36 protein-coding genes are annotated in these 44,640 nt (G+C 67.8%); 11 read left to right on the top strand and 25 right to left on the bottom strand.

Annotation, left to right across the window (positions count from 1 at the left end):
* Nucleotides 1-234: 234 nt before the first annotated feature.
* The 16 genes from QHF83_RS42720 to QHF83_RS42645 all read right to left on the bottom strand — a co-directional run bounded on the left by QHF83_RS42720 (nucleotide 235) and on the right by QHF83_RS42645 (nucleotide 16,984).
* Nucleotides 235-783: a DNA-binding response regulator gene (locus QHF83_RS42720; protein WP_272424250.1), complete on the bottom strand. Its 549-nt coding sequence runs from the start codon at nucleotides 781-783 to the stop codon at nucleotides 235-237.
* A 2-nt stretch (nucleotides 784-785) separates the two neighbouring features.
* A complete protein-coding gene (locus tag QHF83_RS42715) occupies nucleotides 786-2,132 on the bottom strand; it encodes an ATP-binding protein (RefSeq protein ID WP_282423852.1) in 1,347 nt (448 codons plus the stop codon).
* 125 nt (nucleotides 2,133-2,257) lie between these two features.
* On the bottom strand, nucleotides 2,258-2,767 hold the full coding sequence (locus QHF83_RS42710; protein WP_282423851.1) for a cytochrome C oxidase subunit IV family protein: 510 nt from the start codon (nucleotides 2,765-2,767) through the stop codon (nucleotides 2,258-2,260).
* Between the two features lie 20 nt (nucleotides 2,768-2,787).
* Nucleotides 2,788-3,468: a cytochrome c oxidase subunit 3 family protein gene (locus QHF83_RS42705; protein WP_272424256.1), complete on the bottom strand. Its 681-nt coding sequence runs from the start codon at nucleotides 3,466-3,468 to the stop codon at nucleotides 2,788-2,790.
* Nucleotides 3,468-5,105 carry a cytochrome c oxidase subunit I gene (ctaD, locus tag QHF83_RS42700; RefSeq protein ID WP_282423850.1) on the bottom strand — a complete coding sequence of 546 codons (1,638 nt, stop codon included), beginning with the start codon at nucleotides 5,103-5,105 and terminating at the stop codon, nucleotides 3,468-3,470. Before ctaD ends, QHF83_RS42705 begins: the two co-directional genes overlap by 1 nt.
* Before the next feature lie 18 nt (nucleotides 5,106-5,123).
* Entirely contained in the window at nucleotides 5,124-6,080 is a 957-nt protein-coding gene (coxB, locus tag QHF83_RS42695) for a cytochrome c oxidase subunit II (protein WP_282423849.1), read from the bottom strand.
* Complete coding sequence (locus QHF83_RS42690) at nucleotides 6,077-6,931, bottom strand: SCO family protein (protein WP_282423853.1); 855 nt, start codon at nucleotides 6,929-6,931, stop codon at nucleotides 6,077-6,079. The genes coxB and QHF83_RS42690 overlap by 4 nt, the downstream gene beginning before the upstream one ends.
* Nucleotides 6,931-7,596, bottom strand: coding sequence for a hypothetical protein (locus QHF83_RS42685; RefSeq protein ID WP_282423848.1), 666 nt, complete (start codon nucleotides 7,594-7,596; stop codon nucleotides 6,931-6,933). Before QHF83_RS42685 ends, QHF83_RS42690 begins: the two co-directional genes overlap by 1 nt.
* The gene (locus QHF83_RS42680) at nucleotides 7,593-8,828 is read right to left on the bottom strand and encodes a hypothetical protein (RefSeq protein ID WP_282423847.1); all 1,236 of its coding nucleotides are present in this window, start codon (nucleotides 8,826-8,828) and stop codon (nucleotides 7,593-7,595) included. The genes QHF83_RS42685 and QHF83_RS42680 overlap by 4 nt, the downstream gene beginning before the upstream one ends.
* Nucleotides 8,825-9,436, bottom strand: coding sequence for a cytochrome c (locus tag QHF83_RS42675; protein WP_282423846.1), 612 nt, complete (start codon nucleotides 9,434-9,436; stop codon nucleotides 8,825-8,827). Before QHF83_RS42675 ends, QHF83_RS42680 begins: the two co-directional genes overlap by 4 nt.
* Entirely contained in the window at nucleotides 9,433-9,999 is a 567-nt protein-coding gene (locus tag QHF83_RS42670; RefSeq protein ID WP_282423845.1) for a DUF3341 domain-containing protein, read from the bottom strand. The genes QHF83_RS42675 and QHF83_RS42670 overlap by 4 nt, the downstream gene beginning before the upstream one ends.
* Nucleotides 9,992-11,500: an NrfD/PsrC family molybdoenzyme membrane anchor subunit gene (gene nrfD, locus QHF83_RS42665; RefSeq protein ID WP_282423844.1), complete on the bottom strand. Its 1,509-nt coding sequence runs from the start codon at nucleotides 11,498-11,500 to the stop codon at nucleotides 9,992-9,994. Before nrfD ends, QHF83_RS42670 begins: the two co-directional genes overlap by 8 nt.
* Nucleotides 11,497-14,481, bottom strand: a complete 2,985-nt coding sequence (locus QHF83_RS42660) for a TAT-variant-translocated molybdopterin oxidoreductase (protein WP_282423843.1) — start codon at nucleotides 14,479-14,481, stop codon at nucleotides 11,497-11,499. Before QHF83_RS42660 ends, nrfD begins: the two co-directional genes overlap by 4 nt.
* Nucleotides 14,478-15,086, bottom strand: coding sequence for a cytochrome c3 family protein (locus QHF83_RS42655; protein WP_282423842.1), 609 nt, complete (start codon nucleotides 15,084-15,086; stop codon nucleotides 14,478-14,480). The genes QHF83_RS42660 and QHF83_RS42655 overlap by 4 nt, the downstream gene beginning before the upstream one ends.
* A gap of 306 nt (nucleotides 15,087-15,392) precedes the next feature.
* The gene (locus QHF83_RS42650) at nucleotides 15,393-16,097 is read right to left on the bottom strand and encodes an aspartyl/asparaginyl beta-hydroxylase domain-containing protein (RefSeq protein ID WP_282423841.1); all 705 of its coding nucleotides are present in this window, start codon (nucleotides 16,095-16,097) and stop codon (nucleotides 15,393-15,395) included.
* A 53-nt stretch (nucleotides 16,098-16,150) separates the two neighbouring features.
* The gene (locus QHF83_RS42645) at nucleotides 16,151-16,984 is read right to left on the bottom strand and encodes an iron-containing redox enzyme family protein (RefSeq protein ID WP_282423840.1); all 834 of its coding nucleotides are present in this window, start codon (nucleotides 16,982-16,984) and stop codon (nucleotides 16,151-16,153) included.
* Between the two features lie 96 nt (nucleotides 16,985-17,080).
* Between QHF83_RS42645 and QHF83_RS42640 the strand changes: the two genes are divergently transcribed.
* Together QHF83_RS42640 and QHF83_RS42635 are read left to right on the top strand one after the other, a co-directional pair.
* Nucleotides 17,081-18,871 (top strand): NAD(P)/FAD-dependent oxidoreductase, encoded by a 1,791-nt coding sequence (locus QHF83_RS42640; RefSeq protein ID WP_282423839.1) that lies wholly within the window; start codon nucleotides 17,081-17,083, stop codon nucleotides 18,869-18,871.
* A complete protein-coding gene (locus tag QHF83_RS42635; protein WP_282423838.1) occupies nucleotides 18,868-20,646 on the top strand; it encodes a S53 family peptidase in 1,779 nt (592 codons plus the stop codon). Before QHF83_RS42640 ends, QHF83_RS42635 begins: the two co-directional genes overlap by 4 nt.
* 355 nt (nucleotides 20,647-21,001) lie before the next feature.
* On the opposite strand, the gene QHF83_RS42630 is transcribed toward QHF83_RS42635, so the two are convergent.
* Nucleotides 21,002-21,307 (bottom strand): NHLP leader peptide family RiPP precursor, encoded by a 306-nt coding sequence (locus QHF83_RS42630; protein ID WP_282423837.1) that lies wholly within the window; start codon nucleotides 21,305-21,307, stop codon nucleotides 21,002-21,004.
* Nucleotides 21,308-21,394: 87 nt separating this feature from the next.
* Nucleotides 21,395-22,513 (bottom strand): hypothetical protein, encoded by a 1,119-nt coding sequence (locus QHF83_RS42625; protein ID WP_282423836.1) that lies wholly within the window; start codon nucleotides 22,511-22,513, stop codon nucleotides 21,395-21,397.
* Nucleotides 22,514-22,944: 431 nt separating this feature from the next.
* Here QHF83_RS42625 and QHF83_RS42620 point away from each other — a divergent pair, with 431 nt between their 5' ends.
* Genes QHF83_RS42620 through QHF83_RS42610 form a run of 3 tightly spaced genes read left to right on the top strand, consistent with a single transcriptional unit; the run spans nucleotide 22,945 to nucleotide 25,496 of the window.
* The gene (locus QHF83_RS42620) at nucleotides 22,945-24,210 is read left to right on the top strand and encodes an AAA family ATPase (protein WP_282423835.1); all 1,266 of its coding nucleotides are present in this window, start codon (nucleotides 22,945-22,947) and stop codon (nucleotides 24,208-24,210) included.
* A gap of 1 nt (nucleotide 24,211) precedes the next feature.
* Nucleotides 24,212-25,012: a hypothetical protein gene (locus tag QHF83_RS42615; protein ID WP_282423834.1), complete on the top strand. Its 801-nt coding sequence runs from the start codon at nucleotides 24,212-24,214 to the stop codon at nucleotides 25,010-25,012.
* A 28-nt stretch (nucleotides 25,013-25,040) separates the two neighbouring features.
* Nucleotides 25,041-25,496: a hypothetical protein gene (locus tag QHF83_RS42610; RefSeq protein ID WP_282423833.1), complete on the top strand. Its 456-nt coding sequence runs from the start codon at nucleotides 25,041-25,043 to the stop codon at nucleotides 25,494-25,496.
* On the opposite strand, the gene QHF83_RS42605 is transcribed toward QHF83_RS42610, so the two are convergent.
* Both QHF83_RS42605 and QHF83_RS42600 read right to left on the bottom strand, forming a co-directional pair.
* Nucleotides 25,462-26,844: a hypothetical protein gene (locus QHF83_RS42605; protein WP_282423832.1), complete on the bottom strand. Its 1,383-nt coding sequence runs from the start codon at nucleotides 26,842-26,844 to the stop codon at nucleotides 25,462-25,464. The genes QHF83_RS42610 and QHF83_RS42605 overlap by 35 nt on opposite strands.
* The gene (locus QHF83_RS42600) at nucleotides 26,835-27,875 is read right to left on the bottom strand and encodes an ornithine cyclodeaminase family protein (protein ID WP_282423831.1); all 1,041 of its coding nucleotides are present in this window, start codon (nucleotides 27,873-27,875) and stop codon (nucleotides 26,835-26,837) included. The genes QHF83_RS42605 and QHF83_RS42600 overlap by 10 nt, the downstream gene beginning before the upstream one ends.
* A 174-nt stretch (nucleotides 27,876-28,049) precedes the next feature.
* Between QHF83_RS42600 and QHF83_RS42595 the strand changes: the two genes are divergently transcribed.
* The 3 genes from QHF83_RS42595 to QHF83_RS42585 all read left to right on the top strand — a co-directional run bounded on the left by QHF83_RS42595 (nucleotide 28,050) and on the right by QHF83_RS42585 (nucleotide 31,864).
* Entirely contained in the window at nucleotides 28,050-29,333 is a 1,284-nt protein-coding gene (locus QHF83_RS42595; protein ID WP_282423830.1) for a hypothetical protein, read from the top strand.
* Between the two features lie 54 nt (nucleotides 29,334-29,387).
* Nucleotides 29,388-30,698: a hypothetical protein gene (locus QHF83_RS42590; protein WP_282423829.1), complete on the top strand. Its 1,311-nt coding sequence runs from the start codon at nucleotides 29,388-29,390 to the stop codon at nucleotides 30,696-30,698.
* 380 nt (nucleotides 30,699-31,078) lie between these two features.
* Entirely contained in the window at nucleotides 31,079-31,864 is a 786-nt protein-coding gene (locus QHF83_RS42585) for an SIMPL domain-containing protein (protein WP_282423828.1), read from the top strand.
* Between the two features lie 60 nt (nucleotides 31,865-31,924).
* On the opposite strand, the gene QHF83_RS42580 is transcribed toward QHF83_RS42585, so the two are convergent.
* From QHF83_RS42580 to QHF83_RS42570, 3 genes are all read right to left on the bottom strand, one after another.
* Nucleotides 31,925-32,488 carry a hypothetical protein gene (locus QHF83_RS42580; RefSeq protein ID WP_282423827.1) on the bottom strand — a complete coding sequence of 188 codons (564 nt, stop codon included), beginning with the start codon at nucleotides 32,486-32,488 and terminating at the stop codon, nucleotides 31,925-31,927.
* A 75-nt stretch (nucleotides 32,489-32,563) separates the two neighbouring features.
* Nucleotides 32,564-33,196, bottom strand: a complete 633-nt coding sequence (locus tag QHF83_RS42575) for a hypothetical protein (protein WP_282423826.1) — start codon at nucleotides 33,194-33,196, stop codon at nucleotides 32,564-32,566.
* A 66-nt stretch (nucleotides 33,197-33,262) separates the two neighbouring features.
* A complete protein-coding gene (locus QHF83_RS42570) occupies nucleotides 33,263-34,828 on the bottom strand; it encodes a sigma 54-interacting transcriptional regulator (RefSeq protein ID WP_282423825.1) in 1,566 nt (521 codons plus the stop codon).
* Between the two features lie 220 nt (nucleotides 34,829-35,048).
* On the opposite strand from QHF83_RS42570, the gene QHF83_RS42565 reads away from it, so the two are divergent.
* Entirely contained in the window at nucleotides 35,049-36,458 is a 1,410-nt protein-coding gene (locus QHF83_RS42565; RefSeq protein ID WP_282423824.1) for a cytochrome c peroxidase, read from the top strand.
* Between the two features lie 936 nt (nucleotides 36,459-37,394).
* Here the strand turns inward: QHF83_RS42565 and QHF83_RS42560 are convergent.
* Complete coding sequence (locus tag QHF83_RS42560; protein ID WP_282423823.1) at nucleotides 37,395-41,576, bottom strand: AAA family ATPase; 4,182 nt, start codon at nucleotides 41,574-41,576, stop codon at nucleotides 37,395-37,397.
* A 117-nt stretch (nucleotides 41,577-41,693) separates the two neighbouring features.
* Nucleotides 41,694-42,269: an HPF/RaiA family ribosome-associated protein gene (locus QHF83_RS42555; RefSeq protein WP_282423822.1), complete on the bottom strand. Its 576-nt coding sequence runs from the start codon at nucleotides 42,267-42,269 to the stop codon at nucleotides 41,694-41,696.
* Between the two features lie 302 nt (nucleotides 42,270-42,571).
* Here QHF83_RS42555 and udk point away from each other — a divergent pair, with 302 nt between their 5' ends.
* Both udk and QHF83_RS42545 read left to right on the top strand, forming a co-directional pair.
* A complete protein-coding gene (gene udk, locus QHF83_RS42550; RefSeq protein ID WP_282423821.1) occupies nucleotides 42,572-43,189 on the top strand; it encodes a uridine kinase in 618 nt (205 codons plus the stop codon).
* Nucleotides 43,190-43,244: 55 nt separating this feature from the next.
* The gene (locus QHF83_RS42545; RefSeq protein ID WP_282423820.1) at nucleotides 43,245-44,489 is read left to right on the top strand and encodes an ATP-grasp domain-containing protein; all 1,245 of its coding nucleotides are present in this window, start codon (nucleotides 43,245-43,247) and stop codon (nucleotides 44,487-44,489) included.
* Nucleotides 44,490-44,640: the final 151 nt, after the last annotated feature.

Raw genomic sequence — 44,640 nt, 5'->3', positions numbered from 1 at the left:
GGTCCGCGCTTTACAACCCACGGCCGGTGGCAAGACCAGGCAGAACGTTGCCAGGTGAAATGTCACGCCGCTGTTTTGGTTGGCAAAGTCGCTCGCCGGTCTTGACCTGGCCCGTTCGATGAACTGCGCTCCGCGCAGTTCATCGACCCCGAGTCCAGCGCTTGCGCTGGTCCGGGTCCAGGGGTGGACAACCCCTGGTCGGGTCCGGGGTGAAACCCCGGCGCTACGTTATCATCAGGACGATTTCTTCAATTTCCGCTGGAGCGTCCGGCGATCGATCCCGAGCAGCTTGGCTGCCACCGCAATCACCCCCCCCGAATCCTTGAGCGCGGCGTTGATCGCGTCGCGCTCGAGCTCGTCGAGCTTGTACGTCGTGCGGCTCGACGGCGGCGCCCCCGAAAACGGCGCGCGCGGGCGCTCGAACAAGACCGTCGCCTCGCGCAGCAATCGATCCGCGTCGATCGGCTTCGTCAGCAGCGTATCCGCGCCCTCGCGCACCGCCGCCACCGCGAGCGGGATGTCCCCGAATCCCGTGAGCATCACGATCGCCGCCTCCGGGCAAAGCCGTCGCAATCGCGGCAAGGCCGAGAGCCCGTCGACGCGCGGCATGCGGTAATCGACGACCACGAGATCCACGGGCGCGTCCTCCAGCGCGACGACCCCCTCCTCCACCGTCGCCGCCGTCCGCGCCTGCACCCCGCGCCGCCGCATCGCGCCCTGGAGCGTCGTGCGAAATGCGTCGTCGTCGTCGATGAGCAGCGCCGTCTCGATCTTGCGAGGCATCCTCACACCTCCGAGTCACGCGACGCCACACGGCGCGCGAGCCGGATCATCACTCTTGCCCCGCCCTCGGCCCCATTGTCCACACTCAACGTGCCGTTCATCCGATCGAGCAGCACCGAGCTCACGTAGAGCCCGAGCCCCATCCCCCCCTCGCGCTCCTTCGTCGTCTGGAACGGCTCGCCGAGCCGCGCGAGGATCTCCGGCGCAAACCCCGGCCCATTGTCGGCGATCACGATCTCGGCGTGATCGCCGCCGTCCCGCACCACGATCGCGATTTCCGGCTTCGCCGTCCGCACCATCGCCTCGGTCGCGTTCGTCAGGACGTTCACCAGCACCTGCAAGAGCCCCGCAGGCATGACCGTCACGTGCACCGGCTCGGGCGCGTCGATCGTGATCTCGCCCCGGTACGCGAGCCGCCGGAGCTCACGCCCCGCCATCTCCATGACCAGCTTGCCGAGCTCGACCTCCTCGCACCGCTGATCGGGCCGGATGTACCCACGGACGAGGCCGATGATGTCGCTCGCCCGCTGCGCCTCGCCCGCGATCGTACGCGCGAGCTCGGAGGCGTCGGGCGAAACGTCCTTCGTGAGCTCCGAGAGCTCGCGCCCGGCGAGCAGGATCGTGGCGAGCGGCGTCGAGAGCTCGTGCGACATGCCGCCGACCACGCGGCCGAGCATCGCGAGTTTGTCGTTGCGGAGCGAACGTTGCCGGAGCTCGTCGAGCCGCCGCGCGTACACGGACAGGAACACGCCGAGGAAACCAGCCACGGTCGCGAGCGAGACGAACGCGCCGAGGTGGTGGACACGCTCCTTACCGAGCGGCGCCGAGGCGAGCGGCAGCGGATCGGCGAACGAGACGAGCGCGCCGACGGCCACGGTCAGGCCCGCGATCGCGAGGATGGCGCGGCCGCCGCTGAGCAGACCTGCGAGGGCGATCTGAAACACGAGGAACGCGGCGAACGGGTTTCCCGTGCCGCCCGTGACCCAGAGCACAGCGCCGAGGGCGAGCACGTCGAACGTGATCTGCCCGGCGACGAGGCGCTGCTCATGCCCGCGGATGCGGCCGAGAACGAGCGCGAACGCGCCGTTCAGGATCACGAGCAAGCCGAGGATCAGGAACACCGGCGTGACCGCGAGATCCGGGACGAACCATTTTCCGGTCGCCGTGGTCGCGCCCATGCCGAGGATCGCGAGCCAGCGGAGCTGGATCAGCCACCGCGCCGCGGTCCCCTCGGGGATCGGATCCGCGCTCGAAAGGACGGCCCGTACGCCCGCGGGTACACCACCCGCCGCGCGCGCCGTCCCCGGCTCGACGACGGCGATGGGGGGAACGGAGACACGGGCCGACATCGGGTCGGAAGACTATGGCGAGTCCGAACCCGGTGTCGAGCGGTTCGCGGTTGAAGGAGCGCGAGGGAGGCTGGGGGCTCAGCTCGTTTGGCGAGCCAAGCCCTCGAAGGGCGGGAGGGAAAGACTCAGTGCTTGGCGGGGGTCACGGCCGGGGCGGCCGAACCGGCGGCCGGAGCGGCCGAGCCGGCGGCGGCGGGCGCAGCCGCCTCCTTGGGGATGGCGACGTCGCCGGTGCGCTGGGCCTTGAACGGGTCCTTCAGATCGACCGGGTTATGCGCCTCGATCGACTCGGCTTCGCCGCGGAACTCCGTGTCGCTCATCGTGATGCCGATGAAGACCGCGAGGAAGATGAGCGCGGAGACGAAGATGATCCCGTGGAACTTATGGTCCCACTTGAGGTGCATGAAGATGAGCGCGACGACCGACGCCTTGATCGTGGCGATCAAGAGGGCGACGATCAGGTTGCCCGTGTGACCGATGTCCACGTAGCTCGCCGCCACGGTGACGACCGTGAGGAAGAGCAGCGTGGCGAACGTGCCGATGTAGACCTTGAACGGCAGGACGTGCGGAACGTGATCGCCGTTCGCGCTTCCGTGACCGTGACCGTGGTCGTGCTCTGCGTGCGAAGTGCTCATGGTGCGCTCTGCTCCGGGGATCAGCCGACCAGGTAAAGGAGCGGGAAGAGGAAGATCCAGACGAGGTCGACGAGGTGCCAGTAAAGGCCCACGTTCTCGACGGGCGCGTAGTAGCGGCTGGAGAACTCGTTCTTCTGGTTCCGGAGGAGGATCCAGAGGATGAGGCCCATGCCGATGACCACGTGCACGCCGTGGATCCCGGTCATCATGAAGTAGATGGCGAAGAAGATGCCCGGGTGACCCGAGGCGAAATCCGCCGCCGTGAAGTTCCCGCCGGGCAGGAGCCCGTCGTGGATCTTGTGGCTGTACTCGAAGTACTTGACCACGAGGAAGCCCGCCGCGCACGCGAGGGTGATCGCGAGCAGGAGCGTCGTCTTCTTGGTCTCGTTCTTCTGCGCGGAGCGGACGGCGAGCGCCATCGTGAAGCTCGACGTGATGAGCACGATGGTGTTGATGCCGCCCATCACGCGGTCGAGGTGGTGGTGCGCCTCGACGAACGACGGGAAGTACTTGCTACGGAAGATGGCGAAGGCGCAGAACAAGCCGCCGAACAGCAGGATCTCCGTCACCAGGAAGAGCCACACGCCCATTCGACCTGCGTCGAACTGGGTGTCTGCCTTGTCGAAGTGGTGGGCGACGTGGAACTGGGGGGAGAGCTTGCTCTCCCCGGCGCCGCCCAAAGCCTCGGCTTTCGCGCTCATCAAGCAGTCTCCTCAGCGGGACGTTCGTACGCGTCCAGCGTCACGATGGGGGCCTTCTCGAAGTTCTCCGTGATCGGCGGCGAGGCCGTTTGCCACTCGAGCGTCGTGCTGTCCCACGGGTTCGCCGGCGCGGGCGCGCCGGTCTTGAGCGAGCGCGCGAGGCAGATGAACGTGATGAGGAAGCCCGTGCCCAGGACCCACGAGCCGTACGTCGAGAACGCGTGCAGCGGCTGGAACTGGTCGAGGTAGTTGTAGTAGCGGCGCGGCATGCCACGCGTGCCGAGGATGAACTGGGTGAAGAACGTCCAGTTGAAGCCGATGAACGTGAGGGCGAAGCCCACGCGCGCCAGCTTCTCGTCGTACATCTTGCCCGTCATCTTGGGCCACCAGTGGTGGAGGCCGCCGAAGAACGCGATCGCCGTGCTGCCCATCATCACGTAGTGGAAGTGGGCGACGACGAAGTACGTGTCGTGCAGGTGCAGGTCGACGCTCAGCGTGCCGAGGAAGAGGCCCGTCAGGCCGCCGATCGCGAAGAGGAACAGGAACGCGATGCCGTAGAGCATCGGAACCGTGAACCGGATCGACCCGCCCCAGAGCGTGCCGAGCCAGTTGAACATCTTCACGCCGCTCGGGATGGCCACGAAGAACGTGAGGAAGGAGAAGATCGCCGAGGAGAGCTCGCTCTGCCCCGAGACGAACATGTGGTGGCCCCAGACGAGGAACGACACGAGGGCGATGGCCACGCTCGAGAACGCGATCGCCTTGTACCCGAAGACCCGGCGCTTCGAGTGCGTCGAGAGGATCTCCGTCGCCACGCCCATGCCCGGCAGGATCATGATGTACACGGCCGGGTGGCTGTAGAACCAGAAGAAGTGCTGGAAGAGGACGGGGTCACCGCCGAGCGTCGGATCGAAGATGCCGATGTGGAACGCGCGCTCGAAGATGAGGAGGAGCAGCGTGATGCCGAGGACCGGCGTCGCGAGCACCTGGATGATGCTGGTCGCGTAGAGCGACCAGAGGAAGAGCGGCATGCGGTACCAGCTCATCCCCGGGGCCCGGAGTTTGTGTAGCGTCACGATGAAGTTGAGCCCCGTCAGGATGCTCGAGAACCCCATCACGAACACGCCGAACGTCGCCGAGATGACCGACGTCGTCGACACGCCGGAGGCGTAGGGCACGTAGAAGGTCCAGCCCGTGTCCACGCCGCCCGTCACGATCGCCGCGAGCATGAAGATCGCGCCGATCCAGAACAGGTACAAGCTCAGCAGGTTGAGCTTGGGGAAGGCCACGTCCTTCGCGCCGATCATCAGCGGCAGGAAGAAGTTGCCGAGCGACGCCGGGATCGACGGGATGATGAAGAGGAACACCATCGCTGCGCCGTGCAGCGTGAACGCCTGGTTGTACTGCGTGGCGTCCATGATGGTCTTCTTCGCCGTCAACAGCTCGAGACGGACCAGAAGGGCGAAGATGCCGCCGAGGCCGAAGCCGACGAGCACCGACACCAGATACATGATGCCGATGCGCTTGTGGTCGACCGTGGTCAGCCAGGACCAGACGCCGGCAGTTTGGTTCAGGTAGTTTTTGCCTCGAACCTCGGGCGCGTGCCCGAGTTCGTCGACCGTAGCCGTGTTTGCCATGATCGAGCCTCCGATTCCCTACTGCACCGTCTTCAGGTACGCGATGATCGCGTCGATGTCCGTTTCCTTGAGCAGGCCCTTGTAGGTCGGCATGACCGCCGGATACCCCTGGACCACCTTCTTGTTCGGCTCGAGCAAGCTCTCGCGGATGTAGTTCTCGTCGACCTTGACCGACGAACCATCCGCGATCTGCTCCGTCCGACCAAAGACCCCCTTGAACGTGGGGCCCTGGATGCGCGACCCATCGAGCGAATGGCAGGTGTTGCAGCTACGCGTCGCGTAGAGCTTCTTGCCGAGCTCCGCCGGGGGAAGCGGCTTCTCCCCGGGCTTGAGGCCCGTCTCCTGCCACTGGTCGTACTCGGGCTTATCGAGCACCAGAACCTTGGCCATCATGTCCGAATGGCCGACGCCGCAATACTCCGTGCAGAACAGGATGGTATCGCGGTTCTCCGTGGCCTCGAACCAGACCGTCGTGTACATGCCCGGGACGACGTCCTGCTTCACCCGGAATTCGGGCACGAAGAAGCTGTGGAGGACATCCTTGGAGCTCATGATGAGCTTCACGGGCTGGCCCTTGGGCACCACGAGCTCGTTCACGCTCACGTTCCCGTTCGGGTACGTGAACGTCCACATGTACATCTCCGCCGTCGTGCGGATCTCGAGCGCATTGCCCGGCGCGACCATCGCCTTCATCCAGCCCTTGAGGCCCACGAAGAAGAGGCCGATCACGAGGATCGTCGGGATGATGGTCCAGGAAATCTCGAGCGTCGTGCTGTGGGTGACGTCGCTGAGCTTGTCCTTCGGGCCGCGTCGCTTGTACTTGTACATGAAGTACGCGAGCGCCCCCATCAGGGCAACGAACATCACGACATCCAGCCAGTAGACGATGTAGTACGCAGTATCGATTTCCTCTGCGATCGTCGAAGACTGTTTCGGCATCCAGAACGAGCCGAGTTCGATCGGATCCAACCTCATGCCAGAGCTCCATCCGCCGACTTCGACGCGCGACGACGCTCACGCCGCCAGAACCCGAGGAGCATGCCTCCGAGGCCCAGCACCGTGAACGCACCGCCCGCCTTCATCAGACGCCTCGTCGCGAGGACGTACTTGTTTTCTGCGGGATCGTAATGAAAGCAGAACAGGAGCACGCGACCCCACGCGGACGCGAGCTTGCCCTGCGACGCCTCGAGCAGCGAGAGCTCGAGGTCCTTCGCGCTGTAATTGAGCCCGTACAGCGTCCGCGAGAGCTTGCCCTCGGGCGTGAACACGAAGACGCCCGCCGCGTGCGCGTACTGCTGCGTCGCCTCTTCCCAGCGGTACCGGAAGCCCACCGCGTCGGCCACGCGACGCACCTGGGCATCCTCCCCCACCAGGAAATCCCATCCCCGCTCCGCCACGGGCCGGCCATACGCGCCGATGTACGAATCGCGCTTCTTGCGGGCCGCCTCGGGGGTATCGCGGGGATCGATGCTGACGACGACGACGCGGTACTCCTTGCCCGCCGTCCAGGCGAGGCCCTTCATGCCCTGCATCAGGCCGTTCACGACCAGCGAGCAGAGCATCGGACACTCGTAATACGCGAGCACCAGGATCACCGGGTGCGTGCCGTCGAGGTAGCCGCCCAGCGTGACGTCGTTCCCCGCTTGATCGCGGAGCTTCGTGTCCGCCGGAAGGACGGCGCCGGGTCGCTCCTCGATATCCACGCCCTCGAGCTCCTTCGGCAGCGCCGGATCCCCCGCGAGCGCAGGCGTTACCGGCGCAAGCGTGACCACGGCCGCCGTGAGCGCGGCAGCGACGAACATAAGGAAGCGGCCCGGACGAACCATCACTTCTTGGGCTCCTTGGGCTTGTCCTCGGGCTTAGTATCCGTGGATTCGCCCTTCTTGTCGCCCTTCTCCTCGACCTTGGCGCCGTCCTTCTTCTCCTCGCCCTTGTTCTCGCCCTTGTTCTCCTCGGGCTTGTCCTGCTGGGGCGTGGGGGCCGGCTCCTCCTTCAGAGGCGGGGCCACGGGCGGCTGCCGATACCCCGCGATCGTCAGCTCGACAGCGCGATCCGTCGGGATCCGCACGACGCCGTCCTTCTTGCTCACCCACTGGTAATGCGTGAGCTTCTGCTGCTCGGAGGCGCGAAGAGCCCGAAGGTCACTCGATTGCAGCGAGAGGACCTTGTCGTGGAGCTCGCGATCCACGTAGTAGTTGAAGATCTCGCGCACCGCGACGCAGAGGATCACCACGACCACGCAGGTGATGACCGTGATGAGGGTGATGAGGCCGTTGCGCGGCCTGTCATCCTCCACCGGGTCGTGCCCGCCGTGCCCGTGACCACCCTCGTGCGCCTCGCCGTGAGCGTCGTGCTCCTCGGCGTGCGCGCTCGACTCCGCGCCGTCCTCGCGCTCCTCGGAGGTGGACTCGTCGTTGTCCGAGGACACCTTCGAGGTCTCCTCGGCAGCGGACTCCGCGCGGCCCTGGTTCTTCTTCTTCTTCTTGCTCATGGATTGTCCACCTTCACGGTCTCGGCGAGCCGAGGATCACGGAGCGGGTAGAGCGGGCCCTGCGCAGCCTGCCGCGCGACCAGGAACGCCGCGATGCCGAGCGGTCCGAGCAGGCCGCAGATGTCCACCACGCTGAAGTGGAAGTGGTGGTCGAACGTCGGCATGACGAGCCAGTAGAGGTCGACGTAGTGCATGACCAGCATGATCACCGCGCCGAGCGAGAGCACCATCCCGTGCCGCTTCGCATGCCGCGAGAGCAGGAGCAGGAAGGGGATCAGGAAGTGGCCGAAGAAGATCGCGAGGCTCACCTTCGCCCAGCCCGCGTCGTCCCAGCGGTGGTGATACCAGATCGTCTCCTCGGGGATGTCGGCGTACCAGATCAGCAGGAACTGCGAGAAGCCGATGTACGCGAAGAAGACGATGAACCCGAAGAGCAGCTTGCCGATGTCGTGCCGGTGCTCGACCGTGCTGACCTTGCGGAAGTAGCCGCGCTGCTGGAGCTGCACCGTGATGAGCGCGAGCACCGACAGCGAGCTCGTGGCGCACCCGGCGAACACGTACACGCCGAAGATGGTCGAGTACCAGTGCGGGTCGAGGCTCATCACCCAGTCGAACGCCGCGAACGTCGTCGTCAGGGCGAAGAGGATCATCGCCGGCGCGCTCGCCGTCTGCATCTTCTCGGTGAGCTTGAGGTCACCGCTCTCGTCCTGCGCCCGGCTATTGCGCATGAAGTAGAGGCCGAGGGCCACCCACACCACGAGGTAGAACGCCGACCGGCCATAGAAGAACGAGGGGTTCAGGTACCCCGCCTTCTTCTGCAGGATCGGATCCGTCGCCGCCTGCGGCCCCATCCAGGGGTGGTAGAGGTCGTGCGCCCAGAGGAAGATCGGAATCGCGAGGACCGCGACCGCAGGGAGGAGGCCCGCGAGCCACTCCATCTGCCGCCGCGCCGCCACCGACCAGCCCGCGCGCGCGAGGTGCTGGACCAGCACGAAGAACAGGCCGCCGAGCGCGATCGTCGCGACGAACAGGAAGCCGATCAGATACGAGAACGCGAATCGCTTCGCGTCCATCGCATAACCGGCGCCCGCCGCCGCCACGCCCACGACAGCGAGCCCCATGCCCGCCTTCGTGAGCGTGTCACCCACGTCTTTCGGGAGCTTCCGGGCGTCGTCGGTCTTGGCCTTGCCGCCCGTGGCCCGACCTGCGGTCATCGCCGCCGCCTGGCTCATTGCGCGTCTCCTTCCGGCTCGATCGCGCTGCGCTTCTCGGCAGGCACGTCGTCGATCGAGGCATGCTGGCTCTTGCCGAGCACCCTCACCCACGTGACGATGGCCCACCGGTCGGCCACCGGGATCTGCTTGCGATACGACGGCATGTTCCGGACGCCGTGCGAAATGGTGTCGAAGATCTGCCCGTCCGGCATGGTCCGGACGCGATCCGACGAGAGCTCGACCGGCGGGGGGAAGCCGCGCTGCACCACCATCCCGCGGCCGCTGCCCGACATGTCGTGGCAGGGCGCGCAGTAGATGTTGAAGCGCTCCTGGCCACGACGAACGACCTTCTCGTCCACCTCGACCGGCACGCGGGCGACGAACTCGCCCTTCGCGTCCTTGCCGCGGTGATACGCGTCGTCCTCGTCCAGGTGGCCGACCGGCACCGTCCCGTCGACGATCGGCCGCATCGCGCGACCGTCATCGAAGAACGGGCTCGCCTCACCCCACTGGTACTTGGGCTGCCAGTCCATGTCGCCGAAGACGTGGACCGGCGGCTCCTCGCTTTTGTTGCCGCGGCAGCCCGCGAGGGCCAACGCGAACAAGAGGAATGCGGCGGGCCTCATTCCGTGACCTCCACGATCTCGCGCGCGCCGAGCTCCTCGAGGAGCTTCCTCGTCTTCGACGCGTCGTATTTGGGGTCCTTCGCCTCGACGGTGACGAAGAACGCGTCGTCCGTCGCACGCGGGAAGGACGGGTGCTTCATCGACGGGTGGTAGAACATCGGCAGGCGGTTCATGCCCCACATGCCGAAGAACGCACCGAACGCCGAGAAGAGTACGGTGAGCTCGAACATGATCGGGATGTACGCCTGGTACGAGAACGACGGCTTGCCGCTGATGACGAGCGGGTAGTCGATCGAGACGAACCACGTCAGCGCGATCGCGCTGAGCAGGCCCGTCGTCCCGGCGGCCAGCACGATCCAGGGCATCTTCGACGGGGGCAGCCCCATCGCCTTCTCGAGGCCGTGCACGGGGAACGGCGTCTGCGCGTCGAAGTTCTTGTACCCCGCGTTCTTCAGCTTCTCACAGGCGTGCATCAGCTCGCCGGGCGTGAGGAAGTAGCCCATGAGGCCGAACGGCTTCGCCGCCTCTTCCTCGAGCTCTTCGTGACGATGAGCCTTATCCACGGGACTCCTCCTCGTCCTTCTCCGCGTCGCCCTCCGACGCCTCGTCGCCCTCGTCGCCCTTCGCGCTCGCCGCCTCCTCGTGGTGGTCGTCGTGCGCGTCGTGCCCATGGTCGTCGTGACCGTCGTGGCCCGCATGCGGATCCGCCTGCGGCATCACGCCCTTGACCTCGCTGATGGCCACCGCCGGCATGAACCGGAGGAAGAGGAGGAACAGCGTGAAGAACAGACCGAACGACCCGAGGAACGTCGAGATGTCGAAGAGGCTCGGCCGGAAGTACGTCCAGCTCGAGGGGATGTAGTCGCGGTGAAGGCTCGTCACGATGATGACGAAGCGCTCGAACCACATACCGATGTTCACGAAGATCGAGATCACGAACATCGCCGGGATGCTGGTCCGGATGCGCTTGAACCAGAAGAGCTGCGGGGAGAAGACGTTGCAGCTCCACATGGTCCAGTACGCCCACTTGTACGGACCGAACGCGCGGTTGATGAACGCGAAGCGCTCGTACTCGTTACCGCCGTACCAGGCGATGAAGTACTCGATCGCGTAGGCGTAACCGACCATCGTCCCCGTGAGGAGGATGATCTTGTTCATGTTCTCGAGGTGCTTGATGGTGATCAGGCCCTCGAGACCGTACGCCTTGCGCGCGAGCACCATCAGCGACACGACCATCGCGAAGCCGCTGAAGATGGCGCCGGCGACGAAGTACGGCGGGAAGATCGTCGTGTGCCAGCCCGGCATGATCGACACGGCGAAGTCGAACGAAACGATCGTGTGCACCGAGAGAACGAGCGGCGTCGAGAGACCGGCCAGGATGAGGTAGGTCTTCTCGTAGTTCAGCCAGTTCCGGTGCGAGCCGCGCCAGCCGAGCGAAAAGATGCCGAGCACGATCGAGCGGACCTTCGTCGTCGCGCGATCACGCAGGGTCGCGAGGTCCGGCACGAGGCCGACGTACCAGAACAGGATCGAGACCGTCGCGTACGTCGAGATCGCGAACACGTCCCAGAGCAGCGGGCTCTTGAAGTTCGGCCACATGCTCATCTGGTTCGGTATCGGGAAGAGCCAATACGCGAACCACACGCGACCGACGTGGAACACCGGGTAAATCGCGGCGGCCATGACGGCGAAGATCGTCATCGCCTCCGCCGCGCGGTTGATGCTGGTGCGCCACTTCTGCCGGAACAGGAAGAGAATGGCGCTGATCAGCGTGCCGGCGTGGCCGATACCGATCCAGAAGACGAAGCCGGTGATGTCCCAGGCCCAGAAGACCGTGTTGTTCAGACCCCAGATACCGAGGCCTTCCGCGACGAGCTTACCGAGCGAGCCGAGCAGGATGAGCAGTACGCTCACCGCCAGGCCCAAAAGGACCAGCCACGAGGGGGTCGTCTTCTTCTCGACGATCCCCGCGACCGTCTCGGTCACCGCGTTGAAATCGCGGTGGCCGAGGACGAGTGGAGCACGCTTGCCGGGCGTGTCTTCTTGCAGGGCGGCGGTGGTCATGCCCCCTCCAGCTCAGGGTTGGGGTTCTTGATCTTGGCGAGGTACGACGTGCGCGGGCGGATGTTGAGCTCTTCGAGGAGCTTGTATCCACGCGGCCCGGCGGCGCGCTTGGCCACCTCGCTCTGCTTGTCGTTGAGGTCGCCGAAGTGGATCGCCTGCGCCGGGCAAGCCGCCTGGCACGCCGTCACCACCTCGCCGTCACGGAGACGGTCGCGCCCCTCCGCCTTCGCGGAGATCTTCGCGCGATTGATGCGCTGCACGCAGTACGTGCACTTCTCCATGACGCCTCGGCTTCGCACCGTGACGTCGGGGTTCATCTGCATCTTGTGCTGCTCGATCGTGTCCTTCGTGTAGTCGTGGTAGTTGAACCGACGAACCTTGAAGGGGCAGTTGTTCGCGCAGTACTTGGTGCCGATGCACCGGTTGTAGGTCATCTCGTTCAGCCCCTCGGGGCTGTGCGTCGTCGCCGCGACCGGGCAGACCTCTTCGCACGGCGCATTCTCGCAGTGCACGCACATCATCGGCTGCGAGACGCTGGTCGGGTTCTCGAGGTCGCCCTCGAAGTACCGATCCATGCGGAGCCAGTGCATCTCGCGCGACCTCTGCACGCCTTCGGCGCCGACGATCGGGATGTTGTTCTCCGCCTGGCAGGCGATGCTGCAAGCGTTGCAGCCAACGCAGGCCGCGAGATCGATCGTCATGCCCCAGGCGTGACCTTGGTCGTACTTCCGCTCCTCGAAGAGGCTCAGGTACTTCTTCGGCGGCGGGACGACCTGCGGGTTCGCCTGGTACTTGGCGAACGACGCCTCGAGAACGAGCGGCCGGCCCTCCGTGAGGAAGTGCTCCTGCGTCCGCGAGAGCTTCGTCGAGCCGCCCGCCTTCGTGATCGACACGCCGTCCGCGACGTGGAAGGCCGCGCTCGCGCGCAGCGCCCCCGTATCGACGCCGACGTTCTTGCCGACCCGACCGACCACGGTCCGGCCTTGACCGACGGTGACGAGGATCGTCCCGTCCGCCAGGCCCGGCGCCACGAGCGCGGGCAACGTCACCGACGCCCCGTTCGCGCTCACCGTGACCAGATCCCCGTCGACCACGCCGAGCCCCTTCGCCGTCTTCGGCGAGAGGGACGCGACGTTGCCCCAGGTGAGCTTGGCCATCGGGTCCGGCATCTCCTGGAGCCAGCCGTTGTTCGCGTACCGGCCGTCCCACGTGTGCGGATCCGGGTCGAAGACGACCTCGAGGTCGCCCTTCGGCGCCACGGCCTTCTGCGCCTTGATCGCCGCGCCGACCTTCGCCGCGTCGAGATCCGCCGTCTCGGCCGGGAAGGCGCTGTCCTTCCAGATGCCGTCGTGCAGCGCGCGCCGGAAGTCACGCTCGAAGTCGGCGACGAGCGACTGCGCCCCACGCCAGCTCGCGCGGACGAGGTCGTAGCCCTTGCGCGTGCCGCCGAGGAAGACCTCGAGGATCTCCGCGTCCGTCTTGCCGCCGTACATCGGCGCGATGAGCGGCTGGATGATCGCGCCCGTGCCGTCTTCGGACCGGACGTCGCCCCAGCTCTCCAGCGTGTGCGCGCGGTTCAGGTGCCACGCCGCGGCCTTGCCCGTCTCGTCGACGTGCGTGCCCACGTGGACCAGCGTCTTCGCCTTGCCGATGGCGTCGCGGACGTCCGCGGGCGCGTTGAAGACGGGGTTGCCGCCGAGCACGAGGAGCGTGTCGACCGTGCCCGCCTGGAGGTCCTTCGCGAGCGCCGCGATCTCTGCCGGGCCGCCCTTCACCTCGTCGAGGGGTTTTACGAGCTTCACCGTCTTGCCGACGGCGCCGATCGCGCGATGCACCGCGTGCACGAGCGCGTGCACGGCCGCGGGCTGCTTGCGACCCACGACGATCGCGACCGCGCCGTTGCGCTTGGCGATATCGCCGGCGATGGCCTTGACCAGCTTCGCCGCGTCGGGATCGAGCGCGGGCGCGCCGCCGAGCGCGGACGTGATGTCCGCGGGCAGCTCCACCTTCGCGGCCGCGGCGATCTCCTGCGCGAGCGCGTACGCGATCGCCGGGATCTTGCGGCTCGAAAGGCGCAGCCGATGATCCGCGCTCGTCCCCGTGACCGAGAAGATGCTCTCGATCGCGTAGAACCGGTTCATCGGTTTGTCCTTGCGGTCCGGGTCCCGCCGCGCCGCGAAGGCGCGCACGTTCTTCACGACGCTGCCTTCGTTCAGCAGGAAGTCCGCGTCGAGCGAGACCACGACGTCGGCCTCGCCGATGTCGTAGACGGGCACGAGCGCCTTGCCGAAGGCGATCCGCGCGCCCTCTTCCTGAACGTCCCGGCCGAACGCCTCGTACCGCACGACGCGCGCGTCGGGCATCAGCTTGAGGAGCGCGTCGAGCTGCGCCGCGAGCGTGGGCGAGCGATGATCCTCGACGAGGACCGCGAGGCCCTTGCCGTTCTTCTTCTTCGCGTCGTCGCCGAGCTTGCGCAGGAAGGCGTTCGCCTCGTCCCACGTCCGCGCCAGGCCCTTCTCTTGCGGGCTCTGGCTGCGGTCGGGATCGTAGAGGTCGAGCACCGACGCCTGCACGAACGAGTTCGTCGCGCCGAGGCTCTCGGGGTGCCGCGGGTTGCCCTCGATCTTCGTCGGCCGGCCCTCGTGCGTCTCGACGACGAGGCCGATCGCGGTGCCGAGGATCGGCATCGCGGTCGAGAAGAAGAGCGGCTTGCCCGGGATGACCTCTTCCGGCGCGCGCGTGTAGGGGACGATGACCTCTTCGGGCCTGCGGCACGCCGCGAGACCGCCGAGGGCCATCGACGCGCCCATGATGGAGAGGAACTGCCGGCGGTTCGTCCCTTGCGGAGGCTCTGCGGCGCCCTCCGGGAACTCGCGCGTGAGGTCCTCTGCGAACGACGGTGACTTCTCGAACTCGTCGAGGCTCCGCCAGTAGTTCTTTCCGGACGTATCCGGCTCGATGGGATACGGAGCTCGCTTCATCGGTGGCACCCCGAGCAGTGAACGGGAGGCGAGACCTTGCGCTGCGAGGGCGGAGCCGCGAGGTTCGCGACGCTCGCCGGCACGGTCTCGTCGACCATCTTGGTGATGTCCTTCGGATCCCGGAGGTTCGGCTCGGGGTTCCGATGACAGTCGAGGCACCAGCCCATGGACAGGGGCTGCGCCTGACTCACCTTGATCATCTGGTCGACGCGGCCGTGGCAGCTCTGGCAAGCCACTCCTGCGGTCGCGTGGGCCTGGTGGTTGAAGTACGCGTAGTCGGCCAGGTTGTGGACGCGCACCCAGGGGATGGGGTTCCCCGTGGCGTAGCTCTCCCGCACGGGAAGAAGCTTTTGACTATCCGTCTTCACCTTCGAGTGGCAGTTCATGCACGTCTCGGTGGGAGGGACGGACGCTTGGGCGCTCTTGTCGACGGCCGTGTGACAGTAACGGCAGTCGATGCCGAGATCGCCGGCATGCAGCTTGTGGCTGTAGTCCACGGGTTGTGTGGGCGTGTAGCCAACTTCGACGTGCTTGTTGGTACCGTAGTACCAAAGGCCGCCGGCAGCCGCGGTGCCAAGCGGAGCAAGTACGAAGGCGGCCACCATCGGCAGCACCCGGTTGGACCACTTTGGGAATAGGTATCTCGCCATGTGGACGCTCGATCATCGGGAATTCCCGACGACGCGGGCGGGTTTTGCCGTCCCCAGCCGACGAGGGCAAGATGGCAAAGCGCCGCACGGCTGCGGCAACTTGCCGCGCCCCCTCCCTCACGGTCCGACGAACGGTTGGTCGGACCACACGGTGACGCAAATTCGGTGAGAGAAGAACGTTCCGTAAGGGCACGTTCGAGGTTCGTCGAGGTGGGGTTGGTCAAGTGGAGGGTGTTCTTCCCTCCCCTCCCCTTCCTCCCGCTACTGCTGCGCGAGTCGCCAGAGCAGATACGCGTCCGACTTCATCGCCTCGGGGATCGACTCCATCGGATCCCGCGACAAACGGGCGATCGCCTCGGGATCTTTCGCGCCTTCTTCCGGCGTGCCCGCGGCGACGAGAGCCTCGACCGCCGGCGCGGGCGGCAGATCGACCATGAGGTGAATGCGCGGGGGACCCAGGTTTTCCGCGCCGTGCGGCACGCTGTTGTTGAAGGCCCACGCGGTGCCCGCGGGCAGATGCAGGAAACGACCCGCGACGCAGAGGCGCGCGGCCGGCGTCGTGATCAGCGGGACGTGGAAGCGGTGGTGCTCGTCCCAGTGGGGCGTGTTGTCGACGTGCAGATGGATGCGCGAATCCGGCGGGCTCAAGCCGAGCCACGCGGAGACGGGGCGCGCGGGGAACGCCGTGTCGAGCAGCTCGCGCAGGCGCGGAAGGGCCTCGAGCGCAGGCGCATCGATGCCGCCTCCGCTCGTGAGACGACTGCCGGGCCAGCCTCGCTCTTGCCCGCCGCGCAGGATGCAGAACGAGGTGCCGAGGTGCCACTTCCACTGGCTCGGCAGCCACGTGATGTCCGTCGCCTCGATCTCGGCGACGATCGACGCGACGTCGATCGCGAGCGGAAGCCGCAGGAAACGATAGGCCTTCGAAAGCGCGCGCGGGCTCGGGACGTGACGCCTCTGGTACATCCGCTCTTCCCTGTCGAGAGGCCGAGCATCGCAGCCGAGGCGGGCCCCTCGTGTCAAGTTTCGAGCGCGACGCGAAACGGCTCGAACATCGTGGAGAGATCGTCGTCGCGGAGAGCGGCGTCGCCGCGCGCGCGCTTCCCGATCCGGGTGGTCTCGTAAGCGGCCCGCGTGATCGCCTCGCGCTCTCCATGCGAGAGGCCGGCCGCGAGCGTGACGATGTCCTCGACGTGATCCGCGTCGGTGCCCGCGGCGCTGTGCACGCGCAGGCACCGCGTCGCGTCGACGCCGCGCGGGAGCACGGCTTGCACGGCGCGCACCTCGGCCGCGCTGCGCGTCGCGGCGAGGCGCTCGAGCGCGAACGCGTACCCCACGCACCGCGCGGGATCTCCTGGTCCACGCACGAGCGACGTGAAGAAATCCACGAGCGCCGCCGCGGTCTCCGGCACGTGCGCGGCGACGAGCGCGCGGGCGTCGTAGCCGAGCGACGCGAGATCTCGCAGCGCGAGCGCATCGTGCCCGTGCTCGTCGCGCGACTTCTCGTGCGCCCACGCCGCGAGCGCCGCGCGCCCCTCGGCTTCGAAGCGCGCCGCGGCCTCGATCATGAGCGGCGGCGTCGCGTGGGTCGTATGAAAGTACCCCGCGAGGCGATGGATCCAGCCCGTGAGCGTGAGCTCGCGCCGCGGCGGCGCGGGCCCTTCGCGTTGCGCGACGCCCACCGCGCCGTCGAGCAGGTTCCGCGTCGCCGCGAGGCTCACCGGCCCCTCGGGCGGCACCGAGAACGGCCCTCCGAAGGCCAGCGCGTCCTCGTGCAGGAAGGCCCGCGTGCTCGTCGCGACCACGATCTTTCCTTCCGCGATGCGCGCCCACGTGATGTCGGAACCCTGCACGATCGGCGACTCCTCCCCGGCCCTCGGAGAGCACGGATACCCCATCGGGCGCGAAGCTTCCAGGCGCGCGCGCCGCGTGATAATCGAGGCCGAATCATGGGCATCGAGCATCGCGACGTGGTCGTCCTCGGCGGAGGTCCTGCGGGCAGCACCTTCGCCGCCATCCTCAAAAAGTACGAGCCGAACCTCTCGGTCACGGTCCTCGAGAAGGCGCGCTTCCCGCGCTACCACATCGGCGAATCCCTCATCCCCGCGCTGAACCCGGTCCTGCGTGACCTCGGGATCTACGACGATCTCGGCCGCGCCGGCTTCATCCGCAAGATGGGCATCACCTTCGTGTGGGGCCGCGATCGGACGCCCTGGGACGCCGACTACCTCAAGCTCGGCGACGTCCGGCTCCACGAAGGCGCCGAGGTGCTCAACGTGCTCGGCCAGGATTTTTCGAAGCTCCTGCGCCGGCCCGAAGAGCGCGACGAGACGTTCAACGCCTTCAACGTCCGGCGCGCCGAGTTCGACCACATGATCATGAACCGCGCGCGGGACTTCGGCGCCGACGTGCGCGAAGGGACGCGCGGACGAACCATCCACAAGGACGCAGAGGGCCGCGTCACGGGCGTCGACTGGGAGGACGATCAGGGCCGCGAGGGCACGATCGAGACCTCGTTCGTGCTCGACGCGAGCGGGCAAGGCACGCGCTTCACGCCGGGCGGCCGCGTCTTCGATCCGCACATGAACAACTACGCGGTCTACGGCTACTGGTCCGGCGCCGAGTGGAAGATCCTCTACCGGGGCACGCACGACCGGACGAACGTGTTCATCTGCTCGGTCGACAAAGGCTGGATCTGGTACATCCCCGTCGCTCGAGACCTCCTCAGCGTCGGCGTCGTGACGAACACGACGCACTTCAAGGACGCGCTCCAGAACCAGGATCCCGAGTCGTTTTACCACGAGACGATCCAGGGCTGCCCCGAGGTGCGCGGCCTGCTCTCGCGCGCCACCAACCGCGACGATTTCATCGGCGGAGGCAAGCGCATCGCCGTCACCCGCGACTGGTCGTCGTGGGCGAAGAGCCCCACGGGACCGGGCTGGGCCACGGCCGGAGACGCGGCGATCTTCGTCGATCCGATCCTCTCGTCGGGCGTGACGCTCGCGATGCAGAGCGGTCATCGCGCGGCGTACACGTACCGCACCGCGCGCGCACGCAAAGAGCTGCCCGAGGACGCGCTCTGGCGCGCGTACGCCGACTACATCCGCGGCGAGGCGGGCTCGTTCCTCCGGCTCGCGCGCTACTTCTACGGGAACAACCGCGCGGCGCCGTCGTGGTGGTGGGAGGCGCAGCGGCTCGTGAACGCCTCGGGCAAGCTCGCGGTCGACGATCGGCAGGCCTTCACCATGGCGAGCGCCGGGTTCTTCCCGACGCTCCGCGCCGTCACGGACGACACGGTGATCCCGCTCGTCGCGGGCATCGCGGGCCTCCAGGGCGACGTGTACAACGTGTTCTACGACGACGGCTTGCCGCCGCCCGCGGAGCTGCCGAAGCATGCGATCGAGCACCTCGCGCCCTTCCGGCTGGCGCTGCGCACCGAGCCCATGGCGAGCGAGGGCAAACCGACGGGTGAGCTCGACGTCTTCTACGATCTCGTGAGCGACGACGCCGACTTCACGCATCGCACGCACGCGGCGCCGAGCAAGATCGCGCCCGTGCTCGGCCCGGTCGTCGACGCCATGGGCCGCCACCGCGAGGTCGCGACGCTGCTCGCCGAGGCCCCGCGGCTCCTGCCCGAGGGATACGCGTCGCCCGACGCCATCCGCGCCGCGACGCTCTCCGTCGTACGCGCCGCCGCGAAAAAAGGATTTGTAAAGCTCGCGCCCGGGGCCTCGGCTTGAACGCTTACGCTAGCGACGAGCTGACCCTCGTCTTCGTCCTGCACGAGAACGATCGGGAGTCGATCCGGCGCGCGGCGGAGGCGGCGAGCCACCCCGACAACCACAAGCGCGCGCGGCACCTCGAGCGCGAGGAGCTGCGCAAGTTCGTCGTCCTCCCCTCGGACGAGCGCCGCGCCGTGCTCGAGTGGCTCGAAGAGCACGGCATGCCGCACATGGACGTGCGCAGCGTCTCGGGACAGACGATCTTCGTGAAGACCACGAAGGAGGCCGTGGGCCGCACGTTCGGCGCCGAGTGCCGGCGCTGGCTCGACGAAAAGGAGAAGGACGAGCGCGCGCTCACGCCCATGGAATGGCCGATCCCGCGACAGATCGCGCGGTACGTCCAGTCCGTGAAGGTCCGGCAGAGCGGCAACCGCGCGCGCAGCACGATGGTCGCCGACGCGGGCTCCGAGCACCCGATGCAGTTCCCCACGCTCGAAGGCGCGCGCGAGAGCCGTCCCGAGCCCGGCTTCGGCTTGACCCCCGCCGACGTGCGCCAGATCTACCGCTTCCCGCCGATGAGCGAGCTCGACGGGTCCGGCGAGACGATCGCGCTCTTGATGCTCGGCGGCGCCCTCGAAGAGAGCGATCTCCACGCGTTCTGGGACGCCCACGGGATCCCGCATCCGCCGGAGATCAAGACGTACCACGTGGGATCACGGCCCTCGAAGGTCACGAGCGCGAACAAGCTCTACACGCTCGAGGTCGCGATGACCGTCGAGTGGGTGGGCGCGATGGCGCCGGGCGCGCGGATCCTCGTGTACTTCGTCGATCCGATGGTCATCGCCGATCCGTGGGTGACGTTCCTGCTCAAGGTGATCGGCGACCGCGAGAACATGCCGACGATCGTCTCGACGAGCTGGATCACGCCCGAGCGCAGCTACTACCGAGTGCACGGGCGCCGCGTCGTGAGTGGCCTGCTCGATCAAGCTGCGGCCATCGGCGTCACGGTGATCAGCGCAGCGGGCGACTGGGGCGCCTTCGACGGCGTGCCGCGCACGATCAAGGACGGGAGGTACGTCGGGGACGCACCCTGGCCTCACGGGGTCTTCCCGGCTGTGGAGGAACGTGTGCTCTCGGTCGGCGGCACGATGATCACGGGTCGCGCGCCGCTCACGGAGATCGCGTGGAGTGGGCCGCCGCCTCCTGGGCTCGGCCGCGTGCTTCATTTCGTGCGGCTCGCGTCGAGTGGTGGGTTCAGCCGCGAGGTGCCCATTCCGAAATGGCAAACCGACGCGATGAAGGGCTGGTATGCCCGCGGCGAGGGCGAACCTGCCGTCGTCCCCTATGGCCGCGGCTTCCCTGACGTCGCGCTCATGGCCTCGGGATCGGCCGTGCAGCGCGCGCCGGGCCAGCCGCTCACGATGCAGGGCTACCAGGCGGTCGCGTGTGGACAGTGGGTCGACTACGCGGGCGGCACCAGCGTGGCCGCGCCGATCTGGGCAGCCATCGTGGCCCTCATGAACCAAGCTCGGCGCGCAGCTGGACTCGGACGCGTCGGCTTCGTCAACCCGCTGCTCTACGCGCTCCGGAAGGAAACCCCGGCCCCTTTCCGCGAGATCTCCGAGGGCAGCACGGACGTCGCCATGAACGTCCTCAACGCCCACGGCAAGGCCGTGATCCACAAACTCTCTGGCTACTCGGCCGCCCCTGGCTGGGACCCTGCGACGGGCCTCGGGGTGCCTGACGTGACGCGCCTGATCGAGCTCGTCACGCGCCAAGGCAGGAAGGCGTAGCGCCGGGGTTTCACCCCGGGCCCCAGCGGGGGCTGTCCGCCCCCTGCACCCCGGACCAGGCACGGCCTGGACCGAGGGTGCAAAAACCGCGCGTTGCGCGGTTTTTGCAACGGGCCGATGCAAGACCGGCGACGACGTTGCCAGTCAAGACCGCAGCGCGAACGTGTCTGTTCGAGGGTGGAACGTTGCCGCCTCGACTGGCAACGAGGGCTTCGGGTCTTGCCACGGGCCCGTCGGAGAAACCGCGCGTTGCGCGGTTTCTCCGCCTTCGGTCCAGGCCGTGCCTGGTCCGGGTCCAGGGGCGGAGAGCCCCTGGTCGGGGACCGGGGTGAAACCCCGGCGCCCACGCTTCACATCAGAACCCAGGATCGTAGTCGTGCAGCGGCGACGTATCGAGGGGCAACACCGACACGTCTCCGGACGGAGCGGACGGCAGGACGATGTGACGGCGGTCGTGGGTGTTTTCGACGACGACGAAGCGCACGCCGGCGGGGATTTTGAAGCCGAGCTCGGACAGGACTGCGTTGGGGTCGTCGATCAGCTTTTGGCGGAACTCGGGGTCCTGCCAGGCTCGGAGGACGGCGCGATCCCAGACGGCGAGGTTTGCCATCTCGTCGGCCGACATTTCGATGTGTTTCGTGTAGGTGGTCTTGTTCGTCATCGGAAATTGTTCCCCGTTCACGGCGGACGACGCAATGCGCCGAGGATACCCACCGGAGGGGGGCTCGTCACGTAGTTCCAACGACTTTTAGTCTGCGAGCAAAGTTTCGAGCTTGGCGCGACCGCGGGCGGGCTCGGGGTTTTGTGACTCGATCAGGGCGCGGAGCTGGGCGATTGCGCGGCCTTCGTGGATCGCGAGACGTGCTTGATCCACGCCTCTGGCGAGCGAGTCGACTTTGCCCATCAGCTTCAGGCTTGCGGCGGCGTTCAGGAGCAGCACGTCGACGATCGGGCCTTCGACCTTCCCGCCGAGGGCGCGGGCCAGGATGCGGGCGTTTTCTTCGGCTGTGCCTCGGGAGGCGATGGCTTCGAAGGGGGCTTCGCGCAGGCCGGCGTCTTCGGGGCGGATCGTGTACTCGCGGATCTCGCCGCCGGGGAGCAGCTCGGCCACGTGGGTTGGGCCGACGTTTCCGATCTCGTCCAGGTAGCGACCTGGGTGGGCGCGGGATTCGGCGCAGGGGACCAGGGCGCGCTCGTAGCCGAGGTCTCGCATCACTTCGCAGACGATGCGGACGAGACGGGGCTCGGGGACGCCGGCGATCTTGTGACGTTCGCCGACGTGGCGGACGAGGGGGCCTCCGATGTGGAACGACGTGCCGATGCGGATCTGGCTGATCACGCGGGCGAAACCGCTCGTCATGAAGGCGCGTCCGACGACGGAGGTGAAACCTAGGCGGCAGGTCTCGGTGCTCTTCACCTGGGCTTCGCCGGGGGCGTCGAGGTCGACGCCCCAGAGGGCGAACATGTCGGCGGCGCCGCTGACGCCGGTGAGGGCGGGGGCGCCGGGTTTGTGGACGTAGAGGCCGCAGGCGGCGGCGAGGACGGCGGCGCCGCTGGAGACGTTGATGGTCTTGAGGGCGTCCATGCCGACGCCGGCGATGCTGAGGGGGGGCTCCGGCGAGCGGACGACGTGGGGGAACCAGAGGCGCCACTCGTCTTGAAAGGCCTCGACGACGCCGGTGAGCTCGGCTTGGGACTCGCCTTTGGCGCGGAGGGCGGCGATGAAGGCGCCCTGGTGGAGCTCGGGCTGCTCGTTGCGCCAGATCTGGCGGTAGGCTTCGCGGACTTCGTCTCGGGTGAGGTCTTCGCGCTGCTGGAGCTTGACCACGAGGCGGCCGAAGGCGCGGAGCTTGTCTTCGTCGGGCATGGGTCGGGGGAGCGTAGCCGGATCGCGACAAACCGAGAAGGGGGGCCTCGGGAGGGGAAGGCCACGGGAGAACGGGTTCTCAGCGGGGCTCGGGGGAGGGAGCGGAATTGAAAGATGTTTTACAGAGGGGGACGGTGGAGGGAGGGCTCGGTCTGAACCGGTTCTGTCGAGGGGCTCAGGGGAGCGGGCAAAATTGAAAGATGTTTTACAGAGGGGGACGGTGGAGCGAGGGCTCGGTCTGAACTGGTTCTGTCCCGGGGCTCGGGGGAGCGAGCAAATTTGAAAGATGTTTTACAACAGGGGACGGTGGAGCGAGGGCTCGGTCTAAACAGTTCTGTCCCGGGGCTCGGTAGAGGGAACAGGAAGGTTGAACGGGAACGGCGAGGCCGGGAGGTAGGCCCCCTGCCCTGCCGTGTGCGATGCTGCGCGCGATGAGCGACGCGACCCCGGAGACGACGACACAGGCCCCCGACGGCGGGAACGGAATCCCCGGGCCGCGGCTCCGGCGGCTCAAGATCAACAAGTTCCGGAACGTGCGGCCGACGGAGCTCGTGTTCGACGACGAGTGGAACGTCCTGCTCGGGAAGAATGGGACGGGGAAGACGACGCTGCTGGAGTTGATTGCGGCGACGATTCGAGCGGATTTGAAGGCTTTTGAGGGCCTTGATTACGACCTGGAGGCGAGGCTTTCATTCGGGCCCGTCGAGGTGAAGTGGTCCGTCAAGAACTCGGAGCCGATCATCGTCCCCGAGCGTGTAGAAAGTCTGCCGGCGCTCGAGCATTCACCCCAGCGTCGATTTCGCGCAGAGCTCTCCGGGGGCCTTGGAAGCAGCGACATGACTGGTGACGAACGCGGAATCGACGGGCACTTTGGCATGCGAGCCAGAAGCCGGGCAGGTGGATATTCGCTATTCTATCTAATTCTATTACTTGGCTACCCTAACCTTTTAATCACACAACCCCGATTTCGTGAGAGCGCGGAGGCGGCAGCCATGTCCGGGGACGTGCATCGCTTTGATGAGATCCTGACACTTTTCCAGCAAATTGGCCCCAATGGCGACGTGACCCTCTCTACTCTTGAAGGCCCCTTCGGGCGGTCCCTTGCAAGCCCCGAGCTCGTGAAAGTATTCGGCGATTCGCTCCAGAGCGCGGACGAACGCATCTCGGTCGAGCACCATAACCTGCCTTTCTTGCGCCGGTTCGTGGATCTGACCGGTTTTTCGAGCGCATCGCTCCACCTCGAACTCCTCCAGCGAGACGCCTCCGAAAAGAAGCCCTATGCCTTGTTCGGGAGACCCTCCTTCCTCTTCCGACGCCACAACGGCGAAGAGCTCCGCGAACAACACCTGAGCTTCGGCCAGAAGCGGCTGCTCTCGTTCCTCTATTACCTCACCATTTCAAACCCCGTCGTCGCCGACGAGCTCGTCGACGGCCTGCACTACGACTGGATCTCCGCCTGCGTCGATGCGACCCGAGGCCGCCAGAAGTTCTTCGCGAGTCAAAATCCCCTCCTCGTCGACCACATGGGCTTCAAGAGCCGCGAAGCCGTAAAATCGCGGTTCATCCGCTGCTCGCTCGAAGGCGACGAGATGATCTGGCAAAACTTCACCGACGAGGAAGCGGACGACTTCTTCGTCGCGTATCGGACCGGCATCCAGGCCGTCAGCGAGGTCCTCCGGCAAAAAGGGCTCTGGTGAGATGCCGGTCCTCCGCATCCTCGCCTTGAGCGAAGACGGGTCGGACCACGCGCACGCAGTGGTCGTCGCGCTCTCCAAGTCGATGCTCAAGATCGTCGACCCCGCGGTGCAGACGCAAAGGGAAAAACTCCGGTTCGACGAAGAGCGAGGCGACGGGCGGCGCGCCATGCGCATGAACCTCTGGCGCAGCACCAAGGAGGAGCACGAGTCGGACATTCGCAAGCTCATGCGGGCCATCGTCAGCCAGCTCCTGATCGAGGACGACGACGGACGGCCGAGCGGATTCGTGTTCCTCCACTACGACGGCGACGAGAGCTACGGGGACCGGGACAGAAGCGACGCGCGACGCCACTTCGCAGAATTCCGGTTGAAAATCGAGCAGCAAATCAAAGCGGAGCGCAACGTCGGAGGCGAAGAGCTCGCGCGCATCATGAGTGGCCTCGTCGCGATCGAGCCGTTCTACTGCATCGAGGCGTGGACTTACCAGCATACCGAGATCGCCAAGCGGATCTGCGCCCGCGGCTGCGGCAAGCACCTCGGCGCTTTCGACGACTGGGCGCAGGATCGACGCCTGCTCGACGAGATCAGGAAGCCGTGGGAGGACTCTTGCCTCCGCAAGGCCCACAACGTCGAGCTGACGGGCCCCGGGTACCCCGCGGAGGCCGTCTGGGAGGCGGGGAAGTCCTTCTACGAGGCCGTCGATCGGATGACCGGCTGTCCCGCTCTGCTCGACGCGCTCCGGCGAACCTACATGCAGGCCGGCTCGCCTCCAGCGCTGTCGCCTCGGAAGCACGTCGAATAGAGCTGCACGCGTTCTTTCGGTGGGACCCATGTTGTGCTTCCTGGACGGCCGTTCGTTCGATCCCGCACACCTCAGCTTTCGTGAGATGGGAACCGGCGGCGTGCCCGCGGAGCTCTTGCACGAGGTGAAGCTCGTGTTCGGACGGGACGAGCTCGTCGCGCTCCTGTCTCCCACGTATGCCGAGTTCGTGAGGGAGCTCGACCTCGACGTGAAGCTCATGCACGACGCCGATGAAGACGAGCAGGCCTACTTGCGCCATGCGGCGCTCGCGGAGCTTTTCGACGGTGCACCGAGCGCTCTGCCCGGGCTCATGAGAGATTCCTTGTGGGACGACCTGTTGGGCCTTTGTTTCGGAAAGAATTCGATCGAGCGCTGCACGCACGTGCTGGATACATTCGTGTCGCTGGAGCTCTGCCGGTCCGACGTCGTGATCGTCGCCACTGCGTTCGTCAAACGGCAGCCGGCGCGAGGAACGGCACCATGAACGCCCCGGCGCGCGTGTTCATGACCCGCGTCCCGCGCTGACCTGGCTCCACCACGTGGGCACGCAGGATGGTCGGGCCGGGGACGCGGCCGTCCACGTGAAAGGGGCAAAAATCGATCTCGATCTCCCGCTCGACCATCGCGCCGTCCTCCGCGATTTCGAGCGCGGGGATCACCGGGTATTCCACACGCCGCTGAAAGACGAACCCTCCCCGGCTGCGCTCCTCCACGAGCCGCTCCCATTCCCCGCGTGATAGCGCCGCGCCGAAGACGACACCCTCTCCAAACGACGAATCCGTGGGCTTCGCGATCCACGCCCCCCGCTCCTCCAGCACCTCCCGGCGCCGCGTCGGATCGAAGGCGAGGTTCACCGTATCGGGCACCGTCTCGCGAAGCAGCTCCACGTCCTCCGGCGCAAGACCGAGCGCAGCCACCACGGAGGCATCCCCGAGCAATGCAAACGTCTCCTTCGACGCGGTGAGAAACGCTCCGGTCGAATTGACGATCAGGTGCTCCTCCGGATGCGCGTACACCGTTTCGTAATCCGTCACGTCGATGCCGCGCTCGTGATAGGTGTCGAGATACACGGAGTAGCGCCAGATCATATCGACCTCCGCGCCCCCGACCGTGGGTCGGCCAGAGGCGAGCTTCACCTCCGGCGGATAACAAAACACGATGTCGACATGCTCGCCGTATCGCTCGCGCGCGGCGCGCTGGTATTCCCTCGCCACGTGCGGGACTTCGCGCTTGCCGGCGTAGCCGTGCTCGGAGACCAGGGCGATCCGTCGAGGAATGCGGCCCGGGTAACGCGCTCGATACTCGTGGAAGAGCCACTCCACGACGTGCGGGGCGAGGAGCCGCGGCTCGTACGGGATTCCCAGCGCGCCCAGGAACGAGCCGGCCATCCGCTGATCCACGTCGTGGTAATGCAATCCGAGGGGCGCGGCCTGGTTCACCTCGATCGCCGTGCAGCGGCCCCTCGCGGGATCGAAGAACGCGTCGACGCGGCGCAGCCGACGCTCGACGGAGCCCGTCGATTCGAACGTGCATTGACGCACGAGCCGATCGCTGCCCTCTTCCAGCGAGCTCCGCAAGCGCTGGAGCAGGGCCTCCCCTCCCCGGCCGCGGGCGTGATGCTCCAGGCGCACGAGCGCCCGGACGAGGCATTCCACCTGGCGAAAGGCATGTTTCACCCGCGCGGCGTCGAGCTCCAGAGGAACGAGGAACGGCCGGCCTTCTAGGGGGTACTCCGCGGCGCGCCCCATTTGCAGGCTCGCCTGCACGATGCCGGCGCGCCGCGCTCGGGAGAGGCGTTCGAGCCGAGCGCGCGCCTCGTCCTTCAGATCCATTCCGGGGAGCTCCACAGGCGCAGCCGTTGTCCGACGCCACGCTGGAGCGCCTCTTCATAGACCCGATCCGCGACGAGGATGTCTTCGAACGCGAGCCCCACGGGCGAAAAAAAGATGCTCTCGTCCCGGGAGGTGCGCCCTTCGCGCTGGCCCGCGAGAATGGGCCCGAGGTCCTCCACGCGGCTCTCCGGAATGACCCCGTGCGCCACCGCGAAAGCGTGCGTCTGCACGTTGCGGCTCTTCACGTCCGCCCAGCGATCCGCGACGATCCGGTCCATCCGCGCGAGCAGCGACGCCTCCACCTCGAATCCGCCGATCGAGAAGATCGTCACCCCGCGCTCGGGTATCCATCGATCCTGCACGACGGGGCGGTCGTCCCGCGAGACGCAGGTGACCACGAAGGGAGCGCCGCGGACCGCCTCCTCGGCGGTCGCCACGGAGCGAATGTCGATCTCCGTTCGACGCGACATCTCCGCGGCGAAGCGCTCTTTCGAGGCGCCCTCCGCATATACGCGCGCGCGCCGCAGCTTCGGGAGGGCCAGATGCAGCCCGAGGAGCTGCGTCCGCATGTTCACGCCCGCCCCGATGAGGGCGATTTCCTCGGTATCGGCGGGCACGAGCTTCTGGGCCGCGAGCATCGATACGGCGCCGGTGCGCGTCGCGCTGATCACCTGCGCATCCATGACGGATCGCAAAAACTTCGTTTGCGCGTCGAACAAGGTGATGATCCCCGCGGCGCGCGGCAGCCCGAGCGCCACGTTCGCGGGCATCGATCCCATCGATTTGCAACCGAGGATCTCCCTGCCCTCCGACAGGACGAGCGAAGGCATGAAGTTGAGAAACCCCACCTCGGGCTCCGGGGCGGGCCGCGGGTGCCTCATGGATGCCTTCGTCGGTTGAACGACGCGCCCCTCCAGCAGAAATGCGAAGCCGCGCTGCACGTCCTCGCTCGCCCGCCTCACATCGGCGCCCCCACAGGCGACGACGTCCTCGAGCGACAAGAAAAGCACCTCACCGTCGCGTTGCTTCATGATCGACGCTCCGCGAATCGAGTTGCGAAGATACCGACGGGCAGGTATGTGGGTCAAGCGCGAATACGTTCGCAATGCGGATGGGTGGGAGGTGGTGTGAGCACGTTACCTATCGGAACCATTTCGTGGACACCGCCCGAGCCTTCGCGCCTCCTGGCTTCTTTCCGGGAGCGCATGCGGCGGACCTCGTGGTCGGACCTCGCGCCGCGCACGTTGTGGAGCCCCGTCGAGTCGCCGGCCGACGCGGTGCGAGCCTTCGAGCGAAAGCTCCAGGCGCTGTATCGCGCGCACCTCGCGGTGCTCACCATGGCGCTCGTGGAGCCACCGCCCTCGGAGCCGGAGCTCGTGCGAATGACGCGCGCGCTCCGCGCGGTGGTACATTTCTACCAGGGCTGGCCCATCCTCGAAGAAGCCGAGCGGACGCGGCTCTCCGAAACGGCGCTCCGCGAAGCGCCCGTGTCTTTCCTCTTCGGGCGCCCGGACATCGTGATGGGCGAAGAGGGGCCGCAGGTGGCGGAGACCAATTTCGACACGGCCGTCTCGGGGTACGAGAAGCCCGATGATCTGTGGACGCAGAGCGCCGAGCTCTTCGAGCTCCCGAGCGCGCTGCTGCAAAGCGGGCGCCCCCTCGCCGGCCTGAAGGACTATTTCACGGAGCTCGCCGAGGCGCGCCCGCACCGGATTCACTGGGTGAGGAGCGCCGCGGCGGCGCCCGAGTGCGAGCCGATTCTCGCCTACCTGAACCAGAATCCCCACGGCATCCAGCACTTCGCCCACTACGCCGGCGAGCCGAGCCCATCCTATTCACCCGCGCTCCCGGGCCACATCCACCGCGCGTGCTCGCTTTATACCGTGAACAAGGCGCGGGACGCGTTCACCGACACCCTGCGCCCGCTCGTGCCGACGGTCGCGGGCTCGACGGTGCCCCTCCGCCTCGCCGCTCTGCAATCGAAGCTGCTTCTCGCCTGCCTGAGCGATCCACGCACGAGGCCACGAAACCTGACGCCGGAGGAGCAGGACGCCGTGGGCACGTTGATCCCGGAGACCCGGCTGCTCGACCTGATGAGCGGCGCGGAGCTCGACCACGTCAGGCGCAATCGCGGAGATTTCATCCTCAAGCGGGCGGACTCGCACATGGGCCGGCACGTCTTTTTCGGTTGCGCCGTCGAGCAAGACGAATGGGAGCATTGGCTCCGCGAGCTGCCCGCGCAGCCGGCGGAGCGTGGAGAGCCGCCCTCCCTGTGGCTCGTGCAGAGGCGCGTCCGGCCCCGCGAATACACCTTGCTGGAGTTCACCGACGAAGGTCCCGTGGAGCGGCGCGCCGCGCTCGTCTGCTCCCCTTACCTCTTCGGCGGGCGCCTTCGAGGATTCGAGACCTGGCGTGTCCCGTTCGTGCCCGAGCCCGACATGCTGAATCAGGCGACGTTCGTCGGACATTTCCTTCGCTCTGCGGAGTGAGGGCACATTGACGCGCGCGGCGCCACGACCCAGATCCCTCGGGGAGGGCGCACGATGCGACAGAATGGGGCGGGGCGGCGCGCGCGGGACGTTTTTACCGCTTTTACGATGTTCGCCGCGGTCTGTCAGGCGCCGCGGGACGCGAGCGCGGCGGCGAGCCGCGTGACGTGCCCCAGCGGCGAGCCGCGCGTGGTCGCGCACAAGCTGACGGCCTCGGAGGGAGGCGAGGTGGTCATCGCGGACGCGGTCGAAACGCCCGACGGGGGGATCGTCGTGGCGGGCCATTTCAAGGGTTCGCTCACGCTCGAAGACAAGGTCCTCCGGAGCGCCGGCGACGCGGACGCGTTCATCGCCGAGATCGACGCGTGCGGGGCAATCCGCGACCTGCGCGGGTACGGCGACGCGCGGAATCAGAGGATCCTGGACGTCGCCGTGGATACGGCGGGAAATCGGTATTTCGTGGGTTCCTTCGAAGGGCGGATCGATTTCGGCAGCGGAGCGCTCGAAGGCGGTGGATCCTTCCTCGTTCGGATGGATCCGACGGGCCGAGCGGCCTGGATGCATCGCGCGTACACGGATGAATACATTTACCATCTCGACATGCTCGCCACGGGTTTCGCGCCCGGGGTGTTCGTGCTCGGCAACCTGGAGGGGCGCGCGGAGCTCGCCGGGATGCCGATCCACAGCCCGAGCCTTCAAGCGTTCGTGGCCGCGCTCGATTCCGAGGGGCGACCCGCATGGCATACCGTCGTGACACGGAGCACCGACGACGAGGCGCTCGCCATGGAGGTGGACGCAGCCGGCCACGTGGTCGTCGCGGGGCACAAGGTGACGGGCACGAACCTCTTCGCGACGCGGCTCGATCCGCGCGGACAGCTCCTCTGGCACAAGCGATTCCGGGACACGGGCTCGCAGAACGAGATCTTTCACGGGATGGCGCTCACGCCCGACGGGGATATCCTGCTCCGCGCCTACGGCGCGTTCGGCGAGCTCTCCGCGCCGCGCCCCGAACGCGATACCGAAATCGAGTTCGTGGCCCGGCTGGATCGTCAAGACGGGCGCGTGATCTGGCGCCGACCGGCGGCGAAGGATTCCAGGCGCATCGCGGTGCAGTCCGGGGGCCGTATCCTGCTGACCGGCGACGCCGCAGAGACGGGGGAGCTCACCTTGACGGCGCTCTCCTCCACGGGCGAGGCTCTCGAGACGCGTCGATTCGGCGGGTCGGTACGCGTGAGCGCGCTGCACGTGACGAAGGCGGATCAGGTCTTGCTCGCGGGGCAATTCACGGGCACCCTCGATTTCGGCGCCGGGCCCCTGCCCTCCGGGAATTTCCCCGCGGCGTTCGTCGCGAGGTTCTTCCCCTGATACCTGGGAGGCGTTTCGCTGGGGCGTTGCCCCAGGCCCCACCAGGGGTTGTCCACCCCTGGACCCGGACCAGCGCAAGCGCTGGACCCGGGGTCGATGAACTGCGCGATGCGCAGTTCATCGAACAGGCCGAGGAACGCCCCTCGCCAACCAAGACAGCCGCGCTGCCCTTTCGATCGGCAACGCTGTCCCTGGTCTTCCAACGGGCCCGTTGGAAGAACTGCGCGGAGCGCAGTTCTTCCATCACGAGTCCAGCGCTTGCGCTGGTTCGGGTCGAGGGGCGAACAGCCCCCGCGGGGTCCGGGGCAGAGCCCCGGCGCGGCGGCCGCTCCCGCCTCCGCTCCGTCCGCCTTAGATTGTCCGAGGTAAGGGAGGGAAGCATGAGGAATTCGACAAAGCTCATTGCCGCACTCGCCGCCTTCATGGCATCGGCCGTCTCCGCGCCCGCATTCGCGGACAAGGCCGTGGAAGCTGCGGAGGCGGAGGAAGCCGACGCTCAGACCGTGACCGTCGGGGGGCTCGGTGAGGTCATGGTGGCGCCCGATTCGCTACGCACGAGCATTTCGGTCCGCGCCCGGGCCACGACGCTGGTCGAGGCGCGGACGGAGGCCGCGAGCAAGACACGTTCGATCATGCAGGCGCTGGAGCGCCTCCGGATCTCGGATTTGCAAGTCCGGACGCTGGAAATCACGGTGACGCCCATCACGGAGCGTCAGAGAGAGGAAGACGAGACGCCGCCCCAGATCATCGGCTACGAGGCGGAGAGCAGGCTCTCGGTCGCCCTGCGGGGCGTCGGGACCGAGACCCTGCGCGTCGTCGGCCCGCGGCTCCTCGACACGGCGCTCGGCGCGGGCGCCAATGTCGTCGGCGGGCTCGATTTCTTCCTGAGCAAACCGCGCGAGGCATACCGGCTCGCGCTCGCGGCGGCGGTGCGCGACGCGGAGGAGAATGCCAAGGTGGTAGCCGGCACGGCGAGGGTCGATCTGCGCGGGCTCCGGAAGATAACGACGGAGGTGGCACGAAGCTACGAATTCGCCCAGCAGGCCGCGCACGAAGATTACGGTATGATTGGCGGAGGGGGGTCGGAGTCCGTCGAATTCCCGGTCGAGCCCGGCGAGATCCGGGTGACGACGGAGGTGACGGCGACCTTCGATTTCGCGGAGTAGCCTCCAAAACGGGGTGAGCGCCCAATCACCCCATTCCTCCCTTTTCCTGCGGCCGCCTCGTCACATGCAGGTGATGGCCTCGTCGAGCGCCTCGCAATAGGTTGCCTCGAACGTCCCTTGTCGTGTCTCGCCGGTGTCGAACGTGAACGTGTAATCGCCGCGGAGCGTGGTGTCGTCGTAATGATCGACGACCACGTTTCCAGAGGCGACCTCGCTCGTGAACGTGGCCTTTTTCTCCTCGAAGTGCCGGAACACCCCCCAGGCCACCTTGGCGCCCGCCGGCGTCGTCGCCTCGTCGAACGTGCCGACGTCATAGGTCCCGGGGCCGGGATTCTGGGCGTGAAGGGAAAAGGACAGCGTGACGTTCACGTTCGGCTCGTCCGTCCCGGTGCACCCGTCGGGAAAGACACCGCAGGCATCCTCGAAATTCGTGATGAAGACGAGCGGCGAGATCCACGGCGTCGTCATCGACTCCCTGCGCGCCCAGATCGTCGAGCGGGGCGTGAGGGTCGTGTTTCCCACGGTGATGATGTCCCCCGGCGTGCCCTCGACAGCGTCGGGCGTGGTGCCGCCGCAACCGGCAGCGAGCGCGAAGGAGAAGCAGAGGAAAAGACAACGTTTCAAGAAGCACCTCCAGACTTGCACGTCATCGCGCATGCGCGCGCTCCGGCAAGCAGAGGGCAGGTTTCCGCCACGAGGCTATTTACATGCAGCCTCGAGATCCTTGGCTGCCTTGCTCCAGGCTTCCTTCTCTTCCTCCGACCACGTGCTCGGATCCTTCTGCGTGAGCGCGGTCCGCGCCGCCGCTCGTTTCTGCTCGATCGAGGCGATGGACGCAGACGCGGAATGCATTTTCGATTCACCGGGCGAGAGGACGAGCGTCACGACCGAGCCCACGGCGCCGAGCCCGGCCGTCACGATGCCCGTGATACCTGTCACCTTCTTGATCGTCTCGGGGGAATCGATCACGTACGCCCCCACGCCGCCGACGGCGCCGCCCACCGTCCCGACGCCGCCCGTGATCGAGCCCATGATGGTCTTGAACTTCTGCTGGTCCTGCTTGGCTTCCTCGTAATCGTAGAGGAGCTGCGCCTGGCGCTGGCTGCAGACGCGATCGGCGCGCTCCGCTTGACGCGTCACGTCCTCCGGCCATTGCGGCTCCCCGGTGATCAGCGGTTCGCTCGGACGCTTGAGCGGGGTCGTCTCGTTTTTGGCACACCCGATCGACATCACCGCGAGCGCCATTCCCATGACGCTGACCGCCCCGAACGGTCGGCTCTCCACGAAAACCCCCACGCGATCCCCCATACGCTTCCCCATCGATTTCCCCATGATGTCACCATAACACCGACGGCGCGCGCCAAACAAGACGGCCCGCGGAGGGCCAGACGCTTTTTGTCAGGCGTTCGTCTCGCGCCGTAATCCAAGCCGCTTCATGCGGCTCTGAAGTGTGGTCGGGGGCAGGCCGAGGATGGCGGCGGCGCCCCCTTCCCCATAGATGCGGCCGCCCGTCGCGCGGAGGACCCGCTGGATGTGGCGTCGCTCATTTTCGGCCAGCGAGACGAGCGGCTCCGACGTCCCCGTCTCCCCGGCGCCGGATCGCTTGCGTGCCTTCGCCGCGAACAGGGCGAGGTCCGCGCGCTCGATCATCCCCGACGACGCACGGATCGCCCCGCGCTCGAGGATATTCGAAAGCTCGCGGATGTTGCCCGGGTAATCATGCTGCCGCAATGCGTCGAGCGCGCCCGCGGAGAGGCGAAGCGATGCCTTGCCCACCCGCGCGGAGAGCTCCTCCAGGAGGACCCGGCAAATCGCGGGGAGGTCCTCCATGCGCTCGCGCAGCGGCACGAGGCGCAGCGGGTAGACCGAGAGTCGATAATAAAGATCCCCCCGGAATCGGCCCGCGGCGACGGCTTGCTCGAGATCCACGTGCGTCGCCGCGATGACCCGCACGGAGACCTTGATCGGCTGCTCCGCGCCCACGGGCAGGACCTCGCTTTCCTGCACTGCGCGGAGGAGCTTGCCCTGGAGATCGAGCGGCAGCTCGCCGATCTCGTCGAGGAACAACGTCCCGCCGTCCGCGGCCCGAAAGAGGCCGGGGCGGGCCCGGAGCGCGCCCGAAAAAGCGCCGCGCTCGTGCCCGAAGAGCTCGCTCTCGAGCGTCCCCGAGGGCAAGGCCGCGCAGTTGACGGGGAGGAACGGGCCCTTGCGGCGCGGGCTCTTTTCGTGGATGAAGCGCGAGAGCCGCTCCTTGCCGGTGCCCGTCTCCCCGATGAGCAGCACGGTCGAGCTCGTTCCCGCGACGAGGGCCGCCTGCCGCGCGAGCTCGCGGACCTGAAGATTGTCGCTGTCGCCGAGCACGGAGGCGTCCTCGGTGATCTCGCCGATGCGGCGCTCGAGGGCGGCGGCCCGCTCTTCACTTTCGAGCCCGGCGCGGGCGAGCCGCTGATTCTGGCGAATGCAATGGATCGAGAGCGCGAGGAGGCGCCCGAAGACCTCGACGAGATCGACCACCGCGCGCGGATAAGGTCCGCATCGCGCGCGGTCGATCGACATGACCCCGAAGACCTCGGAGCCGGTCACGAGCGGCACGACCATGCACGCGTGGCCGTGCGGAAAATCCATCAATCCGTCGAAGAGGTCGCCGTCGCCGTGGGCGTGGTCGTCCTCGGTGAAGACGCGGCTCCTGCGCTCCTCGATGGCGAGCCGGATGGAGGGGAAATGGTCGAGGTGAATCCGGTATTCGCGGACCTCGGGGCGGAAGAGCGAGCCGCGCCCGGCCCTCGGGCGGAGCAAGGCGCCTTCGAGCTCGAAGATGACCGCGAGATCGTAGGGCGCGATGCGACCGAGCCATTCGAGGCCCCGGTGCAAGAGCTCGTCGAGCGCCGCCGGCGTCCCGTCCGCCAGCTGCGCGAGGTCCGCGAGCTCGCGCGTGCTCGCGGCGACCCAATCGTCGAGGTTCATACGGCGAGACTAACTGACCTGTCTCGATGCACGCAACGACGCCTCGTTGTTCGAACAACGACAGCTCGGTGTCGCGCAACGATATTTCGCTGCGCACCGACCCGTCGGTGCCATTGCGCACAGCGTCATCCAAGGAAATCGAGGGGTTACCGGCTCTGGCCGGTTGGTACGTGGCGTGCCCAGCGCGCCGTGTGCGGGGGAGGCTGTGAGGAGGACGAGGATGGAGCGATCGGGGAACGAAAACGGGCGACGGCGCGTGGGCGCGTCATGGGTGCTGGCAGGTGTTCTGGCGTCGGTGGCGCTCGTCGGCGCTTGCAGCGGGGAGAATGAGACGGGCAGCGCGCCGATCGCGCCCGCTCTCGATCAGGAGCTCACGGAGCTCCTCGCCGCCGAGGGCGTGAAGCCGGTGGAGAAGCCGGCGGCGCAGGATCCGAAGCTCGTGAAGCTCGGGCAATTGCTCTTCTTCGAGAAAGAGCTGAGCGGACGGCGAAACATCGCCTGCAGCACGTGCCATCATCCTTTGCTCGGGTCCGCGGATGGCCAGAGCCAATCCCGCGGCCAGGGCGCGACGGGGCTCGGGCCGCAGCGGGTGCACGGGCCGGATAGCCTGTTCTTGGCCCGGAATACGCTCTCGATCTGGAACCGAGGCGTCAAGGGCTGGGACACGATGTTCTGGGACGGCCGGCTCGGCGGCAATCCCACGGACGGCTATTTTTCGCCCGCGGGCGACGCGACGCCGCAGGAATTCTCGAATGCGCTCGCGGCATTCTTCATCATCCCGATCACGCCGGGCGAGGAGATGCGTGGGTTCCAGGGTGAGCTCGACGTGAAGGGGAACCCGAACGAAATGGGCGACCTGACGGACGCGGATTTCGCCCAGATCTGGCCGCTCGTCGTGGCGCGCGCGATGGCCATTCCCGACTACCGGACCGCGCTGCTCGCGGCGTTCCCGGGGACGACGGAGGCCGATATCAACGTGGTGCACCTGGCGGAAGCCGTGGGCGCCTTCATGACCGACGCGTTCACGGCGCTCGATACGCCGTTCGATCGATACCTCGCCGGCGATCACGAGGCGCTCTCCGACGCGCAGAAGCGAGGCGCGATGCTGTTCTATGGGCGCGCGAACTGCGGGTCGTGCCATAGCGGGGCGCTGCAGACCGATTTCGGCTTCCACAACATCGCGGCGCCGCAGGTGGGCACGGGCAAGGGCGAAGAGGCGCCTCTCGATTACGGGCGCGGGCGCATCACGCTCAAAGAGGAGGATCGGTTCAAGTTCCGGACGCCGTCGCTGCGAAACACGGAGCTCGAAGGACCGTGGATGCACAATGGCGCTTACGCTCGGCTGGAGGACGCGGTCCGGCATCACCTCGATCCCGAGGCGTTCTTGAAGGCGTACGACGACAAGCAGGTCGAGCCCGAGCTCGTGGGCACGTACCAGAGCAGCGAGGAGACGCAGAAGACGCTGCTCGCGTCGCTGGATCCGATGCTGAAGGTGGAAGGCGCGCCGCTCACGGACGCCGAGGTTTCGGATCTGATGGCCTTCCTGTCGGCGCTGACCGATCCCTCGTCGTTGAATCTGCTCCACCTGATCCCGGACAAACTCCCGAGCGGGCTGCCCGTCGACGACTGACCCCCGCGCCCCCGTCGCGCACGCTACCGACTCCGCTTCCGCTCGCGTTCGACGGCATGGTCCCGTAACGTCGTTCCGAGATGCAAACCACATTCTTATTCGGCACGAGGGTCCTGCCTCTGGGCGTGGCGCTCGCGGCTCTTGGCTTCACGACACCTCTCTCCGCCGCCGAGGCGGAGCCCCGATGAACTGCGCGATGCGCAGTTCATCGATCCGGCTGATTTTTGCTCTCGCGAGGTGGGGCAGGAGCGGCGCCCGTGGCCGCAACGACGCAAATCGAGCGCGAGCGGCTGCGCGGTCATCCTTGCACCGGCGCGAAGGCGCCCAGGACACGTGCACAGCGCGGGATGCACCGGAGCAAGCGCGCCTGTGACGCAGTGAGCCGTGCCCTTGCGTCGATGCAAGGGCCGGCAGGACCACGTCACGGCGACGCTGGGACGCGCGCAAGCACTCCCGCGCCGCCTGCTCGACGTCCCTCGAGCCGGTGCAAGGCACGCCGCGCAGATCGTTTGGAGCGCCTTGCACGCGTGCAACCCCCACCGAGCAGCCGCCATCGGGCGATTTGCATGCAGGCAAGGCACGTCGCGCTCCATCTGGGGGGCGTTTCGCTGGGGCGTTGCCCCAGGCCCCACCAGGGGCTATCCGCCCCTGGACCCGGACCAGCGCAAGCGCTGGACCCGGGGTCGATGAACTGCGCGATGCGCAGTTCATCGAACAGGCCGCAGTCAAGACCGGCGAGCGACCCTGCCAGCCAAGACCGCTGCGACCGGCAACGCCGTCGCTGGTCTTGCCACGGGCCTGTGGGAAGAACTGCGCATCGCGCAGTTCTTCCCCAAAAGGTCCAGGGCTTGCCCTGGTCCGGGTCGAGGGGCGGACAGCCCCCGCGGGGTCCGGGGCAGAGCCCCGGCGCTACGCTGTGCAATCCCCTCTGAGACCTCAAGCCTTCGCCACGAGCGCCGCCACCCGCTGCCGGAGCGACGCGTCCGCCGACGGCCCGAGATACGACGCGGTGTCGGCCGCGAGCGCAGCGATCCGGTCCGATCGTCCCCGCGCCCGGAGCAGGCCCGCGAGCCGCTCCACCACGTCGATCCACGGATCGCCGCCCATCGGCCGCGCCAGCCGCTCGGCCTCCTCCGCGTGATCCAGCGCCTCGGACCCGCGGCCCGTCTTCTCCGCGAGGTCCGCGAGGAGGAGCCGACACTTCACGGCGCGCCCCGACAAACCGAGCTCGGTGCACAACGTGAGCGCGCGGAGCGCCTGCACCTCGGCCTCGAGGAGCTCGCCTTTTTCGCGCAGGTGATGCGCCAGGTGAAACCCCGAGTGCGCCTGCGCCAGCACGTTGCCCTCGCGCACCGCGAGCGCGTGCACCGCCTTCTGATCCTCGATCGCCTCGTCGAGCCGACCCATCGCGGCGAACGTCATCGCCCGGCCGCTGCGCGCCGCGACCTGGCCCCACACGGCCGCGAGCGGATCCCCCTCGAGGGCGAGCTCTTCGCCGGCGCGGATCGCCGCCTCGAACACCTCGATCGCCGCGTCGTACCGCCGCACGTCGCGCAGCAAATTGCCGAGGTCGTGGCCGGCCCGCACGACCGCGGGCAGGTTGTCCGAGCCGCGCAGCGTCTCCCAGCCCTTCTCGGCGAGCGCGAGGCCCTCCTCGATCTTGCCCTGGCTGCGGAGCTGAAAGCCGCGCGTGCAGAGCGCCTGCGCCGCGTCGAAAGGCCTGCCCGCGCGCCGGAAGAGCTCCTCGGCCCGTTCGAGCTGCGAGACCGCCTCGGGCCAGCGCGCTCGCTGATGCGCGGTCTCGGCGCAGAGGAGGTGACAGCGCGCGCGCACCGTGAGCGCCTCCTCGCGCGCGTCGTCGCTGAGGAGCGCGAGGCTCTGCTCGACACGCTCGCTCGCCTCGTCGAACCGGCCTAGCCAGAAGAGCGCGATGCCGAGGTCGAAGAGCGCGCGGGCAGCCGCGAGCGGGTCGTCGTCGCGGAGGCGGCTGCGCAAGGTCTCCGCGGTCATGAGCGCCTCGACCGCGTCGACGAACGCGCCGAGGGCCACGGCGCGGCGGCCGGTGAGGCGCGCATACTGCACGATGCGCTCGACCTCGTCGGTCTGGCTGTAGTGATGGAAGAGCGCGGGCAGGTGCGGCGCGAGCTTGCCGGCGTGCAGGCGCTCGATGGACGCGGCGGCGAGGTGGTGCAGTACGCGCTTGTTGTCCATGAGCACCGTGCCGTAGATGGCGTCCCGCGCGAGCACCTGCCGGAAGGCGAACGTCTCCTCGCCGCGCTCCTTGCGGTGCGAGAGGATACCCCGGCGGACGAGCTCGTGAAGATGCCGTTGCGAGGTCCGCTCGTCGCCGAGCGCAGATGCAACGGCATCAAAAAGATCCGCGCTGAACTCCACGCCGAGGATGCTCGCGTATTGAAGCGTGGTGCGGAGCTCGGGCTCCAGCCGATCGAGGCGCGCGAGGAGCATGCCGACGAGCGAGGAGGGCACCGTGAAGCGCCGGAGGGACGCGGCGTCGGCCGTGACCATGCATTGCTCGCGCAAGGACAGCGAGAGCTCCTCGGCGAAGAGGGGGTTGCCCGCGGCCCGCTCGACGAGCAGGCGCACGACGTCCGCGGAGGGCTCCTCCCCGGCGAGGTGGACGGAGATCTCCCGGATCTCGTCGTCCGTGAGGGGCGCGAGCGGGACACGCGTGACCGCGACGTGCTCGGGGAGCGTGGCGATCTCGCCGTCGCGGCTCGTGACGAGGAAGACGACGGGGAGCGCGGCGCGGTAGCCGCCGAGGACGCGGCCGAGGAGGTCGAGGCTCGTCGCGTCGGCGCGGTGCATGTCGTCGAGGACGCAGAGGACGGGCCTGCCGGGCCGGAGCGCGCTCGCCCTCCGCGCGAGGGCTTCGAGCAGGAGCGTGAGCGTCTGCTGCACGCGGCTCTGGAAGCCGTCGGGCCCGTACTGGTCGACGAGGTCGTGCCCGCCGAGGCCGAGGAGGAAGTCGACGACGGGCGCCTTGGCGATGAGCTCGCTGCGGCGGGCATCCTCGAGCGCGGCGGCGAGGGCGCCGATCTCGGTCGTCGTCTGCAGCGCGTCGATCATGGTCGCGCCGGGCGGGAAAAAGACGCGGCGAAGGAAGGCCACCCAGGCGCCGTACGGCGCGGCGGAGGCCGGGTGCGCCCGGACGACCAGGGTCGAGCGCGCGTCGTCGGCCTCGACGCGCCGCAAGAGCTCGTGCACGAGGCGCGACTTGCCGACGCCGGGCCCGCCCATGACGAGCCCGAGGTGCAAGCCGCCGCGCGCGCGCGCCTCGGCGAGGAGGCCTTCGAGCGTGGAGAGCTCGGCGTCGCGGCCGACGAAGGGGCGATCCTCGGGGGCGCCGGCGCGGCTCTTGCGCGGGCCCTCGGCCTCGGAGGGGCCGAGGATCTCGTAGGCCTCGCTCGGCCGCGCGCGGCCCTTCATCGAGATGGGCCCGAAGTGCCGCTCGGTGAACCTGCCGCCGAGCAGATCGAGCGTCTCGCGGCTGACCACGACGGCGTTGAGCGGCGCGGAGCGCTGGAGCATCTCGGCGAGGTTGATGCTCTCGCCCGTGAGCATGGCGTCGCCGCCGCGCGTGACGAACCCCGTGTGGACGCCGATGCGCATGGAGAGCGCGCAGCCGATCTCGGCGAGCGTCGCGTTGATCTCGTGGCGCTGATCGAGCGCGGCGAACGCGGCGGCGACGGCGCGCTCGGCGTCGTCCTCGCTCGACGCGTGATACCCGAAGACGGCCATCAAGGACTCGCCCGGCGGCCTGTCGACGCGCGCGCCGACCGTCTCGAAGGCGCGGCCGATGACCTCGGAGATCTGCGTGGCGATCTGCTCGATGTCCTCGGCGCCGAGCGTGCTCTCGCATGGCTCGTCGAGCGCGAGGCCGACCATGGCGATCGTGAGGTGCCTGCGTTCGCCCTTGCGCAGGCTCGGCCGCGGGACGTCGGCCCCGGCGCGCGCGCGACCGAGGCCCGCGAGCTTCGACTGGATGCCCGCGAGCTTGGGCACGGGCGGCGGCGGCGGGATCGAGACCGTCTTGCCGCGCGTGATCGCGACCGTGGCCTCGTTCTCGAGGCTCGCGCGGCGCGTGGGCACGCTCGATCGTTGCGCCGCGCGGCGCAGGTCGTAGAGCACGGCGCGGTCCGCGGCGAAGGGCTCGAGGGCGCGGGCGAACGCCGCCGCGTCGGGGAACCGCTCGATCGGCTCGATGCGGATGGCGCGCATGACGGCCTCGGCGAGGCCGGGCGGGACGTTCGGCGCGGCGGCGGCGAGCGGGCGCGGAGGCTGCCTCTCGGCGAGCGCCGTGAGGTAGCCGATGAGGCTCGATCCGGCCCACGGGCGCACGCCGGCGACGAGCTCGTAGAGCACGACGCCCGCGGCGAAGACGTCGGTCCATGGCCCGATCGCGCCGTGATCGCGGACCTGCTCGATCGCCATGTAGAACGGCGACCCCACGAGCTCGCCGGGCCGCGTGTTCGGATCGTCGACGAAGTGAGCGACGCCGAAATCGAGCAGCTTCGGGATCTCGCCGAGCACCTCGCTCCGCGCGAGGAAAATGTTTCGCGGCGTGATGTCGCGGTGGATGACGCCGAGCTTGTGGACCTTGTTCAGGACCTCGAGGACCTCGAAGACGATGCGCGTCGCGTACGCCGGCGCGAGCGGCCCGTCCGTGAGCCGCTGCTGGAGATCCTCGCCTTCGAGGTACTCCATCACCATGTACTGCGTGTTGTCGTCGAGCCGGTCGATGTCGAAGATCTGCGGCAGGCGGTCGTCGCGGATGCGGCTCGCGGCGAGCGCCTCGTTGCGGAAACGCTCGGCCATCGCGGCCTTGCCGGCCATCTCGGGGCGGACGGTCTTGATGACGACGCGCGAGCCGAGCACGGGGTGCACGGCCTCGTAGATGATGCCCATCCCGCCCGTGCTCATCACGCGGACGATGGGGAACTTGCCGATGCGCACGCCCTTTTCGACGGCGCGCAGCGCGGGCCCGATCCCGTCGGGCAAGGGACCGGGCAGCGTCGAGCCCGCGCGCGGCCCTCCTGGAAAGCCGCCGGCCAGCGTGTCGTGATCACGTATGGGGAAGCGCCCCGAAGGGTCCGCCACGCCGTCCTCCGCCAAGACCAGGATCGCCGCGCCGGGCGACTGCCCGGGCCGCGCGTCCGCAGCGGGCGTTCGTACCTAGTTTGCCGGGGCTCCGCAAGGGGCGGCGGGTTCGATGTCCTAGGCGGCGCGGTGTCCGTGTCCGCCCTTGCCGACGATCGCGACGGTGCTCGCCTGCGGGCCCTTCTCGCCGAGCTCCTCCTCGTAGCGGACCTCGGTGCCCACGGCGAGCCGCGAGAAGCCGTTGTTGAGCACGCTGTTCTTGTGGAAGTACACGTCGTAACCGTCCTCGGCCTCCAGGAAGCCGTAGCCGCTCTCCGGGAAGATCCGCGCGACCTTTCCGTGCGGCGGCCCGACGCGGGTCTTCACCTCGCCCCGTTGCTTGGCCCCGTGCTCATGGAGGAGCCGGCGCGCGCCGTCGAACGCATCGCGCACCGCCACGTACACGTCCTCGTGCGTGTGATCCTCGGAGGCCTCGCGGCCGAACACGACCTCTCCGCCGGGCACCGTCATCTCGATGCGAACCCGGTAGACGTTGCCCTGGTGGTGCCGCCGGGAGTGCGACGCGATCGCGACGCGGCACCCCAGGATCCCGTCGTAGACCTCGTCGAGTTTGTCAGCTTTCTCGCGCACCTCGCGCGCCACGGACTCCGACGATGGCATGTCGCGGAACGTGATCTGGAGCGGTAACTTCATGCGCACCTCACTCGGGCGCTCGGAGGCTACGCTCGGCGAGCCGAGCTGCGCCCCCGAACCCTTTCGACGCTCGGAGGCTACGCTCGGCGAGCCGAGCTGCGCCCCCGAACCCCCATGGCGGAGCCGTCGGGACACCGCCGTCTTGACCTTCTCCCTCCTCCATTCGGCTCCGTCCGCGCTGCGGCAAGACCCGGCGCGCCCGTCAAGGTGTGGCACGGCTTGCTTCTTCGCTCCATGGTCGACCGGACCGCCGAATCGAAGTATGGTGCCGCCGGGACGAACGAGCTCTGATGCGACCGCTCATGATAGGAGTTGCCGGCGGCAGCGGCTCCGGCAAGACGACCGTGGCCCGCCGTATCGCCGAGGCGCTGCCTCCCGCCGGCGTAACCATCCTCGAACACGACGCGTATTACCGCGACCGTGATGACATCTCCTACGAGGAGCGCTGCGGGCTGAACTTCGATCACCCGGAGTCCCTGGAGACCGCGCTCCTGGTCGAGCACCTCGCCGCCCTCCGGCGAGGCGAGACCATCGACGTCCCCCGGTACGACTTCAAGACGCACCGCCGCGCCCCGGACTCGCGCCGCGTCGCGCCGACGCCCGTGGTCATCGTCGAGGGCATCCTGGTGTTCGTCGAGGCGAATCTCCGCGAACAGCTCGACATCAAGATCTACGTCGACACCGACGCCGACATCCGCGCCTTCCGCCGCATCCGCCGCGACATCGAGCACCGCGGCCGGACGTTCGAGTCGATCCGGGAGCAGTACTATCGGACCGTGCGGCCGATGCACCTCATGTTCGTCGAACCCTCGAAACGCTGGGCCGACGTGATCATCCCCGAGGGGGGTGACAACAAGATTGGCATCGATCTCGTGATCGCCCTCATCCGCCAGATGCGCGGAGCCGAGATGGCCGGCTGAGTTTGGCGCGACGGCCGGGTGACATCCTGCCCCGAGTTGGGGTAATGGACGCGCCGTGATCAACACCGACCACGATCCGACGAGGCCCGCCTCCCTGCCCCCGCCGCCGACCACGATCCTCTGCGTGTCGAGCTACTTCAAGGGCAACGACTTCCTGAAGCAGGCGCGGCGCGAGGGTTGTCGGGTCATTCTGCTCACGCTCGAGTCCTTGCTCGACAAACCCTGGGCGCGCGAGGACATCGACGAGATCTTCGGCATGCCGACCTTGAACGATCGGCGCGCCGTGGTGAACGCCGTCAGTTACCTCGCCCGGACGCGCGAGATCGAGCGCGTCGCGCCGCTCGACGACTACGACGTCGAGCTCGCCGCGCATCTGCGCGAGCACCTGCGCATCCCCGGCATGGGCGAGACGACGGCGCGGTATTTCCGCGACAAGCTCGCGATGCGCGCCCGCGCCAAGGATCGAAGCATCCCGGTGCCGGACTTCGTGCACGTGTTGAATGACGAGCGCGTGCGCCGCTTCTTGCGCACGGTGCGAGCGCCGTGGCTGCTCAAGCCCCGCTCCGAGGCCGCGTCGCTCGGCATCAAGAAGCTCGACCGCGAGGAGGACGCGCTGCGCGTCATCGAAGAGCTCGGCGACGATCGCTCGCGTTACCTGCTCGAGCGGATGATCCCGGGTGAGTTCTTCCACGTGGACTCGATCGTCTCCGAGAAGCGCATCGTGTTCGCGGAGGCGCACCAGTACCGGACGTCGCTCTTCGAGGTCGTGAACCAGGGCGGCCCCTCGGCGACGCAGACGATCGATCGGTCGAGCGACCTCTGGCGCGAGATCATCGACCTGAACGAGCGGGTGATCGAGCACATGGGCCTCGTGCGGGGCGTGACGCACATCGAGTACGTGCGCTCGGCCGAGGACGGCCGGATCTACTTCATCGAGGCGGCGGCGCGCGTCGGCGGCAGCCACACGGCGGACGTGGTGGAGGCGGCGACGGGGATCAACCTGTGGCGCGAATGGGCGAAGGTCGAAATCGCGCAAGGCGAACGCCCGTACGTGCTGCCGCCGCGGCGGTACGACTACGGCGGCCTCGTGCTCTCGCTGTCGCGGCAGGAGCACCCGGACATGTCGGCGTACACGGACCCCGAGATCGTCTGGCGCACGCCGGAGAAGCCGCACCACGCGGGTCTCATCGTCCGCGCCGACAACCCGGCCCGCGTGCGCGAGCTCGTCGAGGATTACGCGGTGCGGTTCGTCGGGGATTTCACGGCCATCCTGCCGCCGCCGACCCAGGCGACGGCTTGACCTTGCCATTCCCCCTCCCTGCCCCTAGAACATCGAGCGGTTTGCAACCGCTCGATGTTCTAGCTCTTTTGTCCCGAGGGGGACGCCTCGCGTCCCCCTCTCGTCCGGGCAAAGCCCGGCCGATTCACCCCCCGAGGGAAGATCGCTTCGC

Source organism: Polyangium sp. 15x6 (assembly GCF_029960785.1).
Taxonomy (GTDB): Bacteria; Myxococcota_A; Polyangia; order Polyangiales; family Polyangiaceae; genus Polyangium.
The sequence above is the reverse complement of the archived record's forward strand: the minus strand, read 5'-3'. Positions and strand labels throughout refer to the sequence as shown.

What these genes read in the sequence shown, in the direction of transcription:
- QHF83_RS42685 (WP_282423848.1), bottom strand. Translation starts at nt 7,596, where the DNA reads ATGAGCAAGAAGAAGAAGAAGAACCAGGGCCGCGCGGAGTCCGCTGCC.
- QHF83_RS42710 (WP_282423851.1), bottom strand. Translation starts at nt 2,767, where the DNA reads ATGAGCACTTCGCACGCAGAGCACGACCACGGTCACGGTCACGGAAGC.
- QHF83_RS42575 (WP_282423826.1), bottom strand. Translation starts at nt 33,196, where the DNA reads ATGGGGAAATCGATGGGGAAGCGTATGGGGGATCGCGTGGGGGTTTTC.
- QHF83_RS42590 (WP_282423829.1), top strand. Translation starts at nt 29,388, where the DNA reads ATGCGACAGAATGGGGCGGGGCGGCGCGCGCGGGACGTTTTTACCGCT.
- ctaD (WP_282423850.1), bottom strand. Translation starts at nt 5,105, where the DNA reads ATGGCAAACACGGCTACGGTCGACGAACTCGGGCACGCGCCCGAGGTT.
- QHF83_RS42620 (WP_282423835.1), top strand. Translation starts at nt 22,945, where the DNA reads ATGAGCGACGCGACCCCGGAGACGACGACACAGGCCCCCGACGGCGGG.
- QHF83_RS42680 (WP_282423847.1), bottom strand. Translation starts at nt 8,828, where the DNA reads ATGAGCCAGGCGGCGGCGATGACCGCAGGTCGGGCCACGGGCGGCAAG.
- QHF83_RS42570 (WP_282423825.1), bottom strand. Translation starts at nt 34,828, where the DNA reads ATGAACCTCGACGATTGGGTCGCCGCGAGCACGCGCGAGCTCGCGGAC.
- QHF83_RS42625 (WP_282423836.1), bottom strand. Translation starts at nt 22,513, where the DNA reads ATGCCCGACGAAGACAAGCTCCGCGCCTTCGGCCGCCTCGTGGTCAAG.
- QHF83_RS42705 (WP_272424256.1), bottom strand. Translation starts at nt 3,468, where the DNA reads ATGAGCGCGAAAGCCGAGGCTTTGGGCGGCGCCGGGGAGAGCAAGCTC.
- QHF83_RS42605 (WP_282423832.1), bottom strand. Translation starts at nt 26,844, where the DNA reads ATGGATCTGAAGGACGAGGCGCGCGCTCGGCTCGAACGCCTCTCCCGA.
- QHF83_RS42615 (WP_282423834.1), top strand. Translation starts at nt 24,212, where the DNA reads ATGCCGGTCCTCCGCATCCTCGCCTTGAGCGAAGACGGGTCGGACCAC.
- QHF83_RS42655 (WP_282423842.1), bottom strand. Translation starts at nt 15,086, where the DNA reads ATGGTGGCCGCCTTCGTACTTGCTCCGCTTGGCACCGCGGCTGCCGGC.
- QHF83_RS42610 (WP_282423833.1), top strand. Translation starts at nt 25,041, where the DNA reads ATGTTGTGCTTCCTGGACGGCCGTTCGTTCGATCCCGCACACCTCAGC.
- QHF83_RS42595 (WP_282423830.1), top strand. Translation starts at nt 28,050, where the DNA reads ATGCGGCGGACCTCGTGGTCGGACCTCGCGCCGCGCACGTTGTGGAGC.
- QHF83_RS42650 (WP_282423841.1), bottom strand. Translation starts at nt 16,097, where the DNA reads ATGTACCAGAGGCGTCACGTCCCGAGCCCGCGCGCGCTTTCGAAGGCC.
- coxB (WP_282423849.1), bottom strand. Translation starts at nt 6,080, where the DNA reads ATGAGGTTGGATCCGATCGAACTCGGCTCGTTCTGGATGCCGAAACAG.
- QHF83_RS42720 (WP_272424250.1), bottom strand. Translation starts at nt 783, where the DNA reads ATGCCTCGCAAGATCGAGACGGCGCTGCTCATCGACGACGACGACGCA.
- QHF83_RS42600 (WP_282423831.1), bottom strand. Translation starts at nt 27,875, where the DNA reads ATGAAGCAACGCGACGGTGAGGTGCTTTTCTTGTCGCTCGAGGACGTC.
- QHF83_RS42640 (WP_282423839.1), top strand. Translation starts at nt 17,081, where the DNA reads ATGGGCATCGAGCATCGCGACGTGGTCGTCCTCGGCGGAGGTCCTGCG.
- QHF83_RS42585 (WP_282423828.1), top strand. Translation starts at nt 31,079, where the DNA reads ATGAGGAATTCGACAAAGCTCATTGCCGCACTCGCCGCCTTCATGGCA.
- QHF83_RS42660 (WP_282423843.1), bottom strand. Translation starts at nt 14,481, where the DNA reads ATGAAGCGAGCTCCGTATCCCATCGAGCCGGATACGTCCGGAAAGAAC.
- udk (WP_282423821.1), top strand. Translation starts at nt 42,572, where the DNA reads ATGATAGGAGTTGCCGGCGGCAGCGGCTCCGGCAAGACGACCGTGGCC.
- QHF83_RS42565 (WP_282423824.1), top strand. Translation starts at nt 35,049, where the DNA reads ATGGAGCGATCGGGGAACGAAAACGGGCGACGGCGCGTGGGCGCGTCA.
- QHF83_RS42715 (WP_282423852.1), bottom strand. Translation starts at nt 2,132, where the DNA reads ATGTCGGCCCGTGTCTCCGTTCCCCCCATCGCCGTCGTCGAGCCGGGG.
- nrfD (WP_282423844.1), bottom strand. Translation starts at nt 11,500, where the DNA reads ATGACCACCGCCGCCCTGCAAGAAGACACGCCCGGCAAGCGTGCTCCA.
- QHF83_RS42675 (WP_282423846.1), bottom strand. Translation starts at nt 9,436, where the DNA reads ATGAGGCCCGCCGCATTCCTCTTGTTCGCGTTGGCCCTCGCGGGCTGC.
- QHF83_RS42630 (WP_282423837.1), bottom strand. Translation starts at nt 21,307, where the DNA reads ATGACGAACAAGACCACCTACACGAAACACATCGAAATGTCGGCCGAC.
- QHF83_RS42555 (WP_282423822.1), bottom strand. Translation starts at nt 42,269, where the DNA reads ATGAAGTTACCGCTCCAGATCACGTTCCGCGACATGCCATCGTCGGAG.
- QHF83_RS42690 (WP_282423853.1), bottom strand. Translation starts at nt 6,931, where the DNA reads ATGGTTCGTCCGGGCCGCTTCCTTATGTTCGTCGCTGCCGCGCTCACG.